Source organism: Paraburkholderia sp. UYCP14C (assembly GCF_004197395.1).
Lineage (GTDB): Bacteria > Pseudomonadota > Gammaproteobacteria > Burkholderiales > Burkholderiaceae > Paraburkholderia.
Map to the genome: position 1 here is coordinate 1 of NZ_SELS01000049.1, position 57671 is coordinate 57671.

Sequence of the window (57671 nt, forward strand, 5' to 3'; positions counted from 1 at the left end):
GAACTGCCGGCACCCGAACTGCCGGCACCTGAGCTACCGGCACCTGAACTGCCGGCACCCGAACTGCCGGCACCTGAGCTACCGGCACCTGAACTGCCGGCACCCGAACTGCCGGCACCTGAGCTACCGGCACCTGAACTGCCGGCACCCGAACTGCCGGCACCTGAGCTACCGGCACCTGAACTGCCGGCACCCGAACTGCCGGCACCTGAGCTACCGGCACCTGAACTGCCGGCACCCGAACTGCCGGCACCTGAACTACCGGCACCCGAACTGCCGGCGCCTGAACTGCCGGCGCCTGAACTGCCCGCACCCGAACTACCGGCGCCCGAACTACCGGCGCCTGAATTGCCTGCGCCTGAACTGCCCGCGCCGGAACTGCCTGCGCCTGAACTGCCTGCGCCGGAACTGCCTGCGCCGGAACTGCCTGCGCCGGAACTGCCTGCGCCGGAACTGCCTGCACCCGAACTGCCTGCACCCGAACCAGCTGCACCTGCACCCGAACCCGCTGCACCTGCGCCCGAGCCGCGCGCGCCCGAACCGGACGCGCCTGCGCCTGAGCTGCCGGCATTCGAACCGCCCGCGCTCAAACCACCTCCTCCGTAAGTGCTTGCAGGCTGTCCTTGCACCACCTGCAGTGAAGCAGAATCCCGAGAAGGTGCACCGCGAGTCTTCGGAGAAGGTGCACTGCGGTGACCGAGCGACGCGGAAGGCACGGGTGGGGCGTGCTCCGCACTGCTGATTGCGGGTTCCCGCGCGGAAACTGACGACGAAGCCGCGACGTGATCGGACGAAGACGCTTGCGGCGTCGGCGATGGGGGCAGGGTGGTCGCGCTCGCATGCCGCTCGATCGCTCTCACGGACGGCGCCGAATGGCGTCGATTCTTTGTGGCGGCATAGCCTGCTTGATCGGGCTCTCGCCTAACCGACTGCGGCGCGGCGGAATCCGGAGTAGCTTCAGCGCCGTGATCGGACGGCGTGGTAACCACCGGCGGGGCGAGTCCAGCACGGTCAACCGCAGTTGGGCGAGCGGGAGGCGTCGGCGGCAACACGACATGCCCGGACCAGGTCGTGTGTTGCGGTTGCGGTGTGGCTGCAATGATCCCGAGCGACTGATCATCTTCGAACCGATCGCTATGCGCGACGATACCGATGACCGCAACACCCAACGCGCTTGCCGACGCAGCCCAAAGCGCAAGGCGTCTGCCTCGCGAAGGCTGTGAGGTATTGATGTCTGCATTCGGCCTACCTGCACCCGAACGCGCAAGCCCGGTCTGCCAGAACATTCCAATACGCTTCAGACCGTTTCGCCTGGTCCTTCCATGCACTACGTTCATCTGCCGTCCCCTTACGGAGTGCTCATCGATATGAGCTGCGGTTCGGCCTTTTCGCCCACGGTTCCGCCACCGCAATGGAGAGCCGTGTACCTGCTTTTCTATCCTAAGCCCATGAGATATGAAAACGCCCGCCAACTTTGTGGCCGATCTTGACTGATGGCCGGAATCGCCGTCTGGCGTGCCTTTGCGCGATGCCGCCACAGTTGGCGACGCCCCGATGCAGGTCCAGCATTCACTGTGCCTGATAGGCCGAAGCCCATTAGATTTGTGAGATCGTGGACATAGCGTGCGCACACACGACTCAACATGATCCGTGCCAGGCGAGGCGGCGGATCGAACTGGAGGAGAACGATCTATTCGTGAAACTGCTCAACCATGACGCGGGAATAAGCCCAATCCGGGGATGGCTTGCGAGCAACAGGGCGATGGGTTGGCCGATGGCGTGGTGTAGTGACACCAATTCAAACGCCCGCATTCGTGGACCTCAATGACGGTCAATGCATGTGTCTTCCCGACCCGTAGGAGACCGGATATCTTTCGAATGCATGAGCGTTTGTTCGAAATAGCCCACTAACGCTAGCAGGTTCGCGAGTAGTGTCGCACGACTCTTGAAGAGGGCGACTATCAGCCTGCTCAGTTGCCCGCATCAACAACGGCGCACCCGGTGCCACCCATCTTCGCTCTCTCTCGCTGATTACCAGTGGCGCAGCGGCATCCCATCTAACACTGCACGCTTCTTCAAAGCAATTGCCCGCCTTTCGTCCTTTTGTTGCCGGCTACGTTTCGACGCCGCCCGTTTCATTCGGTCACGCGTCGCGTACCGCCGCTTCGTATTCGTTTCAAGGGGAAGCGACATGGGCTCAGGTTTCGTCGTGCGGTTGCACGCCATCTCACTCGCTTCAACACTCTGTGTGGACTTCGATCCTGTCCTCGCGGGCAGCACGAAACGAAAGACTGTCCTGCGAAGCAAGATGCCGATGCGATCATTGAACGAGCGGCGCAGTCCCGCGTATCACGACTCCTGATTGCGGCACTTCTCGCGCTGGTCGGTATAGGCGCGGCATCTCCCCCTGCGCTCGTGCGCAGGCACCGTCGTCGGGGACCGCCATTTCGGCGATGTCGAAAAAAGCCGACGATGCCGGCTGCGCGGGTTGGCAGGAGCTCGACAATAATTCCGCCACTACTGCAATTGCGGCCGGCGGGAAGGAACTGGTCCAGCTTCACAAGGACGGTTCCATCTGGCTTTATAGCGGCACGCCATGCACGGGATCAGCGTGTGGAGGATGGCAAGAGCTCGACAACAACGCCGCGACGATCTCGATTGCGACCAGCGGTGCCCATGTCTGCCAGCGTCACAATGACGGATCGATCTGGAGGTACGCGGGGCCGCCTTGCGATAACGCCGGGTGGCCCTGGCTGGACCCGGCTCGACAGTCATGCAGATGCGAAAGCGATCGCGGCGGGTGGTTTCAACTGATTCTGTCGCAATTCGCGATGCTCCGATACTTCTCTGCGAGAGCCCCTTAACCTGGCAGAACGAACCCCTTCAAGATGCGGGTCAGTTCGCTGAAATCCGGTTTCGTTTCAAGCCGTAGAATGAAGTCGAGGATCGCATCGTCGGTGCTCTCGTCTACGACACCCGCGACGATGCTGCGGTGCTTGGCAATCACCTCGTCCAGGCTCAATGGATTGCGCGGATCGCCCTTGGCATATTGGGTCGCAGCGGCGAGCATGCGACCATCGGCAAGAGTGACTTCGACACGTGCAGGCCATGCCTGCGGATATTGTGCGTCCAGCGCCGGATCGACCTGGCACGTTACCCTGTCCATCAGTTGTTGGTTCTCCGGGCTGGTGAATTCTGCCGGTGTGAAATCGACGAAAGAGACGCGTCTCTTGCGAAGGCCGAGGGCAACGTTGAACGGCACGCTGAACTGCGCGTCGATCATCAGCTTCGGCCGACGCTTCTGCTGGATTGGCTCGCATACCAGCGGCATTGCTGCCTGCACCGTATAAACAACGATGCTTTCGATTGCTTCAACAGGAAGATCCGCGCGCACGGCAAGTTGCAGCACGGAATCGTTGATCGACTGGATATAGTAGACGCAGGGATAATACTTCAGCGCCGTCTGCGCGATGGCAAGCGTCTCGCCTTCGCCCACCGACAGCGCCTGCGGCAACGGATCGCCGGAGTAAGCATGCAGGTAGCCGAACTTGCCTTCGATGGAAGTAGCCGGCGCGGTGATCCCGAACTGCGCCAGGTCCGCGGCAATCATGCCGGCGTGCGAGGCCCAGCCACCGTGAAAGCGCTTGGTCCAGGCCCCATCGCTGACGAATTCGAGCAACCCCGCCGCCTGGCTGCATGCAACCCCGAGTGCATGTGTCACCTGCGCTGCATCCAGCCCGAGGAGTGTGGCAGCGGTGGCCGCGGCGCCGAGCGCGCCCGTGGTGCCAGTGGGATGGAAGCCGCGGGCGTTGGTCACGGCCGGCTGAAGCGCGGCGGCAACCCGGCAGGCAACCTCGAATCCAGCGACTGCAGCGCAGATGAAGCGTTGTCCGCTGGCGCCCCGTTCTTCCGCCAACGCCAGTGCCGGAGAAAAGACGAAAGACTCGTTATGGATCGAGCCGGGAAGGAAGGTGTCATCCAGTTCCATGCTGTGCGCGGCCATTCCGTTTGCCAACGCAGCCCAGGCCGCGTGCACCGGGTCGGGACGGCCGAGCAGGGTTGCCCCACCCGGGATCGGCCGTGCGGCAGCCAGCATGCGAATCGGTCGGCTGGAATCCAGCATGGAACCGCGCAGCGCGATGGCGATGTAGTCGATAAAGAAATGCTTGGCGCGCTCGACCACGAGGGATGGCAGGGATTCATAGTCGAGGCCGGTGCAGAAGTGGGCGAAGGTCTGCGCCACCGTCGACTGCACGCCGGAATTGCGGGTTGGCGTCGCCATGAACTATTCCTCCCAGTACCGGTTTTACAGAATGTGAAGCCAGGCAATCAGCGTAATGACCGAGAACAATGTGGTCATCGAGATGACGCCGCTCACGACGGCTTTTTCGACATCGTATTCCACCGCGAGCACGTAAGCGCTCTTCGCGGTCGGCACGGCCGCGCACACGACAGCGGCGACGGTCGCCATGTGATCGAGCCGCACCGCGACGCACAGGACGTACACGACGAGCGGCACGACCGCGAGTTTGAGCACAGTCAGCAGCGCGTAGAGCGCCATGCGCTGGCGCAGTTCGCTCAGCGTCAGTTCAAGTCCGATCGAGAAAAGCGCGCAAGGCGTCAATGCTTCGCCCAGCATCGTGAGAAACGACGCTGCTGGAGCCGGCAACGTCACCCCGACGACCGACCAGGCAACGCCGCAGATCGTCGCAAGAATCACGGGGTTGGTCGCGATCTGCCGAAGCAACGCTGTCCCTCGCAAGTTGCGCGAAGCGTCGGGCCGATCCATTTCGAAGAGCACGACCAGCAGCGGAAAGATGACCGCGCCGACGAAGATTGTCGCAATGGCCGCCGCGAGCACGCCTGGCTTGCCGAACAGCGTCTTCAGTATCGGCAGTGCGACGAACCCGGTGTTGGTCATCGAAACAGCGGCGGCAAGCATCGCGCTTTTGCGCACGCTGGCTCCGCGCGCGATGCGCACGAACATCGCCACCGCCGCGAAACAGATCATCGATCCGCCACCGAATGCGGCGACGAAGCGCCAGTCCAGAAGCGAGTGAAGCGTCTCGTCCGCGATCGTCACAAACACCAGCGCCGGCATCGCGACGTGATACGCGAAGCTCATCAGCGGCCCGGCCAGGTTGCGCGGCGTGTATCCGGAGGCGCCGGCAAGCCATCCTGCCAGGATGATCGCGAAAATCGGAAGTACGGTGCCGGCGAGATCCACGCTGGTCTCCTGACGGTCGAACGCCCGGGCGGGCGAATGCACTGCCCATGAATGAACGCAATTATCGGTGAAGCCCGCGGGGCGTCGAACGAGTGGCTGGGTTCGGGCAAAGGGCAGCGGGAGCGTTCACAACGATCACGGGTTGGTTTTTCTAGCGACGACACTGGGCTTTAACATCGCGATCACCAATTCGTGAACCTCCTCCCGTGCCTCACTTGCTGCCTGCTCGTCATATCCGATAGTGACGCCGCGCTCGACACACGGGTCATTGTAGGTAAAGGGGTCGCCGGTCCGGGCATTGATGAGCAACCCGTTCCCGAGTTCGATGGTCCTGCAATTTGGAGTTGTCTGAGCCTGCGGAAGTTGAACAGCCCGCCTGAGGGCCCGCGAGTCGAACGCATGATGGGCCCTCGGGTATTCGATCAGCGTGGCGTCGTTACCGTTCGTCCTTAGCCGTTCCACATATGCACGGCATGGGGCAACCGTGTCGTGGTTGTCCGCGCTGCCCTGGAAAATTCTCAACGGCTTCGCAACAAGATCGTCGTCTTCCCGATACGTGTAAGTGCAGTCAGGATAGAACGCGACGTAGGCGGCGAACTCCGTCCCGGGTGCGGCGTGCAATCGATGAAATCGTTGCAGGCTTGCATAGAGCGCATTTTGCCCGCCTCGCGAAAACCCCATGAGCATGATTCTTGTCGGGTCGATCCGCGGGTGTCTTGAGAGAATCGCGAGCGCGCGAAAAGCGTCCTCGGTTTGTGTCAGGCGAGGTAGCTGAGCCTGGTCGTTGATTGTGCTGGTAATGCCGCGAGCGGAAAAGCTGTCGAGGACAAAAGTGGCGACGCCCATTTCCAGCAGATCCTGCTCCCAGTCGGTCATCGAACTGGTGATGCCGCCTGAGCCATGCAGCAGAATAACGAGTGGGAGCCGATCCGCCCCAGCCTTGGGAAGGCGAAGTTCGCCCGCGATCGCGACCGGCCGGCCGTCCTCGACACCCGTCAAGAATTGCTGGTCCGTCATGGTGACAGTCGGGACCGCAATGACCTCCATCCGAGCTACTTGTGCCCGTCCGCCGCACGACAGGCACCCGAGCACAAGAAACAAACAAAGTCGGGCAACCGGGCAGGCAATTGCGGTCTTCATAATGCCCTCCGTTTTTAACTTCCTGTGGGACGAAGAATCACCCGCGGATCACTGACCCCCCAACATTCTAGGCAGCACGAATGTTTTTTGCTAAATGTCACATCATTCGATGTCAAAGCGTTTGCGGCGGTCGGTGTGAATCCGTATCCACGCAGCAAACCAGCACTTCCGCCTCTTCCTTGCCGACGCTCAGATAGACGTGACCCACCGCGCTATCGAAATAAAGACTGTCGCCCTGATCAAGCCTGAAAACGCTTCCGTTCTCGAAGCGCAATTCCAGCTTGCCCGCCAGCAGGAACACAAATTCCTCGCCGCTGTGTCGGATGTAATCCGGGAAATCGTCGAGCTTGCGCGCGCGGATGTGTGCGCGCATCGGCACCATGCGCTTGCCGGTCAGATCGTTGGCGAGCATCCCGTACTCGTAGTTCGGCGTGTCGTAGATCGGTTGCTTGCCCGAGCGCGTCAGCGACGGCTTCATCGGACCAGCCGCCGCTTTCTTCGCGCGCCCGAAGATCGTGTCGAAGTCGACACTCAGCGCGTGCGCGAGCGCTGCGAACTTGTCGTACGTGAGCGCGATGTCGCCACGCTCGGCTTTCGAGATCGTCGACACTGCGATGCCCGACAGTTCCGATAACTGCATCAAAGTGAGATCGCGCGATTTGCGCGCATGACGCAGACGCGTGCCGACTGACTTGTTGTCGATTTGCGAATCCGGCGCGCCGGTCTGCGCGCCGTGGCGTGCGGCGGGTTGTGCCATTGGAACAGGCTCCGTGTGCGGGGGACACCCAAGGGTTTTGTCGTATACGAGAATTATTTTTTTCTCGTATATGATAAATCACACTGCCTTCACGCACCAAAGGAGCCATCTCGTGGCCTCTCTCGCGTTAGAAAGATCGGGCCTGTCCAAAGCGCAGGTCATCGCCGCCACTACGCTCGGCACGGCGCTCGAATACTACGACTTCACGATTTACAGCTTCTTCGCCATCCAGATCGGCAAGCTGTTCTTCCCGTCCGCGTCGCCGGCGAACCAGTTTTTGCTGTCGATCGGCGTATTCGGCGTGGGCTTCGTCGTGCGACCGCTTGGGGGCATCGTGATCGGCGCGTACGCGGACCGCGCGGGCCGCAAGAAAGCAATGGTGCTGACGATCATGCTGATGGCGCTCAGTTGCGCGCTGATCGCAAGCGCGCCTACCTACGCGATGGCCGGCCTCGTCGCGCCGCTGATCGTGGTGGCCGCGCGACTGATCCAGGGTTTTGCGGCGGGCGGCGAGTTCGGTCCAGGCACGACGCTGCTTGTCGAATACGCGAGCGACAACACGCGCGCGTTCTTCGCCAGCTGGAACTTCGCGGCGACCGCGCTCGGACTCGCGCTCGGCGCAGCGGTCGCGACGCTCGTCAACGTGCTGCTGCCCAGGGAGATTGTCGATACATGGGGCTGGCGTCTGCCGTTCCTGTTCGGCATCGTCGCGGCGCCGGTCGGCATGCTGATCCGTCGGCGTCTCGAAGAGACCTTGAGTGCCGCGCCGTCGGCGTCCGCTTCCACGCAGCGACGCGGCGCGCTGAAGGCAGCGCTCACCACGCATCTGAAGCTGACGATTCTCGGCGCGTTCGCTGAACTCGGCGGCTCGGTGTCGGTGTACATCACCGCGTTCTTCCTGCCGAATCACGCGATCCGCACGCTGCACCTATCGTCCACTGCGTCGGTCACGTCGGGCGTCATCAGCTCGCTGGTGCTATTCGCGATGGCACCGATCGCGGGCAAGCTCGCGGACCGCTTCACGCGCAAGCGTGTGCTGGTTATTTCGCGCGTGATTCTGCTGCTGACCGTCTACCCGGCCTTCGCCTGGCTCTCCGCTGCACCGTCGATGGCCCTGCTGTGCGCGGTGTCCGCGTATCTGTCAATCTTCGTCGCCGCGCAGATCGTGCCGGTGCTCGTGATGATCCCCGAGTTGTTCCCGCGAGAAGTCCGCGCAACGGGCATCGCGCTAACCTATGTCGTCAGCGCCTCGATTTTCGGCGGCTTTTCCCCGCTGATCGCCAGCTGGATCGTCGAACGCACCGGCAATCCGCTCGCGCCGGCCTGGTATGTCGCGCTCGCTTGCGCCGTCTCGCTGGTTCCCGTCATCTGGCTGCGCGACCGCACCGGTGAGGCGATCGACTGAATCCTCTTTCTCATCAGGAGCTCGCACCATGTCCGACAAAGCCGAACTGGTCAGCCTGTCCGCTGTTGAACTGCGCAGGCTGATCGGCACAAAAGCTATCTCGCCCGTCGAACTGCTCGACGCGTGCATCGAACGGATTGCAGCCGTGAATCCCGCAGTAAACGCCATCACGGCCACCCAATTCGACGCGGCACGCGTCGTCGCAAAATCCGCGGAGCAGGCCGTGATCGACGGCAAACCGCTTGGACTGCTGCATGGCTTGCCGCTCGGCGTGAAGGATCTCGAAGACACCGCCGGGCTGCTGACCACTTACGGTTCGCCGATGTCGCGCGGCAACGTGCCGTCGCGCGACGTCGTGCTGGTCGAGCGGCTGCGTGCAGCGGGCGCGATCGTCGTTGCGAAGACCAACGTGCCGGAGCTCGGCGCGGGCGCCAATACACGTAATCCGGTGTGGGGCGCGACCGGCAATCCGTTCAATCCGGATCTCAACGCGGGAGGCTCGTCGGGCGGCTCGGCCGCCGCGCTCGCGTGCGACATGCTGCCGGTCTGCACCGGCTCGGACACGGGTGGTTCGCTGCGCATACCTGCCGCGAAATGTGGCGTGGTCGGCTTCCGGCCGTCGCCGGGACTCGTGCCGAATTCGCGCCGTCTGCTCGGCTGGACGCCGATTTCCGTGGTCGGGCCAATGGGCCGCGATGTCGCCGACACCGCCTTGCAACTCGCCGCGACCGCGGGCGAATCGGCCGGCGATCCGCTGAGCTACGCAGTCGATCCGCTCGCGTTCGCGCTGCCGCCGCACGTCGATCCCGCGACGCTGCGCATCGGCTACACCGAAGATTTCGGCTGCTGCGACGTCGATCCCGACATCCGCGCGACCTTTCGCGCGCGCATCGCCGAACTGAAGCGCATCGTGCACACGTGCGAACCGGTCACGTTCGATCTCGGCGATGTGCATTGCTGCTTCGACGTGATCCGCGCGGAGAGTTTCGTCGCCGGTCTGCATGCGGCCTACACGCGCGATCCGGGCGCGCTGGGCCCGAACACGCGCGCCAACTACGAGATGGGTGCAAAGATGTCGCTCGCCGATAGCGCGTGGGCGCAGGCCGAGCAGACGCGCATCTTCCAGCGGTTCCAGCAGGCGTTCTCGCGCTACGACGTGATCGTCTCGCCGACCACGCCAGTCTCGCCGTTCCCGTGGACGCAGATGCATGCGACGGAAATCGACGGTCGCGCGCAGTCGAACTACTACCGATGGCTCGCGCTCACGTACGTCGTGACGCTGACCACGCATCCGGCGATCTCGCTGCCGTGCGGCGTCGATCAGGCGGGCATGCCGTTCGGGCTACAGATCGTCGGCCCGTTCCGCGGCGATATGAAAACGCTCGCCGTCTCGCAGGCGCTCGAATATGCGTTTGCCGCGTCGCCCGCGCTGCGCCGTCCGCGGCCCGATCTCGCGCGTCTCGCGCAACCCAACCCGGCGCTCACGTCCATCGTGACCGCGCCGCCCGTTTTCAACCCCGCCGGCGGCGATGCCGCCGGTCTTTCGACGGTGTGACCATGAATGAATCGATCAAACGGCTGCAAACCAACGCACGTATGAGCCAGGTGGTGATCGCCAACGGTGTCGTCTATCTGTCGGGCCAGGTGCCCGATACCGCGGGTGCCCCCATCGACGTGCAGACGAAGGAAATCCTCACGCGCATCGACACGCTGCTCGCGTCGGCGGGCGTCGACAGGACGCGTCTGTTGACGGCCAACGTGTGGCTCTCCGATCCGAAGCATTTCGACGCGTTCAACACGGTGTGGGACGCATGGGTCGCGAACGGCCACGCGCCGACGCGTGCTTGCGTCACCGCGCTGCTGATGAAGCCGGGCCTCGACGTCGAAGTGGCCGTCACGGCGCTCGCCTGATTCAAAGCGCGCTTTTTATCTGCATCACGGGACGCGCGTGGCGCGTCCCTCATGAGGAATCTGAACGATGAAGTTCGATACGGTCGTGCTCGGCGGTGGCATCGTCGGCGTATCGGTCGCGTTGCAGTTGCAGCGACGCGGCCTCGCTGTCGCGTTGGTCGATCGAAAGGCGCCGGGCAACGAGACGTCGTTTGGCAATGCCGGGCTGATCCAGCGCGAAGGCGTCTATCCGTACGCGTTCCCGCGCGACTTCGGCTCGCTCGCACGCTATGCGGGCAATCGCGCGACGGACGTGCGCTATCACCCCGCCGCGATGCTGAAGCTGATGCCATTCCTGTACCGCTACTGGCATCATTCGCGCGCCGACCGGCATGCGCAGATCGCGCGCGCGTATTCGACACTGATCGAGCATTGCGTGACTGAGCATCGCGCGCTCATCGAAGCGGCCGGCGCGCAGGCACTGCTGCGCACCGGCGGTTGGATGAAGATCTTCCGCACCGAAGGCGCGCTGAAGCAGGCAATCGCCGAAGCGCGGCAATGGGAGGCGGAATACGGCGTCGAGTACGACGCGCTCGATCGCGCTGCGCTGAAGGCGGCGGAGCCATCGCTCACTTCGACGCTGGTGGGTGCGGTGCGCTACAGGTCGTCGGATTCGGTGAGTGATCCGAACGGCCTCGTCACTGCATACGCCAGGCTCTTTGAACAGCTCGGCGGCAAGGTGCTGATCGGCGACGCCGGCACGCTCGAACCGTCGTGGCGCGTGATGACGCAGGACGCTCCGGTGGAAGCGAAATCGGCCGTCGTCGCAATGGGGCCGTGGTCCGGCGACATCGCGGGCAGGCTCGGTTATGACCTGCCCCTCGCGGTGAAGCGCGGCTACCACATGCACTACACGCCCGCGAACGGCGCGAAGCTGAACCAGCCGGTGCTCGACGCGGAAGTGGGCTACATGATCACGCCGATGGTACGCGGCATCCGTCTGACGACGGGCGTCGAACTCGGCTATCGCGATACCGCCAGGACGCCGGTGCAACTCGAAGCGGTCGAGCCTCTCGCGCGCGATGTCTTTCCACTCGGCGCGCGCGTCGATGCTGAACCCTGGCTCGGCCACCGCCCATGCACGCCGGACATGATGCCGATCATCGGCGCCGCGCCGCGTCATCGCGATCTATGGTTCGCATTCGGCCATGCGCACCACGGCCTGACGCTCGGGCCGGTGACGGGCCGCCTGATCGCCGAGATGGTCACCGGCAGACCGACAGTGGTCGATCCGAAGCCGTTCCGTGTAGACCGCTTCTGACTTTACGCCGGCGCTTGAGTCGGACATCTCTCAAGATGGCCATCGGGCAGGGACCGATGACCCAACGGTTATTTCGTTGCCGAAACGGCCGCACGCAGAGCGAGCAGGTAGCTGTCGACGCCGAACCCGCAGATTTGCCCCTTTACCACTTCCGCGAATACCGAGTGATGCCGGAATTCTTCGCGAGCGTGGATATTCGACATGTGGACCTCGACGACAGGTACCGTGAGAATCGCCAGCGCGTCACGAATGCCATAGCTGTAATGCGTCCACGCACCGGCATTGATGAGCACCGCACCCACACCGTCGGTGAAGGCCTTGTGGATACGCTCGCACATCTCGCCTTCGTGGTTCGTCTGAAAGCTGTCGACTTCGACGTTCAGTTCCTTGCCGAGCGCTTTGAGCTTTGCGTCGATTTCGGCCAGAGTAATCGTCCCGTACTGAGCCGGGTCGCGCTTGCCGAACATGTTGTGGTTGATGCCATGAAGCATGAGTACTTTCATTTCAATCTCTCTTCCATGTTGATTTTCAGTCGCGCGGCAGTTCGACGATGGTGCCTTGCGTTGCCGCGGTCAGGATAGCTTCGGTGACTCGCAGGTTCTTGAGGCCATCGCGGGCCGATACCAGGGGTGCCACCTCACCGCGAGCGACCGCGCCGAAGTGCTCCATCTGATGCTTGATGGGGTCGTCACGCACCATGCCGACCACGCCGACCTCGAACGGCTTCCACCAGGAGCGGTCTTCGTGTCGCGGATACGTCTTCAGACGCATCGTCGGAATCGCGAGGCTCCCGTTCGTGCCTGCGACGAGGTAACAGTCTTCGTCGTCGTAGGTCGGGTAGGCCTTATTTTCCTGCGAGGTCTGCTCCCAGCTGCGAGCGCTAGCCGCCGTGTCCGACAGCATGAACGTACCGAGCGCTCCACTTTCGAAACGAAGATTGATCGCAACCGTGTCTTCGACCGGGAAATCTCTGGTTGCGTCCGACTTGAAGGCCTGCACCGCGACGATGTCGCCGCAAAGCATGCGCAGGTTGTGCACTTCGTGAATCATGTTCAGCAGAATCGGGCCGGCGCCGATTTCGCGACGCCACGGAGCGTCGACGTAGTAGTGGTCGGGTTTCACGAACATCGCCGTACCCGTGACCGCAACCAGACGTCCGAGCACGCCGGAGTCGACCACCTGGCGGGCCTTCGCCATGATGGGGCTGTGGGCGCGATGGTGACCAATCAGAATCGGCACACGTACGTCCTCGCCGGCGCGGACCAAGTCTTCCGCTTCCGCGACGGTCGGCGCGATGGGCTTCTCGAGCAGCGTTGGTACGCCTGCTTCGAGAGACAGCTTTGCGTGTGCAACATGCAACTGATTCGGCGTGGCGATGACGACGCCATCCGGTTTGTCTTTCTCGAACAGTTCGTCGAGCGTGGCATACAGGGGTACGTTTTCCTTCTCTGCCAGCGCCTTCGCCGCTGGCGACGGGTCGACGATGGCGGAGAGCATACAGGTGTTGCTTCCGACGGCGGCGCCGATATGTGCCTGTCCGATATAACCAGCTCCGGCAACGGCGATTCGAGTCTTGCTCATGCTTGTTGCTCCTTAATGGATTGCGCTCAGGCGCGCGATTGCTCAAGAGCCTGCTGGCGCATCTCTTGGTACTCAGGTTTGCCGATGGGGCTCGCGTCAGGCTTACCCAAATCGCTCAACGGAATTCGATACGTCTCACGGGCGCTCCAGGCTGCCACCGCCGACACAATCGTGATGACCAACGTCACGACGCCAATGGTCATCGGGATGCCGGATGCGCCCGGAGGAGCCATTGCCGCGAATAGGGCGGGCAGCAGTGCCGTCAGTGCGGTACCGACGTTTTGAGCGATTGCCACCGCGGTGACACGGGTGCGCGTCGGGAAGAGTTCCGGGTACAGGCTTGGGAAAATCGCGTTGTAGCCCTGGTAGACGACACCCCACATCAGGAGCGACATGCCGATTGCGAGCGGAACACTCTTGATACTGATCGCGTACAGGTAGACGAACGACAGCAACCCGGTCACGAGTGCACCGCCCATCACAAGCGGTCTGCGTCCGACCTTGTCCGACAGGTTGCCGACAAACGGAATCACGACGACGGCCACGATGTTTCCCAGCACGGGAATCCAGAGATAGACGTCCTTTGCGAAGCCGATGCCGTAGCCCGGCTGAACCGCATATGCCGCGCCGAACACGGTGGTCACAACGGGGATGACGTTCATCAAGGCGATGCCAACTACGCGAAGCATGTCGCGCCAGCTGTACTTGAACGCATCGACGATGGGAGAACGCGGTACCGCGTGCTTCTCGCCTTCCTGCTGAAACGCTGGCGTTTCTTCCACGTTGCGGCGGATCAGGTACCCGGCGATGACGACCACAAAGCTAAGCAGGAACGGAATACGCCAACCCCAGGCGTTGAATGCGTCTTCCGGCATGTAATGAGCCAGCGGGAGGAAAACGGCTGCGGCGAGAATCTGACCTGCTTGCACACCCTGCAGGGTGAAGCTGGCGTAGTAGCCTCGGCGCCCGAATGGAGCATGTTCCAGAATCATCGAACTCGCGCCGGAGATTTCGCCTGCGACAGCGAAGCCCTGGATGAGGCGCATGATGACGAGCAGCGTCGGGGCGAAAACACCGACCTGTTGATAGGTCGGCAGCAAGCCCACGGCCATGGTCGAGAAGCCCATCAGGAACATACAGACGATGAGCACTTTCTTGCGTCCGTGCGTATCGCCCAGGTGACCGAGGAAGAACGCGCCAATCGGACGTGCGACATAACCGACGCCATAGGTGGCCAACGAGGCAACGATGGCGACGGTGGGGTCGCCTTTCGGGAAGAAGATTTGCGGAAAGATAAGCGACGCGGCCGTCGCATAGATGAAGAAGTCGTAGTACTCGAGCGCCGAACCTATCCAGCCGCTCGCAGCGGCTCGTCGCGTCTGACGAGTCGGATGCGCGCCGTCGGCGATAGCCTTGGTGGCTTGCTGCTTCATTACCTGTCTCCGTTTATATGAACCGCGAACCAGGACGCGCGGCTTCGTCCTGGAGCAGAGAATAAAGTCAACCGATGCGTCTACAATGCGTGCATCATTCACTTCAATCATTCCAAATCGTGAACAATGATTGGGACCTCATCGACCTCAAAGTCTTCTGCGAAGTGGCTCGGCGCTCGAGTTTCGTCGCAGCAGCTACCGAACTGGGGATTTCTCCGGCCTATGTGAGCAAGCGGGTCGCGGACCTCGAACGGGCGCTAGGTGTCACTCTGTTTCACCGGACGACCCGACGCGTTCGAATCAGCGATTCCGGTGAGGCGGCCTACGCGTGGGCGCGCCGGGTGCTGGAAGCGGCAGATGGGTTGAATGACAGCGTGTCGCGAACGGACCGACGGTTATCGGGCCAGTTGCGAATCAGTTCCAGCCTCCGTCTAGGGCGCAATCATCTGTCTCCGATACTGGCGGCGCTGCATCGCGAACATCCTGAGCTGGAAATCTGGCTCGAATTGATGGACCGGCGCGTTGACCTACTTGCCGAAGGCTTCGACATCGACATCAGGATGGGCGAGGTGTCAGAACCACACCTGGTGACGCACCTCGTGGTCGAAAACGCGCGGGTGCTTTGCGCCGCGCCCGAATATCTCGCCAGACGCGGTACGCCGAAGACGGCAGCCGAACTCGCGGGCCACGACTGCCTTCTCTATCGCGAGCGGCACCAGACTTTCGGTGTCTGGCGACTTCAAGGTCCGCACGGGATGGAAGCGGTGAAGGTAACGGGGCCCATCGGTTCCAATCACAGCGACATCGTTAGCAACTGGGCGCTGGCCGGGCACGGCATCATTCTGCTGGCCGGGTGGGACGTCGCCCCCGCGCTCAAATCCGGAAAGTTGCAGCGCATCCTGCCCGAGTATCGCCAGGAGGCCAACGTGTGGGCGGTCACCGCCGCCAAACTGCAGAGTTCACCCAAGCTACGCACCTGCACGAACTTCATCATGAAGCGCCTGCGTCAGGGGCCGCACGCTCTGGATACTTCGATTCGATGAGTCTCGCCGCCATGCTGTCGGGCTCATGAAGCGCCTAACAGCTAAAAGTGGACGATTGATCAAGAAAAATCGACGCGCGGGCAAGACGACGACGGCCTTGCTCAGGCAGAGTTCGTCACAGGACAAGCCGCCACGTTCCATGATCACGATTCCTTGGTCCGACCGCCGCGCGGGCGCGATGGCAGTACGAATTCGCGGCGCCACCCGATATGTAGCGCAACGACGCAGTTGCATATCTCCAGCGCTTTCAGGAGTTGCATATGTCCACTGTTGATTCCGTGTCCGCACCCATTGCAGACTTCGCGGCCGTCAAAGGCCGCCAACAGGCAGCCTGGGCGACAGGCAACTACGCCGTGGTCGGCACCACTCTGCAGATTGTCGGGGAGAACCTCTGCGAAGCGCTCGACGTGCGCGCCGGCAGTCGCGTGCTCGACGTCGCGGCAGGCAACGGTAACGCGTCGCTTGCTGCCGCCCGCCGCTGGTGCGACGTCACGTCAACTGACTACGTGGCCTCGCTGCTCGACTCAGGTCGTGCGCGCGCGCAAGCCGAAGGACTCACGATGCAGTTCGAGGAAGCGGACGCTGAGGCGCTGCCTTACGCGGATGCCTCGTTCGACATCGTGATGTCGACCTTCGGCGTGATGTTCACGCCCGATCAGGAAAAAGCCGCAGCCGAGCTCGCGCGTGTTTGCAAGCCCGGCGGACGCATTGGGCTCGCCAACTGGACCCCGGAGAGTTTCATTGGGCAGCTCTTCAGGACGATCGGCAAGTATCTTCCGCCCCCGGCAGGCGTGAAGTCGCCAGCACTGTGGGGCACGATGGCGCGCCTGGAAGCGTTGTTCGGCGGCAGCGCCCGGAAGATCAACGCGAGCAGCCGGGACTTCACGTTCCGCTATCGTTCGCCGGCACATTTCATTGAAGTGTTCCGCGCGTTCTATGGGCCGATGAACAAGGCTTTTGCGGCGCTCGAAGGTGAGCGACAGGCGGCGTTCCTTGCCGATCTGACGGCACTGATCGACAGCCGGAATCAGTCGCGCGACGCGACACTTGTGCTGCCGAGCGAGTATCTCGAAGTCGTCGTGGAACGCCGGTGAGTGCGGTCGAAGGCAGAGGTGGCAATTCCGGATTTCGGCGTGCGCCGCTGCTCTTCGACGTGCCCGTTTCTCTACCCACGACGCGAGGCGACATCACGCCCGAACGTTTTCCACTAGCGCCGCAATCTGCACGAACTCGACGTCAGGGCGTACACCGTAGAGACCGGTTACCCGATCGAGGAGCTCATCGGTGAAGAACGCCCTGGCTGCGTCTTCCGATTCCCAAACGTAGAAGTTCGTGGCTTCACGCTTTGCGGAATTGAGCGTGAAAGCCTTTGAACGTAGCCCGGGCATTCCCTCGAATCTTGCGCGTGCAGTCTCGGCGATCGTCCGCACGGCTCGTTCATCGAAATTGTCGCCGTAGCGAAACGTAACGAATACACCAATCATGTCGTACTCCTTTTGACGCAGTGACCACTGCCAGCTTCGACGGAACGGCCCGTCTTGAGAACAACTGCACCCGCTCGGATTCGCGAATGCAGGTATGGCTCGACTTACCCAGCTTATGTCAGTTCAATACGCTTGTTATCAGGCGGCTCGCTCGATTGCAGGCGAGAAAGCGGTACCGCAGCCCTCCGGTTGCCTCGCCAGACGCGCCAGGCAATGGCCGGCTTCAACAGCGACGGCGGCGGGACCATCAGGTTGACTACCTTCAGAAACGCGGTGGCCAGCGTGCTGTCGCGGGTCGCGGCAACGTGAAGGCAGCCGATGTACCAGTTGATGAAACGCCGCATCGGCGGCCGCGCCCCCTTCACGAGCGGATTGCGAAGGTCGTTGCCAACCGCGATGTCCCATGCGATGTCGACGATTTTCGCGGCCTCGCTGAAGAACCGCCGTGCCAGCCCGTTCGAGCCTGCACACAGGAGGCACCGTTGCAGCGCCAACGCCTCCTGCGCCGCGACCGTCATGCCCTGTCCGTAGACCGGATTGAAGCTGCAGAGGGCGTCACCGAAAACCAGGTAGTTCCCGGGAAAGCGTGCAAGCGTCTCGTACCGACGGCGCAAACTGTGGACGTAGCGGTAGCGCCTGTAGCCGCTTAACGGCTCCGCTCCGGCGACGATGTCATGAATCTCCATGGTCGGCAGCGTCGCCAGATACGCGAGAAAGCCCTCGTCGTTGTCGGGTGCCTCGTCGCCGAGAACCCCTCCGGTACTGACGATCCAGCTGTCGCCCTCCTGCGCGAGGATCACGCCGTGCCGCCAGGTCGGCGCACTGCCGGCGACGATGATGCCGAGCTTGCCGTCGAGATCGGTCGATCGACGTCGATAGGTGCGGGTCGTGTAGCCGATGCCAACTTCGACCTTCTCGCTGACGGGAGGTTGGTAGCCGAGTTCTTCGAGCCACATCGCGCTGGACGAGCCGCGTCCCGTCGCATCGACGACAAGGTCCGCGTCGACGGTTTCTTCCGGCCTGCCTTCGGCATGTATGCGCACACCCGTCACGCGTTCGCGGGCGGCGTCGCTGACGAGCCCTCGCACCGCGCAATGCTCGATCCCGTGCACGTTCGGCAGTGCCAGCAGCCGCCGGCGCAGATGGCCTTCGAGCACGGGACGGCTCGCAAGCAGGCCGATCAGGTCACTCTTGCCATTGGCAAGCGTGACGTTGTGACCGATCCAGCGCACATCGTTGGCGACATCGCCGAGCAACCCGCCGCTTTGCGCGACGACCTCGTCGTTATAGCCGGGAAAGAATTCCTCGAGCACCGCGCTGCCGCGGGCAAGAAGCCCGTGCGTGTGACGACCCTGCGGGACGCCTTTGCGCCAGGTGTCCGCTGCCGGAAACGCATCGCGTTCGAGCACGGTCACGGTGGAATAGAAATCCGCCAGCGCGCGTGCGGCCAGCAGCCCACCCATGCCGGCGCCTATCACGATCGCATGCTTACCCAGGTTCTTCATGGCAAATCCTCCAGTGCGATCCGCCGCAATGAGAGCAGCAATGATCGTCTGACGTGCATGGTAGGATCGACGCGTCCCCTGAGCGTCCCCTGGACGCCGTCATGGAGGGTCGCATTGCGATGGATCTGTTCAGCGTACGGACGCTTGGCTTTCCGGAGATCCGTCGGGACGGCGAGCCGTGTCCGATCGGCTTGCGCAAAGGCGTGGCCCTGCTGGTCTATTTGGCGGAAGCGAAGGGCCCGGTCGGGCGTGACGTCGTCGCGACGATGTTGTGGCCGGATAGCGCAGAAGATGTGGTGCGGGTGCGGCTGAGGCGCCTCATGTACCGCCTGCAGCTCACGCTGGGCGACGACGTCCTCATCACCGACCGGTCGACGCTTAGATGGTCGTCAGCGATCGACCTGCAAATCGATTCGCAACTGTTCGAGCAAGCCTGTGACGCCGGCGAGTTTGAGCGGGCATGCCGTCATTATTCCGGCGACTTTCTCGAGGGTTTTTCGCCTGGCGATTGCCCGCAGTTCGACGAGTGGGCTTTCTTTCGACGTGAGGCGTTGCGCGGCCGGGCGATCCACACACTGGAACGGGTGGTGCACGACAGTCATGCGGCCGGCAACTACGCGGCTGCGGCTCAGTACGCCGGCCGTCTCGTTCAGATGGATCCACTGAGCGAAGCGTACGCGCGGCACCTGATCCGCAATCTCCTGCTCGCCGGGGACCGGGCTACGGCCGAGCGTCACTTCGATGCCCTGACCCAGCGCCTTCGCGACGCGCTCGATGTGGCGCCCGAAACCGAGACCCGCGCGCTGCTGAGCGCCACCACCACGTTGCCCATCGAGGCCCCGCCACCGACGCGCTACGTCAGCAGCGGCGGCGTCCATCTCGCGTTCCAGACTTACGGCGCCGGCCGCATCGATATCTTGCTGCTGCCTGGTTTCGTGTCGCACGTCGAACGGATCTGGGAGGAACCCCGGTTACGGGCGTTCCTGTCCTCTCTCGCTCAGATGGGCCGGCTCATCCTGCTCGATCGTCGCGGCATCGGGCTTTCCGACCGTGTCGGGTTCAAGCCTGGCGTCGACGCAACCGCGCAGGACATCGGCACGGTGCTGGACGCCGCCGGAAGCCGCCGGGTGGTGCTGTTCGGTGCGTCGGAGGGCGGACCGGCATGCATCAAATTTGCCGCCGATCACCCCGATCGAGTCACCGGCCTCGTGCTATTCGGCTCACTGGCAAAAGGAAGCGCGACGCCCGACTATCCGCACGCGCTGCAGGCCAGCCAGTATGACGTGTGGCTCCAGCAACTCGTCGCAGCCTGGGGCGGGCCTGCGGGCATCGAAACGTTCGCACCGAGCCTGGCTCGCGATCCGCAGACGAGAGCCTGGTGGGCGGGCTTGCTGCGGGCCGCGTCGAGCCCGGGAGCCATCAAGGGCGTGCTCGAGGCGTTGCGCGATATGGATGTGCGGGATCTGTTGGCGCGGATTTCCACTCCGACTCTGGTGCTGCACCGGCGCGACGACCACGCCGTTCGGATCGGCGCTGGCCGGCATCTTGCCGGCCACATCGCACAGGCGCGATACGTCGAACTCGACGGCGCCGATCATTGGGCTTTCGCGGGCGACCAGCAAGCCGTGCTGGCCAGCGTCAGGCAATTCGTCGGCAGTCTTGCAGCATGAGTGCAACTGAGAAGCGCACGCCGATTTACTCGGCACCTGCCTGTTTTCCGATGGAAGCGAGTCGGTCTGCCGTCGTTCGAATATCGGCTCTTGACTGGCCGCTCCTAAGCGCGTTGCGCGGAGGCGACCCACTGTACAAAGGTGCGAACTGCACTCGACGTCGCATGCTCCGCGAGATGGGCGACATAGAAGCCGTAACCAGGCAACGCGAAGGGAAGCACTTTCACGAGCGCTCCGCTCAGCAATGCCCGCTCCAGAACGATGTCGCTGCACAAAGCGATGCCTTGGCCGGCAAGCACAGCGTCAATCGCATGGAGTTCTTCCCGAAAGCTCAAATCACGCTTGCTGCGAAGAGGCGTGAATGCGGATAACGGAACACCCGAAGCAGAAAACCAGCGCGGCCAGGAAGGCGCGTCGGGATCACCGTTCGTCCACTCGTAATGGATCAGAGGAAATCGAAGCAGGTCCATCGCCGCAAGTGGGCGGGTGTTTTCTGCCCCAAGGAGGGCGGGGCTAGCCACAGGGTAGAACGCATCTCGCGCGATCTCTGTACATACCAGACCTTTCGGCGCCGCGTGTGCGTAGCGTATCGCGACGTCTGCTTCGCCCGCGTCCAGGTCGAGGACCGCATCGGTACCGATAATCTGCAGCGGAATATCGGGGTGAGACGCGTGCCATTGCGACAGCCGCGGAACCAGCCAGCGACTCGCGAAGGCGTTCGGACTAGTGATCCGTAGCGCGATCGTGCCGCCCATTTCCGCCACCGTGGAGAGTGCATCCGCGAACGAATCGAATCCGCTACGCAGCGCCGGATACAGCAGTTGTCCGGCAGCGGTGAGTCGAATGGGTCGCGGCCGACGCGCGAACAGTTGCCGGCCACACGCATCTTCCAGCGTGCGGATCTGGTGACTCAGGGCCGTCGGCGTGACGTTGAGTTCTTGCGCGGCGTCCTTGAAACTGCGATGCCGCGCAACCGCCTCGAACGCCTGCAGCGAACGCAGAGGAGGCAACTTTCGCATCTGTTCAGTCTAGATGAAGTTTTCTCATCTGAAAGCTGAATTCTTTCATTTTGCTTCGACACGTGGGAAGTGCAACCATCAAGCGACCGAACCTTGAATCGCGGCTTCAGCGCCAGCGAGCACGAAGGAGGCACGATGAGCACCGAAACAGCGTCGTTACACTTCTTGAGGGGCGAAAGCCACGCCGCCTCGCGTCAGTTCGAGCAATTGCGCGGCACGCTTCACGGCACGCTGGTCATGCCGCGCGATCCGGACTACGACGACGCGCGCCGGGTGTGGAACGGGACGGTCGACAAGCGGCCGGCGATGATCGTCTATTGTGCCGACGCCGACGACGTGGTCGCAGCGGTGCGCTTCGCCAGGTCGATTGATTCGCGGGTTGCGGTGCGCAGCGGCGGTCACAACGTGGCGGGGCTTTCGGTCTGCGATGCCGGCATGGTTATCGACCTCTCGCGGATGAAGCAGATTGACGTCGACGCTGAATGGCAGGTGGTGCGCGCGGAGGCTGGCCTCAATCTCGGTGAGTTCGATCGGGCCACGATGGCCCACGGCCTCGCGACGACAACCGGTGTCATCAGCGACACGGGCCTTGCCGGCCTGACCTTGGGCGGCGGGTTCGGCAAGCTTGGCCGTAAATACGGCTTGACTTGCGACAACCTCGTCGCCGTCGAAATAGTTACTGCGGACGGGCAAAAACGCCTGGCGAACGACAGCGAACATCCCGACCTGTTCTGGGCTGTGCGGGGCGGTGGCGGCAACTTCGGCATCGCGACGGCTCTTTACTTACGGCTTCACCCGCTGAATCCCGAGTTGCTCGTCTGCTCTTTGCTATACCCATTCGAGCAGGCACGCGCCGCATTGCGCTTTTATGATCGGTATGCGCGCAATGCGCCGGATGAGGTAAGCGCGGATGCCGCATTCGTCACCAATCCTTCCGGCGAACGATTCTTCAGCATATCGGCTTGCTATGTCGGCGCGCCCGAGTCCGGTCGACAGGTTCTCGAGCCGCTGATGGAGTTCGGCTCACCCATCGACTGCCGCCTTGAGCGCTTGCCCTATCTCCAGATTCAATCAGGGGGCGACGATGTGTTTCCGCGGGGCCGGAGGTACTACTGGAAAGCGCAGTTCATGAAAGAGATCGACGCTGGCGCGATCGACGCGATATTGGGCGCCTATGAACGTTCGCCTTCGCTGTCATCGCTGCTGGTGTTTCAGCATGTAGGGGGCGCCATTGCGCGCGTCGCCGGGTCCGCGACCGCCTATCAGCATCGCGACGCCTGCTTTGACTGCTTTCCGGTCGCGATCTGGGACGAAACAGCCGAAGACGCCGTGAACGTCCAATGGGCGCGCGGCATATGGGAAGCGCTAAGGCCGTATTCGTGCGGAGGCGTCTATGCAAACAACCTCGGTGATGAAGGCGATGAACGCGTGAAGGAAGCCTATGGCGACAACTATGCGCGGCTGGCCTCCGTCAAACGCCAGTACGATCCTGACAACTTCTTCCGCATGAATCAGAACATTGCGCCCGCCTGAGAGTCGCGCAAGACGGGTCACGTCAACGTCTGCCGCGCGCGCAGTCAAACGTCAGCGCTTCGCGGGATCGTCGTCCAGCGGGTCCTTTTGAACGACTTCCATGTCGACGGTCCGGCCGTCGTCGCCAAACGCGACCGTCTGCCGCCGCAACGCGCGCATCTTCCACCACAGATAGCCGACGACGACTAGACCTACCGCGAACAGCACGGCGAAAAGCACGATCGACAGCATCGCGGCCACCACGAACAGGATCGCGCTCAGCGCGACGGTCAGCAACCGCCCGAACCAGCCGGGGCCACCGATCCGGATCCCTTTCTCATATGTCACCCGCCGCGGCGGCGGTCTATCGTCGTACATCGCTCGTCTCCCGGCCGCCGTCCGGCGGATGATGCGGGTAAGTCCTCATGGGTGGTCATTATGCAGGATGCGAACTACCGACGTCGTCGGATCCGCCGCCGTGCGGCTCAGCGTATAGTCGACTGACGTCGTTAAGAAGTCCGCGCATTGACTCGTTTAACTTCGGTACAACGTTGCCGCTCGCCAAGCCCGGCAGACGTCGGGTCTAGCGCGAAGGTCTTCTCTGTCCACCTGGTCTCACCCTGCAAGGACACGTCATGGAATCCGCCGGTCTTCAGTCACCTCGGTTGCCCGCATGATCATGCGACGCCTGCATCTGCTCGAAATCGAAGACCAGCCGTGGTGCCCACGGGCGATCCGTGACGGCGGCACCGACTGGCTGCACTTCGTGGCTAATTCCTTCAAGGGCTTCAACGTCATCGAGGTCAAGCTGCGCGACGCGATGCGGCGAGTCGGCAGCGACCAGATCGTCGATCTGTGCTCGGGCGGCGGCGGCCCATGGCAATCGCTTGCACCGTTGCTCGCGAAGTCCGGCAACGTGACGGTGCAGTTGACGGACTTCTATCCCAATCGCGCCGCGTACGAGCGGATCTCCGCCGGGGCGACCGGCCGCGTCACTTACGTGAGCGAACCGGTGGATGCGATGGACGTGCCATCGAGATTCGACGGCGTGCGCACGATGTTCAACTCGTTCCACCATTTTCGGCCGCACGATGCGCGGGCGATTCTCGCCGACGCGGTGATCAAGCGCCGCGCGATCGTCGTCGTCGAGGGAGCCGACCACCGGCTGCTCGGGATCGTGTTCATCCTGATGATGCCGCTGATGATGCTCGCGATGACTCCGCTGATCCGGCCGTTTCGCTGGTCGCGCCTCGCGCTCACCTACGTGCTGCCGGCTATCCCGCTGCTGTGTCTGTTCGACGGCATCGTGTCGATGCTGCGCATCTACAATCCCGACGAAATGCGTCAGATGGTGGCGAGCATCCCGGACCAGCAGAGCTTCGAATGGGACATCGGCACGCACCCGGTGCAGGGGTCACCGCTCGGTCTCACGTACCTTGTCGGCGTTCCCCGGGTACCCGCGGGCTGAACGCAAGCGCGGCATCGGGAGGGGCCGATCATTTTCCGGCCAGGTGCTCAGGTGCCCCGTTGCTTCCCGCCGGCAACTCTCCCATCGCCTGAAACAGCGTCGCGGTATCGGCCAGACGCCGGCCGATCAGGCGGACTTCTTCCAGCCTCGCAGCTTCGTACTGCTGCTCGCCGACGCGGGCGGATGCAGCGGGTAGCGCGCCGAGCCGGTGGCGCGACGTGGCATCGTCGAACGCTTCGCGTGCGTCACGCGTCGCGCCGCTCGCGGCGTCGAGCGCCTGCGCGTCGTGTTCGAGCGACGCAAGCGTGTCCGCGACGTTTTCGAACGCGGCCAGCACGGTCTGCTTGTACTCGAACACGGTGGCCTCGTAGGTGTCGATTGCCGCGCGCCGCTGGGCGACCAGCGCGCCGCCATGAAAAAGCGCTTGCGACATCGTCGCGGCGATGCTCCAGATCGCGCCGGCGCCCGACAGCGCGAGCGGCCAGTTGAACCCGCCTTGTCCCATCGACGCGTTCAGCGTCAGGCTAGGAAAAAGCTGGGCCGTCGCGACGCCGACGTCGGCCGCGGCGGCTTTCAGCGACGCCTCGGCGGCCGCGATATCGGGCCGCGCCCGCAACAGGTCCGATGGCAGCACGACGGGCAGGTCCTGCGGCAAGTGCAGACTCGCCAGATCGGGCTCGGGCGGTGCGGCGTCGGGCGTGCGGCCGAGCAGCACCGCCAGCGCATGTCTGGTCACCGTCAGCCGTTGCCGCAGGTCGGCCACGCTGACCTCGAGCGCGGCGACGCCTTGCCGCGCGGTCGTCACGTCGCCGCGTGTCAGCGATCCGAGTTGGTAGTGCCGTTCGGTATCGTGAACCTGGTTGCCCGCAAGCGCGATCAATCGCTCGGTCGCATCGATCTCGGCGCGCAACACCGCCGCCTCGATCGTCGCCGTGACGATGTTGGTGGCCAGTGCGCGCCGTGCGGCTTCGCGTTGATACGCATCGAAGTCGACTCGCGCGGCGCGCGCCGCGTTGGCCTTGCGCACCGCGCCGAACAGGTCGAACGTATATTGCGCCTGCACCACGCCGATGAACTCGTTGTAGAGCAGCGTATTCGGGCCGCCGGGCACCGGAATGCCGAGATCGCGTCCGCGCGAGGCCTGTCCGACCAGATCGATCGACGGCAGCAGCGTGGCGCCCATTTGCGCCCGCAGTTGCTCGTGCGCGGCGGCCAGGTGCTTGTCGGCGGCGGCGAGCGTCGGGCTGTTGCGCAAGCCTTCGTCGACGAGGTCATTCAACGCCGTCGAACCGAACAGCTTCCACCATTGCGGCACAGGCTGCGCGCCGGTGGTGAAACGCTGCGCGACACCGAGCGCTTCGACCGTTTGCGTGGGCTGCGGCTCGACGCCGTAATGGGCGGGCGAGGGCATCGCCGGCGGCTCGCCGTTCGGACCGAACGAGCATGCGCCGAGGGCGATCGTCGCTGCCGCGACGATCGCCGCGCGCCAGCCGTAAATCGCCGCTGTCCGCGCTCGACCCGGCGCGTCAGTGAAATGCGGCGCGCTCGCGAGCGCCGGTCCGTCAACTGAGTTGCAGTCTGTGCCCACGATCAGCTCCACGTATATTCGATGGTCGGGGTCGCGGTGCGCACACCGCGTTCGAAGTGCCGCACCTTGAACGCGGTCGCGTAGAGCGCGGGGACAAAGAACAGCGTCAGCACGGTGGCGCCCGTGATGCCGCCCATCAGCGCGGTCGCCATCGGGCCGAAGAAGGCCGAATGCAGCAGCGGAATCAGCGCGAGCACGGCTGCCGCTGCGGTCAGCATGATCGGCCGGAAGCGCCGGACCGTGGCGCCGACGATCGCATCGAAGCGCCCCTGGCCCGCGGCGATGTTGCGTTCGATCTGATCGACGAGAATCACCGAGTTGCGCATGATGATCCCGGACATCGCAATGACGCCGAGCATCGCCACGAAGCCGAACGGCTTGCCGAACAGCAGCAGGGCGGCGACCACGCCGATCAGCCCGAGCGGCGCGGTGAGCACGACCATCAGCACGCGTGCGAAGCTGCGCAGTTGAATCATCAGCAGCGTCAGCACCACCACGAGCATCAGCGGAAGCTGCGCGATCACCGACGCCTGCGCCTTGCCGCTGATCTCGCCGGCGCCGCCGGTCTCGATCCGGTAGCCGATCGGCAGCGATGCGCGCAGCGGCGCGAGCGTCCGATCGATCGCCTGGGTCACGTCGAGGTCCAACGCGTTGCCGCGCACGTCGGCCTGGACCGTGATCGTCGGTTGACGGTCGCGATCCCAGATCACCCCGTATTCGAGCTCGTTGTTCAGGTGGGCGAGCGTGCCGAGCGGAACCGGGCCGTTCGGCGTCGGCATCGCGAGGTTCACGATCTCGTCGGGGTTCACCCGCTCACGCTGCGGCGCGCGCAGGTCGACGCTGATCAGCCTGTCGCGGACCCGGTACTGCGTGAACGTATAGCCCGACAGTGTCATCGCGAGAAAGCTCGCCACGTCTTCCGACGTGACGCCCAACTCGCGCGCCTTCTGCTGGTCGATCTCGAAGCGCACCGAGCGTTCGCCGGGTTCGTCCCAGTCGAAATGCACGCCCGTCGTGCGGGCATCGGCTTTCATCGTCGACGCGACCTTTTCCGCGATCTCTCGCACGGTGGCGAGGTCGCTGCCGCTGACCCGAAACTGCACCGGATAGCCGACCGACGGACCCGTCTGCAGCGGCGAAACGCGTGCACGTACGGCGGGAAAGCTGTTTTGCAGCGTGCTCGCGAGCCAGCGTTCGAGCTTCGCGCGGTCCTCGACGGACTTTGCGGTGATCACGAGTTGCGCAAAGTTGGGCTGCGGCATCTGGACGTCGAGCGGCAGGTAGAAGCGGGGTGCGCCGGTGCCGACGAAGTCGACCAGATGATCGATCTCGGGCCGGCCGGCCAGGGTCTTTTCGAGGCGCGCGGCTTCGCGCAGCGTCGCTTCGAACGACGCACCTTCGGGCAGCCGCATGTCGACGAGCAACTCGGGACGCTCGGAGCTCGGGAAGAACTGTTGCGGCACGAGCGCGAAGCCAGCCAGCGCGACCACGAACAGCGCAGCGGTGACGCCGAGCACGACGAGGCGCCGCTTCACGCACCACCCGATGCAGTCGCGCAGGCGGCGCTGAAAGCCGGTGTCGCGCAGCGCCGCCGCCGGCGCCCGGCGCGTCTGCGCGTTCTCACGCCGACGCAGCTTGCGAAGCGCGCGCCGAGGCGGCGTCTCGCGTGCGGGGTCCTTCGGTTCGGGCAGCAGGTGATAGCCGAGCAATGGAATCAGCACGACCGCCGCGAACCACGAAGCGATCAGCGCAATCGCGGACACCTGAAAAATCGAGCGCGTGTATTCGCCGGTGGCCGATTTCGCCAGTGCGATCGGCAGGAAGCCCGCCACCGTGACGAGGGTCCCCGTCAGCATCGGAAACGCGGTGCTGCTGTACGCGAATGCCGCGGCTCTCGCGCGCCCCCATCCCTGCTCGAGCTTCACCGCCATCATCTCGACCGCGATGATCGCATCGTCGACGAGCAGGCCCAGTGCGAGGACCAGCGTGCCGAGCGAGATCTTGTGCAGGCCGATGTTGAACCCGTCCATGCATAGCGCGGTGACCGCCAGCACGACCGGGATCGAGATTGCCACCACCACGCCGGCGCGCCAGCCCAGCGAGATGAGGCTCACGGCCAGCACGATCACGATGGCTTCGGCGGCGGCCCGCAGAAAGCCGTTGACCGACTGCGAGACCGCGTGCGGCATGCTCGACACCTCGGCGAGCTCCAGCCCCGCGGGCAGATGCGCACGCAATTGGGCGGTCTGCGCGTCGAGCAGCTTGCCGAGCTGAATCACGTCGCCGCCGGCCTGCATCGTGATGCCGATGGCGAGCACGGGCCGCCCGCCAGTGCGCACCTGCGAGACCGGCGGATCGTCGTAGCCGCGCCTGATCGTGGCGATGTCGCCGAGACGAACCAGCCGGTGATTGATGTCGATCAGCGTGTCGCCCATCGCCTTCACGTCGGTGAATTGGCCGCTGGGACGCACGAATACGCGATCGAACGCGGTGGTCAGCGTGCCGCTCGGCGTGACCGCGTTCTGCGCGTTGATCGCCCGCGCGAGTTGCTGCGGCGTGATACTGAGCCGCGTCAATTGCGCGTTGGGAATCTCGATCGTGATGTGCTCGTCGGGGTCGCCGAAATAATCGACTTTGGCGACACCGGGCACACGCAGCAGCACGCTGCGCAGTTCGTCCGCATAGTCGTGCAATTGGGCCGGTGAGAATCCGTCGCCCGCGAGCGTATAGATGTTCGTGTAGACGTCGCCGAACTCGTCGTCGAAGTACGGCCCCCGCACGCCGGGCGGAAGCGTATCCACGATGTCGCCGATGTTCTTGCGCACCTGGTACCAGGTCTCGCGCACCTCGCTCACCGGCGCCGAGTCTTTCATCGTGAAGACGATCAGCGATTCGCCGGGACGCGAGTAGCTGCGCAGATAGTCGAGATGAGGCGTTGCCTGGAGCTTGCGGCCGATCCGGTCGGTCACCTGCTCCTCGACCTGGCGAGCGGTCGCGCCGGGCCAGAAAGTCCGGATCACCATCGCGCGGAACGTGAACGGCGGATCCTCGGATTGTCCGAGCCGGGAATAGGCGAGCACGCCGAACACCGTCGCGAGCACGACGGCGAAGATCACCAGCGCCTGGTTGCGGATCGCCCACGCCGACAGATTGAAGCGGCCGGTATCGTCCGCCGGCGGACGCCGCGGTGCGCCCGCTCCTCCCGCTCCACCGGGTCCACCGGATTCACCCGGTTCACCGGGTCCTTGGCCGAACAGCGCTCTCATGATGCGAAGTCCTCTGGATGCAACGGTGCGACCGCGCGCACGGTTTCGCCGGCGCTGACGGTATGCACGCCTTGCAGCACCACGCGCTCGCCGTCGGTGAGGCCGCGCGAGACGGAGATCGTGCGGTCGTCGTAGCGGCCAACCTGGACCTTGCGCAATTCCAGCGCATGGTCGCCGGGCCGAACCACCCAGACGGCCGGCGCGTTGCCGTCGTGAAACAGCGCGCTGGCGGGAAGCGTGATCGGGTCGTCCGCTTGCGCTTCGCCGGACGCGTCGGCGAAGGTGATGGTGGCCGTCATGCCGAGGCGGACCTCGGGGCCCGGCGCATCGAGCGTCAGCTTTGCGCGATAGGTGCGGCTACCGGGATCCGCGGCCGGCGACAGCTCCCGCACGTGCGCCGTGAAGCGTTTGTCCGTGACGGCCGGCAGCGACACGCTGGCCGCGCTGCCGACCGCCAGCGCGTTCAGCAGGCTCTCGGGCACGTCGCAGAGGATATCGACCTCGCCGGACCAGGCGAGGTGGTAGACCGCTTGTCCCGCCGCGAGGTTCTGCCCGGTATCGGCATCTTCGGCGGTGACGACGCCGGCATGGTCCGCCGTGAGAACCGTGTATTGCGTCTGATTCTTCAGCAGCGCGAACTGTTGTAGCGCCTGATCGCGCTGCGCGGTGGCTGCCACATACGCGTCCTGAGTCTGTTCGAGCTGCGCCGTCGAGATCAGCTGTTCCTGCGCCTGCGCCCGGTCGCGGTCGAGTTGCTGCTCGGCGAAGGTGAGCCGATGCTGCGCCGCCATCAATTGGGCCTGCGCGCCCGCAAGGCCGCGTTGCGCGTCGTCGGGATCGAGCCGCGCGATCACCTGACCGGCCGCGACCGTATCGCCCAGACGCACCTTCCGCTCGATCAGCTTGCCCGCGATGCGAAACGACAGCGGCGTCGCATAGCGTGCGTTGACTTCGCCAGGCAGCGTCGCGAGCACGGGCTTGCTGTCGCGATGCACGACCACCGCGATGACCGGACGCGGCGGTGTCACCTCGGCTTCTTTCGCGTGACAGGCGGCGAGCGCGAGTGCGCCCGACAGCGTCAGCAGGATCTCGCGCCAGCGCATGCTCACGAGTGTTCCTCCAGCTCGCCGGCTTCGAACTGCGCCTTGGTCCGGCGGCGCTGCACCTTGCCGCTCGAGGTCCGCGGCAAGCTGCCCGCCTGCACGATCGCAACGTGACCGACCTGCAGGCCCGCGCATTCGGCGACCTTCTGCGCGATCGCACGCCGCAACATCGTGGCCTCCGCGGGCTTGCCCTCGGCGCAGACGACCAGCGTCTCGTCGCCGTCGCGCATCACGCTGAACGCGATGACGCCGCGGCTTTGCACGCTCGGCAACTCGGCCACCGCCCATTCGATGTCCTGCGGATAGTGGTTCGAGCCGTGAATGACGATCAGATCCTTGCTGCGGCCGCAGATATAGAGCTGGTCGCCGGCAACGTATCCGAGATCGCCGGTCTGCAGCCAGCCGTCGCGGTACGCATTGGCGCTCGCGTCGGCCTGGCCGTAATAGCCGACGGTGATGCTGGGCCCGCGCGTGACGATCTCGCCGACGCAGCGTTCGGGCAACTCTCGCCCGGATTCGTCGACGATCCGCAGGTCGTGGCCGGGAAAGCAATGGCCGCAGCCGACCAGTTCGATCGTGCGCAAGCTGGTGTCGCGCGCGGCCGTTATTGCTCGACCGAGCCCCAGCGCGGCCGCGTAGACGACGTCGGTGACGAGCGGCTGGCCGTGGTCGTGAAACGTGATCGCGAGGGTCGCTTCGGCCATCCCGTAGCACGGCAGCAGCGCTTCGGCGCGAAAGCCGGCCGGCTCGAAGCGCTCGCTAAACTGGCGCAGCGCTTGCGCGTTGATCGGCTCGGCACCGCAGCCGGCCACCCGCAGCCGCCGCAGGTCAAGGCCTTCGAGGTCCTGGTCGCGGGTGCGGCGCGCGGCGAGCGCGTACGCGAAGTTCGGCGCGAAGCTGATCGTGCCGTGGTACTTCGTGATCGCCTCCATCCACAGGCCGGGCCGGCGCACGAACGCTTCGGTCGACAGCAGCACGCTCGGCAAGTCGCAGATCAGTGCGCCGAGCACGCTGATGAGCCCCATGTCGTGGTGCAGCGGCAGCCAGCTGACATAGACGTCCTGCTCATGCAGATCGATGCCGCGGGGTCCGAGGAACGCTTCGGCATTCGCGACCAGATTGCGATGCGTGACCATCACGCCTTTCGGCAGCGACGTGCTGCCCGACGTGTATTGCAGGAAGCAGAGGTCATCGGGATGCACAGTGGGCAAATCGCAGGCGGGCGGCTCGCCTTCGAGCAGCGCTTCGACGGTCACAATGCGTTCGAGGCCGGTGTCGGCGGCCAGCACATCCGCGATGGTCTCTGTCGTCGAGTTCGACGTGAGCAGCATCCGCGCGCCGGCCGAGCGCACGATGTGACTGACGGTCTCGGCGTAGCGCGCGCGGGTCCTGAAGTTCAGGCTGCCACGCGGAAAGATCGGTACCGGGACCAGACCGGCGAACGACGCGCCGAGGAAGCTCAGAATGAACGCTTCCGGGTCGAGGATCACGAGCGCGATGCGGTCGCCCTTGTTCAGACCCAGCGCCGCGAGCCTCCTCGCACGGTTGCGCGCTTCGCGCTCGAGCGCCTCGTAAGGGTAGTAGTGCTCGTCGCCGTGCGTGGAGACAAAGCGAAGGCCTCGAGCGTCGCCGCGCGGCAGCGCTGAAACGGCATCGACTAGCGTCTGGTCCATGGTGACGGGTCCTCGGTCAGGTAATCGGGCTTCGGTGATCGGGCAAGGCAGCGCATGACGCGCGTGCCTTGCGTGACTTGCGTGATGCGCGTGGCTTTCGCGACTTACTTGGCAGGCGCCACGGGCGCGGCGCTCGCTTTGGCGACGGGCCGCCAGTCGCGGATCGGCTGCAGACGGCGACGCAGCAGCGCGATCACCTCGTCGTCGCTGCGCTCAGGCGCCCCCGGCAAGCGCACGAAATGCGTGGCGAGCTTGCGGTGCTGGCGCGTGACGAGCAGCAGCCAGATCTGCGCGATGTCGATGCGATCGAACACCACCGCGTCCTCGCGACCGTACTTCTCGAGGTTCGTCGTGAATTCCTTCGTGAGCTCGCTGAAGTGCGTGCCTTTGCGGACGTGGTGGTAGATGTGATAGCCGGCGTTGAACACGCGCGCATTGAAACGCGAGTCGATCGTATTGGTGCTGTTCGTGTACGGGTTGTCGGGATGATCGGGGTCGATGAATGCGTGCTGCACCCAGTTGCCGATCATCATCATCAGCCGCACGAAGACGAACGGGAACACGAACACGACGAGCGTGGCCCGCAGGTTCCAGTACGCGGCGGCGGCAATCGCCGTGTAGAACGCGACCTCGCCGACGAGCAGTTGCCGGATCAGCTTCGTATTGCGCGAGCGCCAAAGATAGGCGCTCAACTCGACCGGGACCAGTGCCGCGAAACGCAGGTAGTAGTGCAGAAAGCCGGCTACGCTATCGCGTTGATACCGCATCGTCGAGCTCAGATCGTCCGGCAGGTTGTCGTCGATGTGATGCATGCCCATGTGATGGACATAGAAGGTGCCCGGCGTCTGGCCGAAAAACGGGCACAGCACCCAGTCGAGCAGGATCTCGAGCGCGTGGTACTGCTTCCGGAAGAGGCGCCGATGCAGCGTGCAGTGGTAGCTCATCGTGAAGCGGTCGCCGAACATGTTCCAGACGAGCACGTAGGCCACGCCAAGCCACCAGGGAAAGTGGCCGAGCCAATACAAGCCGGCCGCGGCGGGAATGAATATCAGCGCGCACTCGATGTAGAGCCACAGATGGGGCATGTCGCGACGATCGTTGAGCAGGAGGTACATGGCGGTTTCCTTCAGGGGCGGTTTCAATGGTCAGCGGGTAGGCAAATTCGTTTCAGGTCGGCTCGGGCAGTTCGGGCAGCTCGATTACGCCGCTGTGGCCATCGACCTTGAGCTGCATGCCAGACTGAACGCGTGTGGTGAGGCCTGGAATCTGGACGATGGTCGGGATGCCGATTTCGCGTGCGACGATCGCGGCATGAGTCAGCGGACTGCCGCGCTCGATCAGGAGCCCGGTCGCCGACGCGAATACCGGAACCCAGCCGGGGTCGGTCCGATAGGTGACGAGGATGCCGCCGTCGAACTCGTTTGCTTCGCGCACGACCTTCGCGCACCCCTCAGCGAAGCCCGGTGAGCAGGGCGTGCCGCGCAGGGTCGAGCCGGCCGCGACAGCGGGTGTCGCGCGCAGCGCGGCGAGGTTCGCCGGGTTGTTGAGCCAGGCCGCAACCGGGCCATGCGTGACGAAGCGTGGTGGAAGGTCGTCCATGTCGCGCCAGACCGCGTCGTCGCGCTTGCGCTGCTCGACGAGCGGGCGCAGTTCGCGGTGCGAGATGGTGCCTTCGAAGCAGCCCCGGATTTCGTCGAGGCGCAGATGGAAGATGTCGCGGCCCGTCGCCAGCACGCCGTCGCTGGCAAGACCCTCGCCGATCGCGCGGAACATCCGGCGCGCGACCCCGAACGCGCGCGACCGGCAAAAGCGCACGGTCTCGCGCGCGCGGATCGCGGCGCGCACGCGACCGCGCGCGCGGGCAAAGATCCAGCGCTGCAGCGGATTGAGCCGCTCATGCAACAACGCATCGATGCGCGCTTCGGTGGCGGTGCGATCGATCGACGCGGCACCATGCGCGAGCGCGGCCTTCAACATATCGAACAGCACGCCCGGGTCTTCGCGCAGATCGGGTTCTTCGAGCTTCAGTTCGTTGTTGCTGCGGTACGCGAAGTCGGCGAGGTAGCGCTCGACGTCGGCGACGATTTCGGGCGCGCCGCAGCCGCGCAGCGCTGCATACGCTTCGGCTGACGGCGTGTTGCGGATCAACGCTTCGACCTGAGGCTGCGCGCGCACGGCGTCCGCGATCGCGGCCAGCCTGCGGACCGGCTCGATCGACTCGATGTCGTCCATGCCGCCGATCACCGCCACTTCGAGCCACTCGGGCGCGTCGGGGATCCACCGCTTGATCAGGCGACGGACCACGCCGTAGCTGAGACCGATCGCCGATTCGAGCACGATCATCATGCCCCAGCGCGCCAGCAGCGCCTGCTCGAAGCGGCAGTAGTGCTTATAGACGGCGTCCGCGGCAAGCGCGCGATAGTCGAGCGCGTTGAACTCGTCGTAGACCGGATAGAAGAACGCGCGGAAGCGCTCGACGTTGCGCTCCAGACGCGCGAAGTGCGACGCGAACTTCGTGCCGCTCAACGCGCGGATGCAGGCGAGCCCGGCGCGCGAGCCGGCCTTGTACGGTGTGATCTGTGCGGCGAAGCTCGCCAGATCGAGCGGCTCGTCGACGCCCATCTGGACTTCCATCATCTTGCGACCGAGGTTCTGGAACGGCGCGAGTCCGGAAAGCTTGTACCAGTGCAGCAGGTTGTAGTACACGCGGCCGTTCAGGAACGCGAGCGTCGAGCCGAGGAAGCTGTCCATCTCACGCCGCTGCTTGTGCGGAATCGCGAGCAGCCGGCAGAACTCGCGAAACACCTGCGAATAGACGTGCTGCGCGAAGGTGAAGGTCAGCTGCGTGGTCACGCCCGGATAGTTCTCGACGATGTTGGAGTTGTCCCACAGCTGGAAGTCGCCGGTCCGCGATGGGGCCGCGGCGATCGGCGTGGTGACGGGGCGCGCCTGCAGAATCCACAGCTGGTGCTCGGCAATACACCATTCGATATCGAGCGGCTCGCCGAGCGTGCTTTCGAGCGTTAGGGCTGTCGCCACGACGCGCTCGATCTCGTCGTCGGAAAGGGCCGCCGAATCGCGCAGCGCGGCCGGCACCTCATGGATCTCGCGGCCGTCGTGACGCTCGCTTTTTTCACCGATCACCACCTGCTTGGGCTGTCCGGTGTGTCGGTCCACGGTGATCGTGTCGGCGTCGACCGCGCCCGACACCAGTCCCTCGCCGAGCCCGTAGACGGCGCTCAGCACGAGTTCGTCGCGGTTGCCGTTGGCCGGGTTGATCGTGAACACGACGCCGCTCGTGTCGGCCTGAACGAGGCGCTGCAGGATCACGGCCATGCCGGCGCCGGCGATATCGAGTCCGTGCTGATGCCGGTAGCGCAGCGAGCGCTCGGAATACGCGGAAGCCCAGCAGCGGCGCACGTGTTCGAGCGTCGAGTCGAGCCCGCGCACGTCGAGGAACGTGTCGAACTGGCCGGCGAACGAGAAGCTCGCGCTGTCTTCTTCGACGCCGGACGAACGCACCGCGAGCGGTCCGTCGCCGATGATGCCGTGCGCGCGTGCGATGTCGGCGCGCAACGCGGCGCTCATGTCGCACGTCAGCACGGCCTCGCGGATCGCGCTCGCGATTGCGTCGGCGTTCTCAGCTGTGAAGTCGCGCAGCAGCGCGGCGATGGTTTGATCGAGGCCGCCGTCGCGGCGGAACTCCGCGAAGCAGTCGGTGCCGAGGATCGCCCAGTGCGGCACCGGCACGCCGAGATTCGCCAGCCGATGCAGCGACTTTCCCTTGTTGCCGGCGAGCCGCTCGATGGCGTCGGCCGGACTCGCCGCGGTGAGGATCACGCGTGGCGAGGCCGCCGGGCCGGCGCTGCTGCTCGCGGCGTGGGTCTCGTGTGGAACGCTGCTTCCGGCCATATCGAATTCGCCGTGAGCGGGCGTGATGGTGTCGAATTTCATTGAGGTTCCCGTTGCTCAGGTGCTCGACGAAGCGAGCAGATCTCTGGCTTCCTCGGCGGTACCGCGCCCGCCGTGAGCGGTCTGCGGAAAGCGCGCGTGCAGATGCGCGCCGAGGTTGATCCAGTCGTAGGCGGCGTGGATCGTGCCGCGCCAGCCCGACGCCGTATCGAAGCTCGCCGGAAACTGCGGGTCGCCGCCGAGGTTGCGCAGACGCTGCGCGAGCTCATCGGCCAGTGCGACGTAGCGCTGCGCATCGCTTGCCGTACCGATCGCGCACTGTTCGAGTTCGCGGATGCCGTCGATCAGCGCCGCATCGAGAGGCAGCAGACGGATCGCGTCGAGCGTCGCTTCTTCCATCGTCGACTGCGGCGTCACGCCGTGCGCGCCGAGCGTGACCATGCAGGCGGTCTGCATCATCCGTTGCAGCGCGTACTCGAGCACCTTCCATTGGCCGCGCTGCAGTGCGCCCTGGGCGTCCTCGCGCGCGTTCTCGAGACCGATGTTGGCCCAGACCATCTCGAGACCCGCTTCGGCGAAGCGCCCGGCGGGCATCGGCAGCAACTGGGCACCGGACTCGCGGCCGGCCGCGAGGCGCGCGCCGTCGATCGAGATCAACGGCGCGCGGGACACCGGCGTCGAGGTCGCCTGCTGACGCGCGTGGATTTCGCCGCCGCCCTTCCAGCGCAGGCTGACGAGGCCCAGCCGGCTGAAGTCGGCGATCAGCGCAAGCTGCCGGCCGGCAGCTTGCGCGTCGCCACGGCTCGCGATGGCCGTGCATGACGTGTCGAAGGTGATTGCACGCCAGACCTGGGCCGCTTCGTTGTCGAGCGCAAAGACATCGTTGCCTCGCAGCACGTGGACCCGTTCGCCGATCTGCCAGGTCGTTGTGTCTTTGCCTGGTCCGATCAGCACGTTGTCGGCCACGAGGTTCACACCGCTGACGCCGAACTCACGGAGCAGCGCGACTCCCGCGGCGAGCAACGCGCTTTCGGCGCCTTGCTCGCGCGACGCGTGCAGCAGGTTCCACAGACGGCCGACGAGGTTCGCGTCGACGCTCGCGCGTTCGAGTTGCAGCGACAGCCACTTCGGGCTCATGTAGCACTCGCCGAGGCGCGCCACATGACTCTTCGCCGCATGAAACGCGGCGGTCCTGATCCACGCGCGGGCGTAGTCGGGCTCGCCGAGCGCGAACATCGCCACCGCATAACGGCCGGTCTGGCGCGCGAAATCCTCGAACCACAGCGCGACCGCCTCGCACAGCGCCTCGCGGCCGAGTTCGGCCTGCAGCGTTTCGATTAACGCCGGGTTGTCGATCGGCAGTGCGCCGATGAAACGCTGGCAGCGTTCGAGCAGATTCCACGACAGGCGTGCGACCGCGCGGCGGCCCTTGCCGAGCGCTGCGCGAACCTGCGCGAGTTCGCGGCGCAGGCGCACCGGACTCAGCAACCTCACCTCGATGCGGCGGCCATCGATGAACAGGATGTACGGCATCGTGGCCGGCTCGAGCCCGTTATCGACGATCGCGACGAAGTCGACGTCGGAGCGCTCGTTGCCGAAGCCTTCGGCGATCGAGCCTTCGAGAAAGACGGCGCTCGGTGCGCGCTGTTCGAACTGGGCGCCAAGCGCGGCGCGCGCTTTTTGCCAGAGATCGGCGAGCATCGGATCAGTCATCAACATGGTTAGGCTCCCTGAACGTCAAGCCGAGCGCGGCACGAAATAGCCCGCCGCGATGCCGTAACGAAAGATTCTGCGCAGCAGCGTCTTGCCCGTCGCGCGAGGTAGGGCGGGCAGGATCGCGGCGGTCGCGTCGCGTGCAAAGCGCACCTGGCGCGTCAGGTACGACTCGTAAAGTTTCACGACCTCGTCGTAGTAGCGACGCTCGAGCGGTTTCATCGCGGCGGCGTCGAACACGTGCCGCGGCACATAGCGAGGCACGTGAAACGACGGAAACTCCGCGCAGACGTCGTTGATTTCGCGCAGCGTCGTCGGCGTGCCCGAGGTCAGATGCAGCGTGCGTCCGCGCACCAGCGGGAACTTCGCCAGCGCTTCGACGACGCAGTCGGCGACCCAGTCGATCGGCACGATGTTCAGCGTCGCGCCGTAGTCGCCGGGCATCGTGCGCACGAGTCCCGCGGCCGTCAGGCGCACCACGGTGTAGAGCGTGTCGAACTTGCGGATCACGCCGGTCGCCGAATCGCCGACGATGATCGACGGGCGCAGCACGGCGGCCGGCAGACCGCCGCGCATCGCCGCTCGCACCGATTGTTCCGCGCGGTATTTGCTCTGCTCATACGGGTTGCCCAGACGCTGGCCGAGGTCGAGATCGTCCTCGCTGAACACGCCGGGGCGCTCGCCGCAAACGTAGGCGGTGCTCACGTAGAGCAGCGGAATCGGCGCGTCGCCGCCTGGTTGCGCGAACTCGACGATGCGCTCGGTGCCGCGAAAGTTGATCGCCTCGTAGGCCTCGGGCTTGCGCCCGAAGCTGGTCAACGCGGCACAGTGGACAATCGCGCCGGTTGTCGCGCGCAGTGCGTCGTAGGTGTGCTCATCGAGCCCGAGGCGGGTCTCGGCGACGTCGCCCCGCACACAGGCGAAGCTTCCGGCTGCAGGTGTGTGGCCGTCATACGTCGTTGCCGCGAGCGGCGTGCCGTCGTTGCGGACGACCGGTCCTTCGGAGCGCAGGAATGCGACGACCGGGTACCCCATTGCCGTCAGCCGGGCGATGACTTCGGCGCCCAGCAGACCTCGCGCACCGGTGACGAGAACGTGCTTATCCATCGTGGGTGACCATCCAGGGTTGCGTGTCATTTGAGAAGAAGCTCGGCCAGCAGTCCGAGCTGGACGGCGACGACGAAGCGCGTGCCAGCCCAGCGTGGCCGGCCCGGCTTGCTCGCGGGGCCCGGCCAGCTCGCGTTGAGCCAGACGAGCCATACGAGCGGCAGCGCCGCGGCGTAGATCGAATACGTTGGCGACAGACCAGCCAGGCGCGAGAGCGCCACGCTGAGGGCGAGCGCCAGGATCAGCAGGGCATTCAGCGCGATCCGGATTCCGCGCGCCGGCAGGTGATACGGCTGCAGCGCGGTGCTGCCGACCTTGCGCGAAAACTTCCAGAACTCGTAGCCGGTCCACATCAGACCCGCTACACACACCACGACTTCGAAGCTCAGTTCGCGCCCAGTCAGGTCACGCCACAGGGAATAGCCGTAGGTGAAGATCGCGAAGGGTGCGCCCTCGAAAGCGGGTAAGCACAGCAGCGGGCGGGTCGCGAACAGCCGCTTGAAAACGAACGGCGCGGCGAAGGCCAGTGCGGTCGCGGTACCGGCGGCGGTCCTCGCGTGCCCCATGCCGAGGTTCAGCGCAACGAGCAGGATCGCGGTGGCCGCGAGGCCGGCGACGAGGCGTGTGCGTCGTGTCTCGCGTCGCGCCAGCAGCGCGCGCCCTGCGGGATAGTCGCGCTCGATGTCGTCGAGGTCGTCGATCAGGCGAAGCTGGACGAACAGCAGGAAAAACGACGCAAGGCCCGCAAGCACACGCCAGCCCGGTTCAATGGCGACGCCGGCTATCCGTCCGTATAACAGCAGCGAGCAGACAAGCGCGCCGGCGATCGGCGTCGCTTCGGCCGCCAGCGGCATGCGGCCGAGCGCGTTGCCGAAAGCGGCTGCCGCGGCGACAAGCCGGCCACGTATTGAACGCGAGGTGGCCAGCGAAGGGCGCGAGCTCATGTGCGCATCCCTTGATCGGCGGCTACACGGACCGAGGCATGACGCATGCACAGGTCCACTAGCGATCCGACCGTGAAATGCGCGTCGGCGCGGTCTTCGTTCAACGCTTCCAGAGGCAGACGCTCGATGCCGAACGCCTCCTCTAGTGCGACCACCGCTTCGACGAGCGACAGCGAGTCGAGGCCGAGATCGGCGATCAGCGAACTGTCGAGGCGAATCTCGGTGTTGAAGTCGCGCCGACGCTCGCGGCAGATGCGCAGCAGCTGCGTGCGTACGATGCCGAATACGGTGCTTCGTGTCGACGGATTTTTCGGTGTGCTGGACATGCTGGGTTCCTCTCTGTTCACACGTTGCTCGGCGCGGCGAAGCGCCACGGCAGCGTTTGGCCGCCGGCCAGGATGCCCTGTGGATGAGCGAGCGCGACCGGCTCGATCGCCAGTTCCAGGCGGACCACGGCGAGCGGCCGCTGCAACGCTTCTTCCCAGCGGTACGAGAGGGGAATGCGCGCATGCTTGCCACGCAGCCACGCGCGGTGCAGAAAGCGATGGACCCAGAAGTTCGGCCACCACGGCGCAGTCAGCGCGGTGCCGAGCAGGCCGACGATGCGCGCACGCATCGGTTCGAGGCCGCAGTCGAAGGCGAGAAGCGAGGTCTCGCCGGCCCAGTCCTGACCGTAGCCCGTCAACACGTGCAGCAGGTCGTGAATGCAGCCGCTGCGCTCGATGAACCACTGACGGTCCGGGCCGGGGAGGATTTCTTCGAGGCCCGCGGCCAGCCGGCTTGCCTGCAGCAGGCCATCGGCGCTGTAGCCGCTGTATTCCATCATCGACATGTAAGCGCGGCCGAACGAACCAGCGGGCAAGCGCAGCAGCGTGTCGGAATCCGCGAGCGTGCGCAGTAGCGACGGCTGCTCCGACAGCAGCGGGCCAGCGCCCGGCTCGCTGAGAAAGCGCTGATACATCGTCTCCATCTGGCCGCCGTCGAGCGCGATCATCACTTCGTAGGCATGCTGAATATCGTCTACGTTCTCCCTCAACGCCTTGATCGCCCGCAACGCGCGTGGCCAGTCGATGCGGCGTCGCGCCAGCGCGTCGTCCTTCAGGGTTGCTGTCATCTACGGCTCCCGTCAAAGATCAAGAGGGCGATTCAGGAGTGGCGATCGAGCGACGCCACGCGATTCAGGTGCGGATACGGCTAAGATGCCTCGGGGCAGGACTGCCATTACTTGCGGATGCCTTTTTGCAGGGTTCATGCCAGTTGTCCGCCGGCAGCCTGGAAGTCGTCGTCATCCCCAGCAAGAACGGAATGAAGTGGCCAGATCTGAAAGGGCGGCGCGGGTATCGCGAGGATTGAACGGAGTCTGCGATTTGCGGACTTTCGCCCGGCGCAAGCCCGTCGTGGGCTGCTGGATGTCGGTGCCGGGCCAACACATGAGTGAAATCTGTTGGTTGCGGCTCGACTGCGGGACGTTCGATACCGGGCCGGCCCGCATGTCGACGTCCGAACATCTAAACGTGCGGATCTATCGCGCCGCCCTTTGAAATCTGGCCGCCTGCTTGCGTCATTGCATCTGACGACGACTCGGTTAGCGCCGCAAAAGAATGCCTGGCACGAACCGTGCACGACGAGCGCGAACGATGGATCGAGTCAACGCATCGTGTCCGCGATGCTCACGATCGATGTCCCCGGTCTTAACACGAAGACCTGTTATGCATTGAAGTTCGCAGACCGAAGTAAAGGGTCGAGAAATTTCTGGATTGGGATTACTCACGAGGGTGGAGGTAGAGCAATGAATCAGGCATGGAAGGCGAAAGCGGGACAGTTCCTACCGGGCGCAAATCTGACTGTGCTGCCGCACTGGGAGCGCGAGGCGACACCGAGCTACGATCGTGCCGAGGTCTCGGTGCCTGGGCGCCTTCACTTCGCCGTATTCGACTTTATGCAAATGGCGCCCGGCTTCGGCGGCGGCGGACTCGGCGTATCGACGAGCACGGTCGGGCACCGTATCACCATCACGAAGACGACGAGCGGCGCAGGCGGCTGCGACGTGCCGAGCGGGCGTCACATGCTCGAGTTGTTCAAGCGAGCCGTCGGCTACGCACACGACGACATCCGCGTCGACCGGGTGCGCAGCATCCAGCATCAGCACAGCGGTTTCGGCTCGAATGTCTCGTTCAACACCGCGACGCTCGCCGGCTTGAACGCATTGTTCGGCTCGCCGTTTTCGCCGCACGACATGTGGGAAATGATCACCCGCAACTACGTCGAGACCGCGAAGGATAACGAGCACGTGTACTTCGGCCTCGAGACCGGCGTCGGCGAAGCGTGTCTGTTCTTCGGCGGCCTGGTCTGGGTCGACGAGAAGCACGGCAACGGTCGCTTCCTCGGCAACCTGAGTTCGGAAAATCTGTGGGTGACCACCGCCGTGGGCAACTACGACACGCTATCGACCGAAACGCTACGTGCCCACGGCGAAGACGCGGACATGTCCGGCACCACCGAGGCGGGCTTCGTGCCGACGCATTTCGTCGAATGGCAGAAGCGCTACGGCACCGCGTGGCGCAACTTCATCGAACAGAAACTGCGGCCGGCACTGCATCGCAACGACCTGTTCGCGTTCCTGAAGCACGGTTGGGAACTCAACAGCATGAGCAACATGAAGGTGCTGGAGGGCATTTTCCGGACCGACGTGATGCGTGAGTTCGACGAGACGATGCAACGCGAGGGCGCGGTGTATGCCGGGATGAGCAGCGCGGGTCCGGGCTTCTACGCATTCTCCGACTGCGAGGAAAAGGCGAAGCACCTCGCGACGGTGATGATGCATCGCTTCAGTGAATTCATGAGCGAGACGACGGTGGCGCGCGCGGGTCAGAAGATGTCCATCGACGTCGCCGTCTAGCCGCGCGCTTCTACAACGACCCCTGCGAACCCTCGCGAACCTCTCCACTGAGACCGATCGAACATGGCCAAGCGCGTCACCTTCGTCAACACGAACCAGATCAAGCCGGCCATTGCGCCGATCGCATTCGACTACCTGTCCGCGCCGATGGAGCGAGCGGGGTTCGAGCTCAATTTGCTCGACCTGTGCTTCTCCGACGATTGCGAGGCGGCCATCGCCGAGCACTGCCGCACCGCGGAGCCTGACTACTGGGGGGTGACGCTGCGAAATACCGACGACGTCTATTTTTCCAGCGGCTACAGTTTTCTCGACAGAATCAGGGACATCGTCGCGATGCTTCGGCGTGCGCGCGCGGTGCCGGTCGTGATGGGCGGCGCGGGCTATTCGGTGATGCCGGAAAAGCTGCTCGCGTATCTCGACGCCGACTTTGGCATCGTCAGGGAAGGCGAATTCAGCTTTCCCGAGTTGCTGACCTGCCTTGAAGAAGGCAGGAGCTTCACGCACATACCCGGCCTGGTCTATCGCGATACGGACGGGGTGCATGCCACGCCGCTCGCCCCGAACGAATGCGGACCGCTGGCGAGCATCGGGCCGCACGAACGCAAGCTGGTCGACAACCCGCGCTATTTCGCCAAGGGCGGCCAGATCGGCATCGAAACGAAGCGCGGCTGCAATCGCTCCTGTATCTATTGCGTCGAGCCGCTGATCAAAGGCCGCACGGTGCGCATGCGCGAACCCGACGATGTCGTCGCCGAGATGGCGTCGCTCGAGGAGCGCGGGGTCAACGTGTTTCACATCAACGACTCGGAATTCAATCTGAGCGTCGCGCATCCTCTGGCGCTGTGCGCGGCCATCATCCGGCACGGGCTCGCCGGAAAAATCCAGTGGTATGCGTACGGTATGCCGCGGCCGTTTCCGGACGAACTCGCGGCCGCGATGAAAGCCGCCGGTTGCGTCGGCATGAACTTCGGCGTCGACACCGCCAGCGAAACCATGCTGAAGATCCTGCGCCGTACCTTTAGCGCCGCCGACATCGAACATGCGGTCAACACGGCGAAGCGCCACGGCCTCGAACACATCATCGAGCTGCTGTTCGGCGCGCCCGGCGAGACTCAGGAAACCGCGCGCGAGACGATCGAGTTCATCAAGCGGGTCGATCCGGAGCGCGTCTCGGTGACGGTCGGGCTGAGGATTTTCCCGGGAACCGAGCTTGAGCAGATGATCCGCAGCGAAGGCCTGCACGTCGGGAATCCGAATCTGCACGGCCGTATCGAAGACAACGACGATCTGCTGCATCCGGTGTTTTATCTGCCGACCGCATTGGGCCCGGACCCGCAGCAATTCATCGCCGATCTGATCGGCAATGACCGGCGGTTCTTCGGCACCAATGCGAGCCTCTTCAACTACAACGCGAACGACGCACTGGTCGAAGCGATCGCGCAAGGCGAGCGGGGCGCGTATTGGTCGATTCTGAACCGGATCGAGAAACGCTTCGAAGCGGCCCACAACGCTCGCGGATGCCACCGTGCGTCCGCGGACGGCGACGCCGTGAACTGGACGCCGATCGTACAAAGTGCCTGACGCGATGAACGATGCCCGAAGCGGCCAGTCATCCGCTGGCCCGCGTACTTTCAACGCAGGAGGAGTGCATGCTTCTAGAAAACAGCCAGCCTGAGCCGTACAGGATCAAGATGGTCGAGCCGATCAGGCTGATCGACCGCGAGCAACGGCAGGCGCGGCTCGCCGCTGCCGGGTACAACGTGTTTCGCCTCGAAGCGGACGACGTCTATATCGATCTGATGACGGACAGCGGCACTACCGCGATGAGCGCGAACCAGTGGGCAGGCATCATGACCGGCGACGAGTCGTATGCCGGTTCCCGCAGCTTTACGAAGTTGACGCAGGCCGTGCGAGACATGCTCGGTTTCGAGTACGTGCTGCCGACCCACCAGGGCCGGCCGGCCGAGCACTTCCTGTTTCGGACCCTCGTGCGCCCGGGGCAGGTGGTGCCGTTCAACGCGCCGTTCGATTCGACCGAGGCGCACGTATCGATTGCCGGCGGGACCGCGGTATCGTGCGTCGGCGAAATCGGCTACCAACCCGCGGTCGAGCACCCGTTCAAGGGCGACGTGGACGTGCAGAAGCTGCGCAACGTGATCGACAGCGAGGGGCGCGACAACGTTCCGCTGATCATGGTCTCGCTGACCAACAACGCGGGCGGCGGCCAGCCGGTATCGATGGCGAACCTGCGCGCGGTGAAGGCATTGGCCGATGAGTTCGCGATTCCCGTGTACTTCGATGCGGCGCGCTGCGCGGAGAACGCCTACTTCATCCAGCAGCGTGAGAGCGGCTATGCGAACCGGTCCGTCGCGGAGATTCTGAAGGAGCAGTTTTCCTATGCCGAGGGCTGCACGTTCAGCTGCAAGAAGGATGCGCTGGTCAACATCGGCGGCTTGCTCGCGACACGCTCGCGCGCGCTCTACGATCAGGTCGTGCCGCTGCTCGTGCTGCACGAAGGCTTCGTTACCTACGGAGGAATGGCGGGTCGCGATCTCGAAGCGCTCGCGATCGGTCTGCGCGAGATGGTCGACGACTCATACCTGCAGCACCGCGTGGGTCAGGTCGAGCGGTTAGGGGATACGCTGATAGCCGGCGGCGTTCCGATACTGAGGCCAACCGGTGGGCACGCAGTGTATGTCGACGCGGCCGCCTTCCTGCCGCACGTGCCGCGCTCGGAGTTCCCAGCCGAGGCGCTCGCTTCCGAGCTTTATCTGGAGGGCGGCGTGCGCGCTGTCGGTCTGGGCTCGCTGGCGTTCCTGAAAGAGGATCCGTCGACGGGCGCGTCCGCTCCTCCGAGGATGGAACTGCTGAGGTTGGCCATTCCTCGCCGCGTCTACACCGATAGCCACCTCGCGGCGGTCGCCGCTGCGTTGATCCGGGTCTATCGACGACGCGATGCGATCCGGGGCATGCGCATCGTCTCGGCACCGCCGATGCTCAAGCACTTCACGGCGGTCCTCGCGCCGCTCGAGGCCCGCGACGAAATGCTCGCGGAGTCGCGCGAAGTCATGGTCTGAGGTGATCTCATGTCGAATGGTGTGTTCGAAGCGCTCGAGCTCAAACCGCATGCTTATCCGGGTGTGCTGGTCACGTTGTGCGGCGTGGATGGGGCCGGGAAGTCTTCACTGATGAAAAGGCTCGAAAGCGCGTGCACGCATGCGGGGCTCAACTGCGTGACGACGTTTACACCGACCCGCCGGATCCGCAAAGACGAAGTGTTCCGGGAGATGGTCGACAGCCACTGGCGTACCGCGAACGCCGGTGCCGGAACCGACGCAAGCGCGCGGCGCGTCGACATGCTGGGCATTCTGCTGTCCATCATGGGAGACCTCGTCCAACATATGACCGACACGGTCATACCGGCACTGGAACGCGGCGACGTGGTCTTTTGCGATCGTTATGTGTTCACCTCTCAGGCTGAAATCGGCACGCGCTCCGATCCCGCGGAGACCGCGCACGTGCTCCACAGTATCGCTGGCCATTTGCTGCGCCCCGACGTCGCCTTTGGCCTGAACGTTTCCGGCGCGACTTCGCACCGCCGCGTGCGGGCAAGGAACGACGAGAACGACCAGCCGCCGCCGATGCACTTTCTGCTGCGTCAGGTGGCGGCCTATCGCGCCGTGTTCGAGGTCAACGGTGTTGTCGCGCTGGATGGGGAGCGCAGTATCGACGACACGTTCCGCACGGCACTCGGTCGTATCCTGGCTATCGAACGTGTTGCGAAGCGCTCAGGCCCGATCGCACTGGAGCGCTCTACGCAAACTCTGGCGGCATGCTGAGGCTCGCTTCAGTGCGGGCATCGGCGGAACCGTTGCCATCCTCCGTTGAATTGAGCATTTAACGGCATCGATCGAACTGGCCAGTTGCCGCACGCCCAGTCTTCTCCGATTGTCGACCCGCGTCGAGCGGCCGGATTCCGGCCGCGAGGCATGCGACAAAATGCGCGTCGACACGTTTTGATGAGCATCTATCCTTCGAGAAAGGACCACGATGCATTGAACATCAGAGCAAAGGAGACGACGATGCTTAGCCCACATGAGATCGCAACGCTCATGCTTCTCGAGACAAACCCCCGTCCGGAGAATTTCGATCCCGGCGATCTCGACGCGTTGTGCGAGCGCCAACTCGTTTCTCTGGAAAAGCTCGCGTCCGGATACGCGCGAGGCCGGCTGACTGCGCAAGGACACTCCGTATTGAGGTCGGTCGGCAGGGCGCATTAGTTCCTCGCTCTGCATTGCCTCGGAGCTTTGACCTTCAGGAGCAGTCACATGCAATCCCCACTAGCGCGGCGGGCGGTACAGACTATCGTCCGCGAACATCAACAGCTTTCAGCGGTGGTCAACGGCATGACCCGGTTCGTCGAGTCGCTGTCGGCGGGCGCTCATCCGCCCGAGCCGATGCTGATGCGGGCCATGCTTTACTACATTCGGGAATATCCGGAGCAGGTTCATCATCCGAAGGAAGACAAATATCTGTTTGCGCGCTTGCGATCACGTACGGACGACCTGGACGACGTCATCGACGAACTGGAGGCGCAGCATGTGGCAGGCGAGGCGCGGGTGCGTGATCTTGAACGCGCGCTGACCCGCTATGAACTGAGCGGGTATGCCGCGGTGCCGGCTTTGCGGACGTTGGTTGATGAGTACGCGGTGTTTTATCGCAATCACCGGCGCCTGGAGGAGGAAGTGATTTTGCCGGCCGCATTGCGTTTTCTTACCGCGGCCGACTGGATGGAACTGGACGAAGCGTTCGGCGCCAATCGCGATCCGTTCAGCGGTAGCGAGATCGAAGGTGAAATGGAGCGGTTGTTTTCGTTGATCGTCAGTACGGTTTCGGAGTCGATTCAATAAGGAAACAGACCGTCTAAACGAACGTTCGGCTTCGAAGCTGGTTGGCAGCACCGGCGCACCGCGCTCGCGTTCAGCGGGCTAGACCGCCAACGGGACAGCGCCCGTACATTTGATCTCGTCGAGACATACGCTGGACTTGACGCCGCTCACGCCCGGAATGCGCATCAGCGTATCCAGCAGAAACTCCGACAGCGCTTTCAGGTCGTGCGCGACGACCTTCAGCATGTAATCGATATCACCCGTCACGACGAAGCATTCCTGAACCTGGGTGAGTTCCGAGATCATCCGCTTGAACTTCGACAGGTCGCGGACATGGCCTCGCTCCATCGTCACCTGGATGAAAGCCACCACGCCAAAGCCAAGCATCTGCGCGTCGAGCCGCGTCTCGTAGAGCTTGATCACGCCCATTTCCTCTAGCCGGCGATGACGTCTCAGCGTTTGCGCCGGCGACAGCTTGATTGCCTCCGCAAGTTCGAGATTGGAGATGCGCCCCTGGGACTGAAGAATCTCCAGCAAACGCAGGTCGATACGGTCGAAGTCGATCGTCTGCACTTTTATTTCCTAGAACATTGGCAAAATGAAATGGTAATGCACAAATCAGGGTTTGTCTGCGTTCGGTAGGAAATCCTATTGCATCGATAAAAATTTACACTGATCGCAGATGTCGCTGCGACGAGAGCAGATGCGTTGGGAGAATAGTCAGGTGCGCGGGTGGTCGGAGGATGCTGCATAAGAGACCGCATCGAGAAATTTTCTTTCATTTTTCCAACGCACCGCACCACGCGGTGCGGGTTGCTCGCCGAAAATCATTCATCATCCGCTGAACCTGAGACGATCATGGCCGACCTGTTTGAGAATCCAATGCAATTGATGGGCTTCGAATTCGTTGAATTCGCTTCGCCCACACCCAACGTGCTCGAACCGCTGTTCGAGCAGATGGGTTTCACGCTGGTGGCTCGCCACCGTTCGAAGGATGTGCTGCTTTACCGCCAGGGCGAAATCAACTTCATCGTCAATCGCGAGCGCAATAGTCAGGCCGCTTACTTTGCCGCCGAGCATGGCCCGAGCGCGTGCGGTATGGCATTTCGCGTGAAGGATTCGCACCAGGCCTACGCCCGCGCGCTGTCGCTGGGCGCTCAGCCGATCGAGATCGCAACCGGTCCGATGGAGTTGCGTTTGCCCGCAATCAAAGGCATTGGCGGTGCGCCGCTTTATCTGATCGACCGCTTCGAAGACGGCAAGTCGATCTACGACATCGATTTCGAGTTCATCGAAGGTGTCGACCGACGGCCGGCCGGTCATGGCTTGCGCCTCGTCGATCACCTCACGCACAACGTCTATCGCGGCCGCATGACGTATTGGGCCAACTTCTACGAGAATCTGTTCAACTTCCGTGAACTGCGCTACTTCGACATCGAGGGCGAATACACGGGTCTCACGTCGAAGGCGATGACCGCGCCGGACGGCAAAATCCGCATTCCATTGAACGAGGAATCCGGCAAGGGAAGCGGCCAGATCGAGGAATTCCTGATGGCCTTCAACGGCGAGGGCATTCAACACATCGCGTTCCTGATGGACGATCTGATCAAGGTTATCGACAACCTGCAGATGGCAGGCGTGCCGCTGATGACCGGGCCGAACAGCTACTACTACGATGCGCTCGAAACGCGCCTGCCGGGCCATGGTCAACCGGTTGGCGAATTGCAGTCGCGCGGCATCCTCCTCGACGGAACGACGGCGGACGGCTCTCCGCGCCTGCTGCTGCAGATCTTTTCCAAACCGCTGCTTGGCCCCGTGTTCTTCGAATTCATCCAGCGCAAGGGTGACGAAGGTTTCGGGGAAGGCAATTTCAAGGCGCTGTTCGAGTCGCTCGAACGCGATCAGATCGAGCGGGGCACGCTGAAAGTCTGACGCGCGCACTCCCCGTTCATAGCCGCTTCAACAATACCTATCCCAGCAAGACACGGCACCGGCGTCACAAGCGTCGGCTGTGACGTCTCGGCATTTTTCGCCTGCCCGACAGGAGCAGGCGAAAAACGAGGCGTGGCGTCCGGACTTAACCGCAGGACACAGGAGACAACATCGTGGCACACCAGGAGCAGGGCACGCTACAGCGCGGCCTGAAGAATCGTCACATCCAGTTGATCGCGCTAGGAGGCGCAATCGGCACAGGCCTCTTTCTCGGCATCGCGCAGACCATCAAGACGGCAGGGCCGTCGGTATTGCTCGGGTACGCGATCGCGGGCATCGTCGCTTTCTTCATCATGCGGCAACTCGGCGAAATGGTCGTCGACGAGCCCGTTGCAGGTTCCTTCAGCTACTTCGCAGGCAAATACTGCGGCCAGTTCTCCGGCTTCGTGTCCGGCTGGAACTACTGGGTGCTGTATATCCTCGTGTCGATGGCGGAACTGTCGGCCGTGGGCATCTACATGCAGTACTGGTGGCCGGGTCTGCCGACCTGGGTCTCCGCGCTCGTCTGCTTCGGCGTCGTCAACGCGATCAACCTGACCAGCGTGAAGTCGTACGGCGAACTCGAATTCTGGTTCTCGATCGTCAAGGTCGCGGCCATCGTCGGCATGATCGGCTTCGGCGGCTATCTGCTGCTCTCGGGCCATGCCGGCCCGGACGCGGGCGTGTCCAATCTGTGGCGCCACGGCGGCTTCTTTCCGAACGGCGTGTCGGGTCTCGTGATGTCGATGGCTGTCATCATGTTCTCGTTCGGCGGACTGGAACTCGTCGGCATTACGGCGGCCGAGGCGGAAGATCCTTCGCACACGATCCCGCGCGCGACCAACCAGGTGATCTACCGGATCCTGCTTTTCTACGTCGGCGCACTCGGCGTGCTGCTGTCGCTGTATCCGTGGGAAAAAGTCGTGACGGGCGGCAGTCCGTTCGTGTTGATCTTTCACGCGATGAATAGCAACTTCGTTGCCAACGTGCTCAATGCCGTGGTGCTCACCGCCGCGCTGTCGGTGTACAACAGCGGCGTCTATTGCAACAGCCGCATGCTTTACGGTCTCGCAGGCCAGGGCAATGCGCCGCGCGCGTTGCTGAAGGTGAATTCCCGCGGCATTCCGCTCGTCGCGCTCGGCGTTTCCGCTCTGGCGACGGCCACCTGCGTGGTGATCAACTACCTGATGCCGGGTAAGGCGTTTGAACTGCTGATGGGGCTCGTCGTGTCGGCGCTCATCATCAACTGGGCGATGATCAGCATCATTCATTTGCGCTTCCGCGCCGCGAAAGCGCGAGCTGGTGAGACGACCTTCTTCCGCAGCCTCGGCTATCCGCTGACCAACTATCTGTGTCTGATCTTCCTTGGCGGCATTCTGGTCGTGATGTGGCTGATTCCGGATCTGCGCATGTCGGTCTACCTGATCCCGGTCTGGCTCGTTGCGCTGGGCGTCGGCTATCGCTTGCGCAACAGGCGCGCGGGCAGCGCGGTACCGGTTGGCGTGCCGATGCCCTAAGCACCGCGTTTCTGCAATCTCTTGTCCTAATCCAGGGAACTAGCATGTTCGAACACATCGATGCCTATGCGGGCGATCCGATCCTCACGTTGAACGAGAACTTCGCGAAGGATCCGCGCAACGATAAGGTCAATCTGAGCATTGGGATTTATTACGACGATCAAGGCCGCTTGCCGGTGATGCAAGCCGTGCGCGAGGCAGAAGGACAACTGCTCGCCGAGCTCGGTCCAAAGCCGTACCTGCCGATGGCGGGCTTCGCACACTACCGCGATGCCGTGCAATCGTTGGTGTTCGGCGACGACTCGGCGGCGCGGATCGAAGGGCGCATTGCGACCGTGCAGACCTTGGGCGGCTCGGGCGCGCTCAAGGTCGGTGCGGACTTCATCAAGCGGTACTTCGCGGGCTCACGGGTATGGGTCAGCGATCCGACGTGGGAGAACCACCGTTTCATCTTCGAGCGCGCGGGTTTTGAAGTCGGTGCCTATCCCTACTACGACGCGTCGAATGGCGGCCTGAAATTCGAGCAGATGCTATCGGCCATCGACGCGCTGCCGGCGCGCAGCGTCGTGCTGTTGCACGCATGCTGTCACAACCCGACGGGCGTGGATCTGAACGACGCGCAATGGGTGCAACTGATCGAGGTCGTCAGGAAGCGGAACCTGTTGCCGTTCATCGACATGGCGTATCAGGGCTTCGGCACAGGCATCGACGCGGATGCATTTGCGATTCGGGAACTCGTGCGCCAGAACGTGCCGGCATTGGTGGCCAATTCGTTCTCGAAGAACTTCTCGCTGTATGGCGAGCGGTGCGGCGGACTGTCGGTGATTTGCGAGTCGCCGGAGGTGGCCGGGCGCGTGCTGGGTCAATTGACGAGCGCGGTGCGCGCGAACTACAGCAATCCGCCGACGCACGGCGCGAAGATCGTCGCGCGCGTGCTGACCACGCCGGCACTGCGACAATCGTGGCAGGAAGAGCTTGCGTCGATGTGCCGGCGCATCATGCGCATGCGTGCCGAGATCCATCAGCGCTTGCGTGGCAAGGTGCCGGACACGCTGCTCGCGCGGTACCTCGAGCAGCGCGGTATGTTCACCTACACGGGGTTGTCGGCAGACCAGGTCGACACGCTGCGCGAACGGCACGGCGTCTATCTGATCCGGTCCGGGCGCATGTGCGTCGCCGCGCTCAACGACGACAACGTTGCGACGGCGGCGGAGGCCATCGCGACGGTCATCTCGCGGGGAAGCGACTGAAGCTGCCGCAAGCTGACAGCCGCGCCCTCACGCCGATACGCATCGGCGGGCGGAGGCGCGATTACTCCGGCTGCATCCATGCCGGATCGAGCGGAGCCATCCTGCGCAACGTTAGTCGAAAATCCCGCGCGACGGCCGACAGCGTTGCGTCGCGTCGTCGCAGCAAACCGATCGTGCGCGCAACCGTCGGCTCGACGAGCGGACGGATCGCGATTCTCGATTGAGTGTCGCGGGGCGCCGCGCAACGCGGAATGATCGAGATGCCGAGTCCCGCTTCGACGAGTCCGAGCGAGGTCGTCAGATGCTCGATTTCGATTAGCCGGTCCGGCCGCCAGTCGATGTCGCGCAATGCGGCATCGAGCATCCGCCGATTGCCGCTGGTCGTGCCCGACACGATCAACGGCCACGGTCTCAGCTCCCGCCACGCAACATGCTCGCTCCTCGCCAGCGGATGATCGGCGGGGCACGCAAGTACATAAGGGTCCACCAGCAACTCGTCGATCTCGAGTTCCGGCGTTTCGTTGACGAGAAACGCAATGCCGAACTCCGCGTCTCCTTCGGCGACGCGCCGGGCGACGGTCAACAAATCCGCCTCGATCAGTCTCAGGCGAACTTCGGGGCGTTTGCGGTGATAGCTGCTGACGATCTTCGGCAGCATGAACTTCGCGACGGTGGGGATGCACGCAATCGTCAGTTGACCCGCGCGAATCCGGGTGGCCTCGGTGACGAGTTGCAACGATGCTTCGAGTTCACGCAGCACGCTCTGTGCGCGCGGCAGCAGCAGTTCTCCGGACGAAGTGAGTGAGACCGTGCGCGTCGTGCGCTCGAACAGCATCAGGTCGAGCGCCTCTTCCAGCCGCTTGACGCGACGCGTCAGCGCCGATGCGGACAGGTTCAGTTCGATCGCCGCATCGTTGAACGACGCGTGCGAAGCGACTGCGACGAAAGCGCGAAGCGAATCGAGATCGACACCGGGAAAACGGACCATGAGAAGCTGTGCGTGGACGATCGGAGACGGCGGACTATTGCGTGTGGGGCAATAATAATCGCGTCGCACGCAATTCACAAATCGCCGGCGCGTGCGGATACTGGGCAACAGCAGCACGATCTCTCCGCTCAACCCACTAGCGCGCCATTGCGCCCGTCACGCGATGAACCACCACAACGACATCGGCACAAACCCCTATACCGGCGGCGTCGCGGCCTTCGTGGCCGGATTGCGTTACGAGGCGATTCCCGACGAGGTGCGCGCTCGCGTCAAGCTGCTCATTCTCGACTCGCTCGGCTGCGCGCTATTCGGCTCGGGCCTCGAGTGGAGCCGGATTCTCGCGGATACGCTCGCGGGCGTCGATACGACTCAAGGTTGCCGCGTGTGGGGCATGCCGATGAAGCTGTCGGCACCACACGCGGCGCTCGTCAACGGCACGATGATCCAGAGCTTCGAGCTCGACGACGTGCATCGCGCGGGCGTGTTGCATGTCGGCGCGGTCACGCTGCCGGCGATCCTCGCGATCGCGGAGATGCTGCCCGCCAATGCGCGCATGAGCGGCCGCGATTTTCTGCGCGCGTGTGTGGCCGGCTACGAAGTGGGGCCGCGCGTCGGGATGTGCATGGGACCGGAGCACATCGCGCAGGGCTGGCATTCGGGCGCAACCGTCGGCGTGTTTTCGGCGGCGGCGGGTGCGGCCGCCGCGTTGCGTCTCGATACGGCGCGCACGGTGCACGCACTCGGCATCGGCGGCACGCAGTCGGCGGGATTGATGGCCGCGCAGTTCGGCGCGATGGTCAAGCGTATGCATGCGGGCCGCGCCGCGCAAAGCGGGTTGTATGGCGCGCTGCTGGCGCAGAACGGCTTCACGGGCATCGTCGACGTATTCGAGAACCCGTATGGCGGCTTTTGCAGCACGTTCTCGCGCTCGACCGACCGCTTCGATCTGAGTCAGTTGATCGACGGTCTCGGCGAGCGCTTCGAGACGATGAACATCGCGTTGAAGTTCTATTCGTGCGTGGGCAGCAATCACACGACGCTCGACGCGATTCGCGCGATGCAGGCACGTCGCCCGTTTGCGGCGAGCGAGGTGGAATCGATCGTCGTGCACGGCTCGCGTGTGACCGTCGATCACGTCGGCTGGCGATATGTGCCGCAGGGCTTGACGTCCGCGCAACTGAACCTGCCGTATTGCGTCGCCACGCTGCTGCTCGAAGGCGACGTGTTCGTCGACCAGTTCAGCGAGGACAAGGTCGCGGACCCTCAGCGCATGGCGCTGGCGGATCGCGTCCAGGTGCTCGAAGATCCATCGATCACCGCGCTCGGACGCGGCTCGCGTCATACGGTGCGGGTCGAGGTCAGACTGCGCGACGGCACGCGGCTCGAGGAAACCGTGCAGTCCCAGCGCGGCAGCGAGCATGCGTTCGCGAGCGATGCGGAGATCGTCGGCAAGATGATGAAGCTCGCGGCGCACCGGATCGGCCCCGAGCAGATCGGCCGAATCGTGGACTGGGTGCTGTACGCGGAAGAAAAGACCGACACGGCCGAACTCGTGCGCCTGCTTGCGACCCACAGCTAGTGGTTGGGTGACAGCAGCACCGCAGCAAAGGCAGTGAAGCAGCAAAGCACCACAGCAGCAAAGCAGCAATCCAGGCACCAGACAAAACCGGCCACCAGGCCGCAAGGGGACACAGGATGGCCGCAACGCCTCATGATCTTTCGCTACGGGCCTCTGTCGGCGGCCGACGCGAGCGCCTGCGCTCGATCATCGGCGGCAGCGCGGGTAACGTGATCGAGTGGTACGACTTTCTCGCTTACTCGATCTTCTCGATCTACTTCAGCAAGGCATTCTTTCCAGGCGGCAGTCAGACGGCGCAACTGCTGAACGCGGCCGCGATCGCAGCGATCGGCTATGTGGTGCGCCCGCTCGGCAGCTGGGCGATCGGCGCGCTCGCCGACCGGCGCGGCAGGCGCGTCGCATTGAGCGTATCGGTGGCGATGATGAGCATCGGTTCGTTGATCATCGCGCTCACGCCGACCTACGCGACGATCGGCGTCGCGGCACCCGGCGTGCTCGTCTGCGCGCGGCTGCTGCAAGGCTTCAGCATGGGCGGCGAGGCGGGCACGAGCGCGACCTATCTGAGCGAAATGGCTCCCGCGGGCCGGCGCGGCTTCTTCGTCGGCTTCGTGCAGGTGACGGTGGTGATGGGGCAACTGATCGCGCTTGCGTTGATGCTCGTGCTGCAGTGGCTGTTGCTGTCGCCCGCGCAACTCGAAGCCTGGGGCTGGCGCATTCCGTTCGCGATAGGCGGAGCGCTCGCCGTCTTCGCACTGTATCTGCGGCGCGGCATCGCGGAAACGGAGGCGTTCGAACGCGCCGACGCACAAGCGTCGGCGAGGCCGGACGAAGCCGGGCGCGGCAGTCTGATGGCGTTGCTGGTCCGACATCGCATGCAGACTTTGTGGACGATCGGCATCAGCATCGGCGGCACCGTCGCGTTCTATACGTTCACGATCTATCTGCAGAAGTACATGGTCAACACGACGGGCTTCAGCCGCGGCACGGCGACGCTCATCACCACTGCCGCGCTCGTGATCTACATGTGTTTCCAGCCGCTCTATGGACTATTGTCGGATGCCGTCGGCCGGCGCCCCGTGATGCTGGTGTTCGGTATCGGCGGCACGTTCTGCACGGTGCCCCTGATGCACGCGCTGGGCGCCACGCACAGCGTGTGGGTCGCATTCGCGCTGAACCTGGCGGCGCTCGCCATCCTGAGCGGCTTCTCGTCGATCCACTGGCTCGTCAAATCGGAGCTGTTTCCCGCGAAGCTGCGGGCCCTCGGCGTCGGCTTGCCGTTTGCGGTGGTGTCGTCGGTGATGGGCGGCACGACGGAATACCTCGCGCTGAAGTTCAAGCACGCGGGTCACGAGTCGTGGTTCTTCTACTACGTGAGCGCGTGCGCGGCGATCTCGCTGATCACCTATCTGCTGATGCCGGAGACCCGGCATCGATCCGTCATCGATGAAGAAGCGCGAGGCTGACGGTACGGCGCCCAGCAACGCACGCACCGAGACGACACGATGCGATCGGCGCGGCCGTCTATCCGCTCTGTCGCGCACCCGCCTTGCCGCTGTGCTTGAGCGTCGGATCGAGCAGCGAACTCTTGACGTCGAGCGAAGACGCCTGCCCGAGCTTCGCGTAATCGTTTCTGAGCCATACGCCCGCCACTTCGCGGCCACGCTCGAACAGCGTGTTGAGCAATGACCAGGACGTGCTGCTCTTGGAGACGAAACCGAACTTCGCGAGAAAATCGTCGTCGCGAATCAGGTGAAACCTGATCGGCTTGAAGCGGCTTTTGCGCGCCGCTTCCTCGCCCACCGAATCGAGCACGCGGTTGACCGCTTCGATCGCGTTGATTTCCAGCACCACGGATGCGTTGAAACCGATTTCATTGAGCCGGTCGAGAATGCCGCGCGCATCTTTGGGCGGCATGTCGTGGCGCACGAACGGATTCGCGAGGACGAGGATCAGATCCTGCGCATGCTCGAGCAACGGCGCCAAAGGCGGGTTGCCCAGATAGCCGCCGTCCCAGTACGGTATGCCGTCCACGCTCACGGTGCGAAACTCGCTCGGCAGGCATGCGGAAGCGCGCAGTACGTCGACTGAAATCTCGGGGCGGGTGAAGATTGCGCGTTGGTTGGTTCGCACGTCGGTAGCGCAAATGAACAGTTGCGGGCCATCGCTCGTCGTATTGAGCGTGGCGAGATCCTGTTCGGGGAGCGCGGAGCGAATCAACGGCCCGAGCGGATCGCGGTAAAACGGATTGCCGTAAGGCGAAGCGACGAGACCCACGGCCTCCAGCATGATGGCGGCGGGATTCCAGTCAATGTTCCAGCCGCCGAATGGGCCAGGCTCGGAAAAGCCGAGGAGCGCGTTGCCCGCCAGCGCGCCGGCGCGCGATACCGCCTCCCAGAAGGCGCGCAGCATCTCGCGTGCTTTGGTTGCGCCGCCGGTTGCGAGACCCGTCGCGCACAGCGTCGCGTTGATGCCGCCCGCGCTCGCGCCGCTGATCGCCGCGATGTCGAGTGGCGTTCCCTGCGACGATGCCTCCAGCAGACGGTCGAGCACCCCCCACGTGAAAGCGCCGTGCGAACCGCCGCCCTGCAGCGCAAACGCGACCTTGGGGCCGTTCTGTCGCGTCGAGTTCCGGGATTCCTCCATCGCCATGGCTCCTTCGCGTCCTGATCGCGTTCCCGGCAATCTTACGCGCACGCGACGATGCCTGGGTCGCTACGCCATCGAAATAGCCTCGCCAGCGGCGGCTGCGGGTTTGTCTCGGTTAAACAGCCGCCCGGCAGCGGGTACAGTGTCACGCGGATTGCGGGGAGCCGGCGT

The 57671-nt window shown here is 64.0% G+C and carries 45 protein-coding genes and 1 pseudogene; 21 read left to right on the forward strand and 25 right to left on the reverse strand.

Annotated elements, in window-relative coordinates:
• A pseudogene (locus tag EVC45_RS32355) lies at positions 1 to 742 on the forward strand (hypothetical protein); the annotation flags it as partial.
• A 2118-nt stretch (positions 743 to 2860) separates the two neighbouring features.
• Here EVC45_RS32355 and EVC45_RS32360 read toward each other — a convergent pair.
• The 4 genes from EVC45_RS32360 to EVC45_RS32375 all read right to left on the reverse strand — a co-directional run bounded on the left by EVC45_RS32360 (position 2861) and on the right by EVC45_RS32375 (position 7124).
• Positions 2861 to 4282 (reverse strand): MmgE/PrpD family protein, encoded by a 1422-nt coding sequence (locus EVC45_RS32360; protein WP_129962239.1) that lies wholly within the window; start codon positions 4280 to 4282, stop codon positions 2861 to 2863.
• A gap of 24 nt (positions 4283 to 4306) precedes the next feature.
• Positions 4307 to 5227, reverse strand: a complete 921-nt coding sequence (locus EVC45_RS32365; protein ID WP_129962240.1) for an AEC family transporter — start codon at positions 5225 to 5227, stop codon at positions 4307 to 4309.
• A gap of 135 nt (positions 5228 to 5362) precedes the next feature.
• Entirely contained in the window at positions 5363 to 6367 is a 1005-nt protein-coding gene (locus EVC45_RS32370) for a dienelactone hydrolase family protein (RefSeq protein ID WP_129962241.1), read from the reverse strand.
• 112 nt (positions 6368 to 6479) lie between these two features.
• A complete protein-coding gene (locus tag EVC45_RS32375; protein ID WP_129962242.1) occupies positions 6480 to 7124 on the reverse strand; it encodes a helix-turn-helix domain-containing protein in 645 nt (214 codons plus the stop codon).
• A 112-nt stretch (positions 7125 to 7236) separates the two neighbouring features.
• On the opposite strand from EVC45_RS32375, the gene EVC45_RS32380 reads away from it, so the two are divergent.
• From EVC45_RS32380 to EVC45_RS32395, 4 genes are all read left to right on the forward strand, one after another.
• Entirely contained in the window at positions 7237 to 8529 is a 1293-nt protein-coding gene (locus tag EVC45_RS32380; RefSeq protein WP_129962243.1) for an MFS transporter, read from the forward strand.
• A 28-nt stretch (positions 8530 to 8557) separates the two neighbouring features.
• Positions 8558 to 10084: an amidase gene (locus EVC45_RS32385; RefSeq protein ID WP_129962244.1), complete on the forward strand. Its 1527-nt coding sequence runs from the start codon at positions 8558 to 8560 to the stop codon at positions 10082 to 10084.
• A 2-nt stretch (positions 10085 to 10086) separates the two neighbouring features.
• Complete coding sequence (locus EVC45_RS32390) at positions 10087 to 10440, forward strand: RidA family protein (protein ID WP_129962245.1); 354 nt, start codon at positions 10087 to 10089, stop codon at positions 10438 to 10440.
• 67 nt (positions 10441 to 10507) lie between these two features.
• A complete protein-coding gene (locus EVC45_RS32395; protein ID WP_129962246.1) occupies positions 10508 to 11740 on the forward strand; it encodes an FAD-binding oxidoreductase in 1233 nt (410 codons plus the stop codon).
• Between the two features lie 68 nt (positions 11741 to 11808).
• Here EVC45_RS32395 and aroQ read toward each other — a convergent pair whose 3' ends face one another.
• Genes aroQ through EVC45_RS32410 form a run of 3 tightly spaced genes read right to left on the reverse strand, consistent with a single transcriptional unit; the run spans position 11809 to position 14754 of the window.
• Positions 11809 to 12243 (reverse strand): type II 3-dehydroquinate dehydratase, encoded by a 435-nt coding sequence (gene aroQ / locus EVC45_RS32400; RefSeq protein ID WP_129962247.1) that lies wholly within the window; start codon positions 12241 to 12243, stop codon positions 11809 to 11811.
• 25 nt (positions 12244 to 12268) lie between these two features.
• Complete coding sequence (locus EVC45_RS32405) at positions 12269 to 13321, reverse strand: Gfo/Idh/MocA family protein (protein WP_129962248.1); 1053 nt, start codon at positions 13319 to 13321, stop codon at positions 12269 to 12271.
• 26 nt (positions 13322 to 13347) lie between these two features.
• The gene (locus EVC45_RS32410) at positions 13348 to 14754 is read right to left on the reverse strand and encodes an MFS transporter (RefSeq protein ID WP_129962249.1); all 1407 of its coding nucleotides are present in this window, start codon (positions 14752 to 14754) and stop codon (positions 13348 to 13350) included.
• Positions 14755 to 14828: 74 nt separating this feature from the next.
• Here EVC45_RS32410 and EVC45_RS32415 point away from each other — a divergent pair, with 74 nt between their 5' ends.
• Together EVC45_RS32415 and EVC45_RS32420 are read left to right on the forward strand one after the other, a co-directional pair.
• A complete protein-coding gene (locus EVC45_RS32415) occupies positions 14829 to 15797 on the forward strand; it encodes a LysR substrate-binding domain-containing protein (RefSeq protein ID WP_129962250.1) in 969 nt (322 codons plus the stop codon).
• A gap of 260 nt (positions 15798 to 16057) precedes the next feature.
• Positions 16058 to 16891 (forward strand): class I SAM-dependent methyltransferase, encoded by an 834-nt coding sequence (locus EVC45_RS32420; RefSeq protein WP_129962251.1) that lies wholly within the window; start codon positions 16058 to 16060, stop codon positions 16889 to 16891.
• 93 nt (positions 16892 to 16984) lie between these two features.
• Here EVC45_RS32420 and EVC45_RS32425 read toward each other — a convergent pair whose 3' ends face one another.
• Together EVC45_RS32425 and EVC45_RS32430 are read right to left on the reverse strand one after the other, a co-directional pair.
• Positions 16985 to 17281, reverse strand: coding sequence for a YdhR family protein (locus EVC45_RS32425; protein ID WP_129962252.1), 297 nt, complete (start codon positions 17279 to 17281; stop codon positions 16985 to 16987).
• A 113-nt stretch (positions 17282 to 17394) separates the two neighbouring features.
• Positions 17395 to 18786, reverse strand: a complete 1392-nt coding sequence (locus tag EVC45_RS32430; protein WP_129962253.1) for an NAD(P)/FAD-dependent oxidoreductase — start codon at positions 18784 to 18786, stop codon at positions 17395 to 17397.
• 119 nt (positions 18787 to 18905) lie between these two features.
• On the opposite strand from EVC45_RS32430, the gene EVC45_RS32435 reads away from it, so the two are divergent.
• Positions 18906 to 20456 (forward strand): alpha/beta hydrolase, encoded by a 1551-nt coding sequence (locus EVC45_RS32435; RefSeq protein ID WP_211193510.1) that lies wholly within the window; start codon positions 18906 to 18908, stop codon positions 20454 to 20456.
• Positions 20457 to 20560: 104 nt separating this feature from the next.
• On the opposite strand, the gene EVC45_RS32440 is transcribed toward EVC45_RS32435, so the two are convergent.
• Positions 20561 to 21475, reverse strand: a complete 915-nt coding sequence (locus EVC45_RS32440; RefSeq protein WP_129962254.1) for a LysR substrate-binding domain-containing protein — start codon at positions 21473 to 21475, stop codon at positions 20561 to 20563.
• Between the two features lie 135 nt (positions 21476 to 21610).
• On the opposite strand from EVC45_RS32440, the gene EVC45_RS32445 reads away from it, so the two are divergent.
• Complete coding sequence (locus EVC45_RS32445; RefSeq protein WP_129962255.1) at positions 21611 to 23008, forward strand: FAD-binding oxidoreductase; 1398 nt, start codon at positions 21611 to 21613, stop codon at positions 23006 to 23008.
• 51 nt (positions 23009 to 23059) lie between these two features.
• Here EVC45_RS32445 and EVC45_RS32450 read toward each other — a convergent pair whose 3' ends face one another.
• Positions 23060 to 23365, reverse strand: coding sequence for a hypothetical protein (locus EVC45_RS32450; protein ID WP_129962256.1), 306 nt, complete (start codon positions 23363 to 23365; stop codon positions 23060 to 23062).
• 295 nt (positions 23366 to 23660) lie between these two features.
• Here EVC45_RS32450 and EVC45_RS32455 point away from each other — a divergent pair, with 295 nt between their 5' ends.
• A complete protein-coding gene (locus EVC45_RS32455; RefSeq protein WP_248295345.1) occupies positions 23661 to 24455 on the forward strand; it encodes a class I SAM-dependent methyltransferase in 795 nt (264 codons plus the stop codon).
• Positions 24456 to 24483: 28 nt separating this feature from the next.
• Here the strand turns inward: EVC45_RS32455 and EVC45_RS32460 are convergent, their stop codons facing one another.
• The 11 genes from EVC45_RS32460 to EVC45_RS32510 form a co-directional block, all read right to left on the reverse strand.
• Positions 24484 to 26055, reverse strand: a complete 1572-nt coding sequence (locus EVC45_RS32460; protein ID WP_129962257.1) for an efflux transporter outer membrane subunit — start codon at positions 26053 to 26055, stop codon at positions 24484 to 24486.
• Entirely contained in the window at positions 26046 to 29309 is a 3264-nt protein-coding gene (locus EVC45_RS32465; protein ID WP_248295347.1) for an efflux RND transporter permease subunit, read from the reverse strand. Before EVC45_RS32465 ends, EVC45_RS32460 begins: the two co-directional genes overlap by 10 nt.
• Positions 29306 to 30412, reverse strand: coding sequence for an efflux RND transporter periplasmic adaptor subunit (locus EVC45_RS32470; protein WP_129962288.1), 1107 nt, complete (start codon positions 30410 to 30412; stop codon positions 29306 to 29308). Before EVC45_RS32470 ends, EVC45_RS32465 begins: the two co-directional genes overlap by 4 nt.
• Positions 30413 to 30414: 2 nt before the next feature.
• Complete coding sequence (locus tag EVC45_RS32475) at positions 30415 to 32085, reverse strand: fatty acyl-AMP ligase (RefSeq protein ID WP_129962258.1); 1671 nt, start codon at positions 32083 to 32085, stop codon at positions 30415 to 30417.
• A gap of 104 nt (positions 32086 to 32189) precedes the next feature.
• Positions 32190 to 33200: a fatty acid desaturase gene (locus tag EVC45_RS32480; RefSeq protein ID WP_129962259.1), complete on the reverse strand. Its 1011-nt coding sequence runs from the start codon at positions 33198 to 33200 to the stop codon at positions 32190 to 32192.
• Positions 33201 to 33252: 52 nt separating this feature from the next.
• Complete coding sequence (locus EVC45_RS32485) at positions 33253 to 36039, reverse strand: phosphoenolpyruvate synthase (RefSeq protein ID WP_129962260.1); 2787 nt, start codon at positions 36037 to 36039, stop codon at positions 33253 to 33255.
• A gap of 15 nt (positions 36040 to 36054) precedes the next feature.
• A complete protein-coding gene (locus EVC45_RS32490; RefSeq protein WP_129962261.1) occupies positions 36055 to 37716 on the reverse strand; it encodes a nucleotidyltransferase domain-containing protein in 1662 nt (553 codons plus the stop codon).
• Positions 37717 to 37734: 18 nt separating this feature from the next.
• A complete protein-coding gene (locus tag EVC45_RS32495; protein WP_129962262.1) occupies positions 37735 to 38817 on the reverse strand; it encodes an SDR family oxidoreductase in 1083 nt (360 codons plus the stop codon).
• A 26-nt stretch (positions 38818 to 38843) separates the two neighbouring features.
• On the reverse strand, positions 38844 to 39761 hold the full coding sequence (locus EVC45_RS32500) for a hypothetical protein (RefSeq protein ID WP_129962263.1): 918 nt from the start codon (positions 39759 to 39761) through the stop codon (positions 38844 to 38846).
• Complete coding sequence (locus tag EVC45_RS32505; protein ID WP_129962264.1) at positions 39758 to 40087, reverse strand: acyl carrier protein; 330 nt, start codon at positions 40085 to 40087, stop codon at positions 39758 to 39760. Before EVC45_RS32505 ends, EVC45_RS32500 begins: the two co-directional genes overlap by 4 nt.
• Positions 40088 to 40104: 17 nt before the next feature.
• Positions 40105 to 40875, reverse strand: a complete 771-nt coding sequence (locus tag EVC45_RS32510; RefSeq protein ID WP_129962265.1) for a Coq4 family protein — start codon at positions 40873 to 40875, stop codon at positions 40105 to 40107.
• Positions 40876 to 41550: 675 nt separating this feature from the next.
• Here EVC45_RS32510 and EVC45_RS32515 point away from each other — a divergent pair.
• The 6 genes from EVC45_RS32515 to EVC45_RS32540 all read left to right on the forward strand — a co-directional run bounded on the left by EVC45_RS32515 (position 41551) and on the right by EVC45_RS32540 (position 47570).
• Complete coding sequence (locus EVC45_RS32515) at positions 41551 to 42660, forward strand: hypothetical protein (protein WP_129962266.1); 1110 nt, start codon at positions 41551 to 41553, stop codon at positions 42658 to 42660.
• A 63-nt stretch (positions 42661 to 42723) separates the two neighbouring features.
• Complete coding sequence (locus EVC45_RS32520; RefSeq protein ID WP_129962267.1) at positions 42724 to 44241, forward strand: B12-binding domain-containing radical SAM protein; 1518 nt, start codon at positions 42724 to 42726, stop codon at positions 44239 to 44241.
• 68 nt (positions 44242 to 44309) lie between these two features.
• Positions 44310 to 45737 (forward strand): tryptophanase, encoded by a 1428-nt coding sequence (locus tag EVC45_RS32525; protein ID WP_129962268.1) that lies wholly within the window; start codon positions 44310 to 44312, stop codon positions 45735 to 45737.
• Between the two features lie 21 nt (positions 45738 to 45758).
• Positions 45759 to 46499: an AAA family ATPase gene (locus EVC45_RS32530; protein WP_248295348.1), complete on the forward strand. Its 741-nt coding sequence runs from the start codon at positions 45759 to 45761 to the stop codon at positions 46497 to 46499.
• Between the two features lie 243 nt (positions 46500 to 46742).
• A complete protein-coding gene (locus EVC45_RS47055) occupies positions 46743 to 46940 on the forward strand; it encodes a hypothetical protein (RefSeq protein ID WP_129962289.1) in 198 nt (65 codons plus the stop codon).
• A gap of 48 nt (positions 46941 to 46988) precedes the next feature.
• Complete coding sequence (locus tag EVC45_RS32540) at positions 46989 to 47570, forward strand: hemerythrin domain-containing protein (protein ID WP_129962270.1); 582 nt, start codon at positions 46989 to 46991, stop codon at positions 47568 to 47570.
• Positions 47571 to 47648: 78 nt separating this feature from the next.
• On the opposite strand, the gene EVC45_RS32545 is transcribed toward EVC45_RS32540, so the two are convergent.
• Complete coding sequence (locus tag EVC45_RS32545; RefSeq protein ID WP_129962271.1) at positions 47649 to 48122, reverse strand: Lrp/AsnC family transcriptional regulator; 474 nt, start codon at positions 48120 to 48122, stop codon at positions 47649 to 47651.
• Between the two features lie 285 nt (positions 48123 to 48407).
• Between EVC45_RS32545 and hppD the strand changes: the two genes are divergently transcribed.
• The 3 genes from hppD (at position 48408) to EVC45_RS32560 (ending at position 52287) form a co-directional block, all read left to right on the forward strand.
• Positions 48408 to 49481, forward strand: a complete 1074-nt coding sequence (hppD, locus tag EVC45_RS32550; RefSeq protein ID WP_129962272.1) for a 4-hydroxyphenylpyruvate dioxygenase — start codon at positions 48408 to 48410, stop codon at positions 49479 to 49481.
• A gap of 173 nt (positions 49482 to 49654) precedes the next feature.
• Positions 49655 to 51037: an amino acid permease gene (locus EVC45_RS32555; RefSeq protein WP_129962273.1), complete on the forward strand. Its 1383-nt coding sequence runs from the start codon at positions 49655 to 49657 to the stop codon at positions 51035 to 51037.
• A 44-nt stretch (positions 51038 to 51081) separates the two neighbouring features.
• Positions 51082 to 52287: an amino acid aminotransferase gene (locus EVC45_RS32560; RefSeq protein WP_129962274.1), complete on the forward strand. Its 1206-nt coding sequence runs from the start codon at positions 51082 to 51084 to the stop codon at positions 52285 to 52287.
• Between the two features lie 61 nt (positions 52288 to 52348).
• Here EVC45_RS32560 and EVC45_RS32565 read toward each other — a convergent pair whose 3' ends face one another.
• Positions 52349 to 53275 carry a LysR family transcriptional regulator gene (locus EVC45_RS32565; RefSeq protein ID WP_129962275.1) on the reverse strand — a complete coding sequence of 309 codons (927 nt, stop codon included), beginning with the start codon at positions 53273 to 53275 and terminating at the stop codon, positions 52349 to 52351.
• A 163-nt stretch (positions 53276 to 53438) separates the two neighbouring features.
• Here EVC45_RS32565 and EVC45_RS32570 point away from each other — a divergent pair, with 163 nt between their 5' ends.
• Both EVC45_RS32570 and EVC45_RS32575 read left to right on the forward strand, forming a co-directional pair.
• On the forward strand, positions 53439 to 54854 hold the full coding sequence (locus tag EVC45_RS32570) for an MmgE/PrpD family protein (RefSeq protein WP_129962276.1): 1416 nt from the start codon (positions 53439 to 53441) through the stop codon (positions 54852 to 54854).
• A gap of 116 nt (positions 54855 to 54970) precedes the next feature.
• The gene (locus EVC45_RS32575; RefSeq protein WP_129962277.1) at positions 54971 to 56317 is read left to right on the forward strand and encodes an MFS transporter; all 1347 of its coding nucleotides are present in this window, start codon (positions 54971 to 54973) and stop codon (positions 56315 to 56317) included.
• Positions 56318 to 56375: 58 nt separating this feature from the next.
• On the opposite strand, the gene EVC45_RS32580 is transcribed toward EVC45_RS32575, so the two are convergent.
• On the reverse strand, positions 56376 to 57497 hold the full coding sequence (locus tag EVC45_RS32580) for a patatin-like phospholipase family protein (protein WP_129962278.1): 1122 nt from the start codon (positions 57495 to 57497) through the stop codon (positions 56376 to 56378).
• Between the last annotated feature and the right edge of the window lie 174 nt (positions 57498 to 57671).

Excerpts from the sequence above, each read along its gene's own strand:
- EVC45_RS47055 (WP_129962289.1), top strand. The coding sequence starts at position 46,743 with ATGCTTAGCCCACATGAGATCGCAACGCTCATGCTTCTCGAGACAAAC.
- EVC45_RS32385 (WP_129962244.1), top strand. The coding sequence starts at position 8,558 with ATGTCCGACAAAGCCGAACTGGTCAGCCTGTCCGCTGTTGAACTGCGC.
- EVC45_RS32370 (WP_129962241.1), bottom strand. The coding sequence starts at position 6,367 with ATGAAGACCGCAATTGCCTGCCCGGTTGCCCGACTTTGTTTGTTTCTT.
- EVC45_RS32445 (WP_129962255.1), top strand. The coding sequence starts at position 21,611 with ATGAGCACCGAAACAGCGTCGTTACACTTCTTGAGGGGCGAAAGCCAC.
- EVC45_RS32420 (WP_129962251.1), top strand. The coding sequence starts at position 16,058 with ATGTCCACTGTTGATTCCGTGTCCGCACCCATTGCAGACTTCGCGGCC.
- EVC45_RS32395 (WP_129962246.1), top strand. The coding sequence starts at position 10,508 with ATGAAGTTCGATACGGTCGTGCTCGGCGGTGGCATCGTCGGCGTATCG.
- EVC45_RS32565 (WP_129962275.1), bottom strand. The coding sequence starts at position 53,275 with ATGGTCCGTTTTCCCGGTGTCGATCTCGATTCGCTTCGCGCTTTCGTC.
- EVC45_RS32520 (WP_129962267.1), top strand. The coding sequence starts at position 42,724 with ATGGCCAAGCGCGTCACCTTCGTCAACACGAACCAGATCAAGCCGGCC.
- EVC45_RS32455 (WP_248295345.1), top strand. The coding sequence starts at position 23,661 with ATGATCATGCGACGCCTGCATCTGCTCGAAATCGAAGACCAGCCGTGG.
- EVC45_RS32495 (WP_129962262.1), bottom strand. The coding sequence starts at position 38,817 with ATGGATAAGCACGTTCTCGTCACCGGTGCGCGAGGTCTGCTGGGCGCC.
- EVC45_RS32470 (WP_129962288.1), bottom strand. The coding sequence starts at position 30,412 with ATGCGCTGGCGCGAGATCCTGCTGACGCTGTCGGGCGCACTCGCGCTC.
- EVC45_RS32480 (WP_129962259.1), bottom strand. The coding sequence starts at position 33,200 with ATGTACCTCCTGCTCAACGATCGTCGCGACATGCCCCATCTGTGGCTC.
- aroQ (WP_129962247.1), bottom strand. The coding sequence starts at position 12,243 with ATGAAAGTACTCATGCTTCATGGCATCAACCACAACATGTTCGGCAAG.
- EVC45_RS32570 (WP_129962276.1), top strand. The coding sequence starts at position 53,439 with ATGAACCACCACAACGACATCGGCACAAACCCCTATACCGGCGGCGTC.
- EVC45_RS32435 (WP_211193510.1), top strand. The coding sequence starts at position 18,906 with ATGGATCTGTTCAGCGTACGGACGCTTGGCTTTCCGGAGATCCGTCGG.
- EVC45_RS32510 (WP_129962265.1), bottom strand. The coding sequence starts at position 40,875 with ATGACAGCAACCCTGAAGGACGACGCGCTGGCGCGACGCCGCATCGAC.
- EVC45_RS32375 (WP_129962242.1), bottom strand. The coding sequence starts at position 7,124 with ATGGCACAACCCGCCGCACGCCACGGCGCGCAGACCGGCGCGCCGGAT.
- EVC45_RS32580 (WP_129962278.1), bottom strand. The coding sequence starts at position 57,497 with ATGGAGGAATCCCGGAACTCGACGCGACAGAACGGCCCCAAGGTCGCG.
- EVC45_RS32430 (WP_129962253.1), bottom strand. The coding sequence starts at position 18,786 with ATGAAGAACCTGGGTAAGCATGCGATCGTGATAGGCGCCGGCATGGGT.
- EVC45_RS32540 (WP_129962270.1), top strand. The coding sequence starts at position 46,989 with ATGCAATCCCCACTAGCGCGGCGGGCGGTACAGACTATCGTCCGCGAA.
- EVC45_RS32415 (WP_129962250.1), top strand. The coding sequence starts at position 14,829 with ATGCGTCTACAATGCGTGCATCATTCACTTCAATCATTCCAAATCGTG.
- EVC45_RS32490 (WP_129962261.1), bottom strand. The coding sequence starts at position 37,716 with ATGTTGATGACTGATCCGATGCTCGCCGATCTCTGGCAAAAAGCGCGC.
- EVC45_RS32410 (WP_129962249.1), bottom strand. The coding sequence starts at position 14,754 with ATGAAGCAGCAAGCCACCAAGGCTATCGCCGACGGCGCGCATCCGACT.
- EVC45_RS32515 (WP_129962266.1), top strand. The coding sequence starts at position 41,551 with ATGAATCAGGCATGGAAGGCGAAAGCGGGACAGTTCCTACCGGGCGCA.
- EVC45_RS32505 (WP_129962264.1), bottom strand. The coding sequence starts at position 40,087 with ATGTCCAGCACACCGAAAAATCCGTCGACACGAAGCACCGTATTCGGC.
- EVC45_RS32560 (WP_129962274.1), top strand. The coding sequence starts at position 51,082 with ATGTTCGAACACATCGATGCCTATGCGGGCGATCCGATCCTCACGTTG.
- EVC45_RS32425 (WP_129962252.1), bottom strand. The coding sequence starts at position 17,281 with ATGATTGGTGTATTCGTTACGTTTCGCTACGGCGACAATTTCGATGAA.
- EVC45_RS32390 (WP_129962245.1), top strand. The coding sequence starts at position 10,087 with ATGAATGAATCGATCAAACGGCTGCAAACCAACGCACGTATGAGCCAG.
- EVC45_RS32450 (WP_129962256.1), bottom strand. The coding sequence starts at position 23,365 with ATGTACGACGATAGACCGCCGCCGCGGCGGGTGACATATGAGAAAGGG.
- EVC45_RS32475 (WP_129962258.1), bottom strand. The coding sequence starts at position 32,085 with ATGGACCAGACGCTAGTCGATGCCGTTTCAGCGCTGCCGCGCGGCGAC.
- EVC45_RS32405 (WP_129962248.1), bottom strand. The coding sequence starts at position 13,321 with ATGAGCAAGACTCGAATCGCCGTTGCCGGAGCTGGTTATATCGGACAG.
- EVC45_RS32485 (WP_129962260.1), bottom strand. The coding sequence starts at position 36,039 with ATGAAATTCGACACCATCACGCCCGCTCACGGCGAATTCGATATGGCC.
- EVC45_RS32465 (WP_248295347.1), bottom strand. The coding sequence starts at position 29,309 with ATGAGAGCGCTGTTCGGCCAAGGACCCGGTGAACCGGGTGAATCCGGT.
- EVC45_RS32525 (WP_129962268.1), top strand. The coding sequence starts at position 44,310 with ATGCTTCTAGAAAACAGCCAGCCTGAGCCGTACAGGATCAAGATGGTC.
- EVC45_RS32575 (WP_129962277.1), top strand. The coding sequence starts at position 54,971 with ATGGCCGCAACGCCTCATGATCTTTCGCTACGGGCCTCTGTCGGCGGC.
- EVC45_RS32500 (WP_129962263.1), bottom strand. The coding sequence starts at position 39,761 with ATGAGCTCGCGCCCTTCGCTGGCCACCTCGCGTTCAATACGTGGCCGG.
- EVC45_RS32360 (WP_129962239.1), bottom strand. The coding sequence starts at position 4,282 with ATGGCGACGCCAACCCGCAATTCCGGCGTGCAGTCGACGGTGGCGCAG.
- EVC45_RS32440 (WP_129962254.1), bottom strand. The coding sequence starts at position 21,475 with ATGCGAAAGTTGCCTCCTCTGCGTTCGCTGCAGGCGTTCGAGGCGGTT.
- hppD (WP_129962272.1), top strand. The coding sequence starts at position 48,408 with ATGGCCGACCTGTTTGAGAATCCAATGCAATTGATGGGCTTCGAATTC.